At 38.7% G+C, this 57,671-nt stretch carries 45 protein-coding genes, 20 tRNA genes and 5 pseudogenes (1 of these 70 running past the window's edge); 46 read left to right on the top strand and 24 right to left on the bottom strand.

Translation table 11 applies throughout. The annotated features are described in order from the left end of the window. Positions 1-6 precede the first annotated feature (6 nt). The 11 genes and pseudogenes from P4S71_RS20940 to lolB form a co-directional block, all read right to left on the bottom strand. Positions 7-91 (bottom strand) — tRNA-Leu (locus P4S71_RS20940). An 89-nt stretch (positions 92-180) separates the two neighbouring features. Then, positions 181-257 (bottom strand) — tRNA-Met (locus P4S71_RS20935). A gap of 5 nt (positions 258-262) precedes the next feature. Further along, positions 263-337: transfer RNA gene (locus P4S71_RS20930), tRNA-Gln, on the bottom strand. 39 nt (positions 338-376) lie between these two features. Further along, positions 377-461 (bottom strand) — tRNA-Leu (locus tag P4S71_RS20925). 47 nt (positions 462-508) lie between these two features. Next, positions 509-585, bottom strand: a tRNA-Met gene (locus P4S71_RS20920). A gap of 446 nt (positions 586-1,031) precedes the next feature. Beyond that, positions 1,032-2,123: a redox-regulated ATPase YchF gene (gene ychF / locus P4S71_RS20915; RefSeq protein WP_007378123.1), complete on the bottom strand. Its 1,092-nt coding sequence runs from the start codon at positions 2,121-2,123 to the stop codon at positions 1,032-1,034. A 53-nt stretch (positions 2,124-2,176) separates the two neighbouring features. Further along, positions 2,177-2,761 (bottom strand): aminoacyl-tRNA hydrolase, encoded by a 585-nt coding sequence (gene pth / locus P4S71_RS20910; RefSeq protein ID WP_002958548.1) that lies wholly within the window; start codon positions 2,759-2,761, stop codon positions 2,177-2,179. Positions 2,762-2,780: 19 nt separating this feature from the next. Continuing rightward, the gene (locus P4S71_RS20905) at positions 2,781-3,392 is read right to left on the bottom strand and encodes a 50S ribosomal protein L25/general stress protein Ctc (protein ID WP_033029113.1); all 612 of its coding nucleotides are present in this window, start codon (positions 3,390-3,392) and stop codon (positions 2,781-2,783) included. Between the two features lie 148 nt (positions 3,393-3,540). Beyond that, complete coding sequence (locus tag P4S71_RS20900) at positions 3,541-4,488, bottom strand: ribose-phosphate pyrophosphokinase (protein WP_007378121.1); 948 nt, start codon at positions 4,486-4,488, stop codon at positions 3,541-3,543. A gap of 88 nt (positions 4,489-4,576) precedes the next feature. Further along, positions 4,577-5,434 (bottom strand): 4-(cytidine 5'-diphospho)-2-C-methyl-D-erythritol kinase, encoded by an 858-nt coding sequence (gene ispE, locus P4S71_RS20895; RefSeq protein ID WP_337151438.1) that lies wholly within the window; start codon positions 5,432-5,434, stop codon positions 4,577-4,579. 2 nt (positions 5,435-5,436) lie between these two features. After that, positions 5,437-6,023, bottom strand: a pseudogene (gene lolB, locus P4S71_RS20890) (lipoprotein insertase outer membrane protein LolB). An 83-nt stretch (positions 6,024-6,106) separates the two neighbouring features. Between lolB and hemA the strand changes: the two are divergent. The 12 genes from hemA (at position 6,107) to rlmM (ending at position 17,558) form a co-directional block, all read left to right on the top strand. Further along, positions 6,107-7,363: a glutamyl-tRNA reductase gene (gene hemA / locus P4S71_RS20885; RefSeq protein ID WP_007378118.1), complete on the top strand. Its 1,257-nt coding sequence runs from the start codon at positions 6,107-6,109 to the stop codon at positions 7,361-7,363. A 7-nt stretch (positions 7,364-7,370) separates the two neighbouring features. Continuing rightward, the gene (gene prfA / locus P4S71_RS20880) at positions 7,371-8,456 is read left to right on the top strand and encodes a peptide chain release factor 1 (protein WP_337151437.1); all 1,086 of its coding nucleotides are present in this window, start codon (positions 7,371-7,373) and stop codon (positions 8,454-8,456) included. A gap of 2 nt (positions 8,457-8,458) precedes the next feature. Continuing rightward, a complete protein-coding gene (gene prmC, locus P4S71_RS20875; RefSeq protein WP_337151436.1) occupies positions 8,459-9,298 on the top strand; it encodes a peptide chain release factor N(5)-glutamine methyltransferase in 840 nt (279 codons plus the stop codon). A 54-nt stretch (positions 9,299-9,352) separates the two neighbouring features. Next, on the top strand, positions 9,353-10,897 hold the full coding sequence (locus P4S71_RS20870) for a DUF3369 domain-containing protein (protein WP_337151435.1): 1,545 nt from the start codon (positions 9,353-9,355) through the stop codon (positions 10,895-10,897). Between the two features lie 27 nt (positions 10,898-10,924). Next, positions 10,925-11,299: a SirB2 family protein gene (locus tag P4S71_RS20865; protein ID WP_007378114.1), complete on the top strand. Its 375-nt coding sequence runs from the start codon at positions 10,925-10,927 to the stop codon at positions 11,297-11,299. A 149-nt stretch (positions 11,300-11,448) separates the two neighbouring features. After that, complete coding sequence (locus tag P4S71_RS20860) at positions 11,449-12,276, top strand: tetratricopeptide repeat protein (RefSeq protein ID WP_007378113.1); 828 nt, start codon at positions 11,449-11,451, stop codon at positions 12,274-12,276. 14 nt (positions 12,277-12,290) lie between these two features. Continuing rightward, the gene (locus P4S71_RS20855) at positions 12,291-13,544 is read left to right on the top strand and encodes a DUF819 family protein (RefSeq protein ID WP_007378112.1); all 1,254 of its coding nucleotides are present in this window, start codon (positions 12,291-12,293) and stop codon (positions 13,542-13,544) included. 9 nt (positions 13,545-13,553) lie between these two features. After that, entirely contained in the window at positions 13,554-14,408 is an 855-nt protein-coding gene (gene kdsA / locus P4S71_RS20850; RefSeq protein WP_337151434.1) for a 3-deoxy-8-phosphooctulonate synthase, read from the top strand. A 133-nt stretch (positions 14,409-14,541) separates the two neighbouring features. Beyond that, a complete protein-coding gene (locus tag P4S71_RS20845) occupies positions 14,542-15,438 on the top strand; it encodes a transcriptional regulator GcvA (protein WP_008138266.1) in 897 nt (298 codons plus the stop codon). A gap of 1 nt (position 15,439) precedes the next feature. Beyond that, entirely contained in the window at positions 15,440-16,087 is a 648-nt protein-coding gene (locus tag P4S71_RS20840; RefSeq protein WP_337151433.1) for an alpha/beta family hydrolase, read from the top strand. Next, a complete protein-coding gene (locus P4S71_RS20835; protein WP_008138262.1) occupies positions 16,087-16,455 on the top strand; it encodes a DUF423 domain-containing protein in 369 nt (122 codons plus the stop codon). The genes P4S71_RS20840 and P4S71_RS20835 overlap by 1 nt, the downstream gene beginning before the upstream one ends. A gap of 17 nt (positions 16,456-16,472) precedes the next feature. Beyond that, entirely contained in the window at positions 16,473-17,558 is a 1,086-nt protein-coding gene (gene rlmM / locus P4S71_RS20830) for a 23S rRNA (cytidine(2498)-2'-O)-methyltransferase RlmM (RefSeq protein ID WP_007378107.1), read from the top strand. Between the two features lie 48 nt (positions 17,559-17,606). On the opposite strand, the gene cysZ is transcribed toward rlmM, so the two are convergent. Continuing rightward, positions 17,607-18,317 (bottom strand): sulfate transporter CysZ, encoded by a 711-nt coding sequence (gene cysZ / locus P4S71_RS20825; protein WP_442961726.1) that lies wholly within the window; start codon positions 18,315-18,317, stop codon positions 17,607-17,609. 546 nt (positions 18,318-18,863) lie between these two features. Between cysZ and P4S71_RS20820 the strand changes: the two genes are divergently transcribed. The 6 genes from P4S71_RS20820 to speB all read left to right on the top strand — a co-directional run bounded on the left by P4S71_RS20820 (position 18,864) and on the right by speB (position 25,337). Continuing rightward, positions 18,864-19,499 (top strand): sulfotransferase, encoded by a 636-nt coding sequence (locus tag P4S71_RS20820; protein ID WP_337151431.1) that lies wholly within the window; start codon positions 18,864-18,866, stop codon positions 19,497-19,499. A 259-nt stretch (positions 19,500-19,758) separates the two neighbouring features. Then, positions 19,759-20,220: a GNAT family N-acetyltransferase gene (locus tag P4S71_RS20815; protein ID WP_007378104.1), complete on the top strand. Its 462-nt coding sequence runs from the start codon at positions 19,759-19,761 to the stop codon at positions 20,218-20,220. Positions 20,221-20,546: 326 nt separating this feature from the next. Continuing rightward, positions 20,547-21,416 (top strand): MYG1 family protein, encoded by an 870-nt coding sequence (locus tag P4S71_RS20810; RefSeq protein ID WP_337151430.1) that lies wholly within the window; start codon positions 20,547-20,549, stop codon positions 21,414-21,416. Between the two features lie 77 nt (positions 21,417-21,493). Continuing rightward, the gene (locus tag P4S71_RS20805) at positions 21,494-21,826 is read left to right on the top strand and encodes a YnfA family protein (protein ID WP_007378102.1); all 333 of its coding nucleotides are present in this window, start codon (positions 21,494-21,496) and stop codon (positions 21,824-21,826) included. Between the two features lie 670 nt (positions 21,827-22,496). Beyond that, on the top strand, positions 22,497-24,410 hold the full coding sequence (speA, locus tag P4S71_RS20800; protein ID WP_337151429.1) for a biosynthetic arginine decarboxylase: 1,914 nt from the start codon (positions 22,497-22,499) through the stop codon (positions 24,408-24,410). A gap of 3 nt (positions 24,411-24,413) precedes the next feature. Then, entirely contained in the window at positions 24,414-25,337 is a 924-nt protein-coding gene (gene speB / locus P4S71_RS20795; protein WP_337151428.1) for an agmatinase, read from the top strand. Positions 25,338-25,391: 54 nt separating this feature from the next. On the opposite strand, the gene P4S71_RS20790 is transcribed toward speB, so the two are convergent. From P4S71_RS20790 to P4S71_RS20780, 3 genes are read right to left on the bottom strand one after another with little or no spacing between them, the layout of a single operon-like run. Next, positions 25,392-25,790, bottom strand: a complete 399-nt coding sequence (locus tag P4S71_RS20790) for a DoxX-like family protein (protein WP_337151427.1) — start codon at positions 25,788-25,790, stop codon at positions 25,392-25,394. Then, a complete protein-coding gene (locus tag P4S71_RS20785; RefSeq protein WP_337120120.1) occupies positions 25,777-26,799 on the bottom strand; it encodes a M48 family metallopeptidase in 1,023 nt (340 codons plus the stop codon). The genes P4S71_RS20790 and P4S71_RS20785 overlap by 14 nt, the downstream gene beginning before the upstream one ends. Before the next feature lie 9 nt (positions 26,800-26,808). Next, positions 26,809-27,918 carry a YjgN family protein gene (locus P4S71_RS20780; RefSeq protein WP_337151426.1) on the bottom strand — a complete coding sequence of 370 codons (1,110 nt, stop codon included), beginning with the start codon at positions 27,916-27,918 and terminating at the stop codon, positions 26,809-26,811. 392 nt (positions 27,919-28,310) lie between these two features. On the opposite strand from P4S71_RS20780, the gene P4S71_RS20775 reads away from it, so the two are divergent. The 10 genes and pseudogenes from P4S71_RS20775 to msrB all read left to right on the top strand — a co-directional run bounded on the left by P4S71_RS20775 (position 28,311) and on the right by msrB (position 40,345). Beyond that, positions 28,311-28,514, top strand: coding sequence for a DUF1656 domain-containing protein (locus P4S71_RS20775; RefSeq protein WP_007378096.1), 204 nt, complete (start codon positions 28,311-28,313; stop codon positions 28,512-28,514). A 168-nt stretch (positions 28,515-28,682) separates the two neighbouring features. After that, positions 28,683-29,543 (top strand): HlyD family secretion protein, encoded by an 861-nt coding sequence (locus tag P4S71_RS20770; protein WP_337151425.1) that lies wholly within the window; start codon positions 28,683-28,685, stop codon positions 29,541-29,543. Positions 29,544-29,553: 10 nt separating this feature from the next. Further along, on the top strand, positions 29,554-31,590 hold the full coding sequence (locus tag P4S71_RS20765; protein ID WP_337151424.1) for an FUSC family protein: 2,037 nt from the start codon (positions 29,554-29,556) through the stop codon (positions 31,588-31,590). 76 nt (positions 31,591-31,666) lie between these two features. After that, a complete protein-coding gene (locus tag P4S71_RS20760; protein ID WP_337151423.1) occupies positions 31,667-32,398 on the top strand; it encodes an RNA methyltransferase in 732 nt (243 codons plus the stop codon). 67 nt (positions 32,399-32,465) lie between these two features. Then, entirely contained in the window at positions 32,466-35,867 is a 3,402-nt protein-coding gene (locus P4S71_RS20755; RefSeq protein WP_337151422.1) for a chromosome segregation SMC family protein, read from the top strand. A 73-nt stretch (positions 35,868-35,940) separates the two neighbouring features. Further along, positions 35,941-36,689: pseudogene (zipA, locus tag P4S71_RS20750) on the top strand (cell division protein ZipA). Between the two features lie 80 nt (positions 36,690-36,769). After that, a complete protein-coding gene (ligA, locus tag P4S71_RS20745; protein WP_337151421.1) occupies positions 36,770-38,788 on the top strand; it encodes an NAD-dependent DNA ligase LigA in 2,019 nt (672 codons plus the stop codon). Positions 38,789-38,798: 10 nt separating this feature from the next. Beyond that, positions 38,799-39,334, top strand: a pseudogene (locus tag P4S71_RS20740) (DUF2919 domain-containing protein). After that, positions 39,318-39,758, top strand: coding sequence for a hypothetical protein (locus tag P4S71_RS20735; RefSeq protein ID WP_007378088.1), 441 nt, complete (start codon positions 39,318-39,320; stop codon positions 39,756-39,758). Before P4S71_RS20740 ends, P4S71_RS20735 begins: the two are co-directional and overlap by 17 nt. A gap of 146 nt (positions 39,759-39,904) precedes the next feature. Then, a complete protein-coding gene (gene msrB, locus P4S71_RS20730) occupies positions 39,905-40,345 on the top strand; it encodes a peptide-methionine (R)-S-oxide reductase MsrB (protein WP_007378087.1) in 441 nt (146 codons plus the stop codon). Here the strand turns inward: msrB and P4S71_RS20725 are convergent. The 8 genes from P4S71_RS20725 to P4S71_RS20690 form a co-directional block, all read right to left on the bottom strand. Beyond that, the gene (locus P4S71_RS20725) at positions 40,342-41,979 is read right to left on the bottom strand and encodes a response regulator (protein ID WP_337151420.1); all 1,638 of its coding nucleotides are present in this window, start codon (positions 41,977-41,979) and stop codon (positions 40,342-40,344) included. The two genes, msrB and P4S71_RS20725, sit on opposite strands and share 4 nt — an antisense overlap. 824 nt (positions 41,980-42,803) lie before the next feature. Further along, positions 42,804-42,879: transfer RNA gene (locus P4S71_RS20720), tRNA-Val, on the bottom strand. A 61-nt stretch (positions 42,880-42,940) separates the two neighbouring features. Then, positions 42,941-43,016 (bottom strand) — tRNA-Val (locus tag P4S71_RS20715). 32 nt (positions 43,017-43,048) lie between these two features. Then, a tRNA-Val gene (locus P4S71_RS20710) sits at positions 43,049-43,124 on the bottom strand. Between the two features lie 48 nt (positions 43,125-43,172). After that, positions 43,173-43,248 (bottom strand) — tRNA-Val (locus P4S71_RS20705). Positions 43,249-43,385: 137 nt separating this feature from the next. Continuing rightward, a tRNA-Val gene (locus P4S71_RS20700) sits at positions 43,386-43,461 on the bottom strand. A gap of 155 nt (positions 43,462-43,616) precedes the next feature. Further along, positions 43,617-43,692: transfer RNA gene (locus P4S71_RS20695), tRNA-Val, on the bottom strand. 150 nt (positions 43,693-43,842) lie between these two features. After that, positions 43,843-43,918 (bottom strand) — tRNA-Val (locus P4S71_RS20690). Between the two features lie 1,167 nt (positions 43,919-45,085). Here P4S71_RS20690 and P4S71_RS20685 point away from each other — a divergent pair. The 10 genes from P4S71_RS20685 to P4S71_RS20640 all read left to right on the top strand — a co-directional run bounded on the left by P4S71_RS20685 (position 45,086) and on the right by P4S71_RS20640 (position 47,257). Beyond that, positions 45,086-45,161 (top strand) — tRNA-Ala (locus P4S71_RS20685). Between the two features lie 37 nt (positions 45,162-45,198). Continuing rightward, a tRNA-Glu gene (locus P4S71_RS20680) sits at positions 45,199-45,274 on the top strand. 144 nt (positions 45,275-45,418) lie between these two features. Further along, positions 45,419-45,494: transfer RNA gene (locus P4S71_RS20675), tRNA-Glu, on the top strand. A 93-nt stretch (positions 45,495-45,587) separates the two neighbouring features. Then, positions 45,588-45,663, top strand: a tRNA-Glu gene (locus tag P4S71_RS20670). Between the two features lie 93 nt (positions 45,664-45,756). After that, positions 45,757-45,832 (top strand) — tRNA-Glu (locus P4S71_RS20665). 182 nt (positions 45,833-46,014) lie between these two features. Then, positions 46,015-46,090, top strand: a tRNA-Glu gene (locus P4S71_RS20660). A gap of 182 nt (positions 46,091-46,272) precedes the next feature. After that, positions 46,273-46,348, top strand: a tRNA-Glu gene (locus P4S71_RS20655). A gap of 93 nt (positions 46,349-46,441) precedes the next feature. Next, positions 46,442-46,517: transfer RNA gene (locus tag P4S71_RS20650), tRNA-Glu, on the top strand. Between the two features lie 25 nt (positions 46,518-46,542). After that, positions 46,543-46,938: a hypothetical protein gene (locus tag P4S71_RS20645; protein ID WP_337151419.1), complete on the top strand. Its 396-nt coding sequence runs from the start codon at positions 46,543-46,545 to the stop codon at positions 46,936-46,938. A gap of 52 nt (positions 46,939-46,990) precedes the next feature. Then, on the top strand, positions 46,991-47,257 hold the full coding sequence (locus P4S71_RS20640) for a DksA/TraR family C4-type zinc finger protein (protein ID WP_008137432.1): 267 nt from the start codon (positions 46,991-46,993) through the stop codon (positions 47,255-47,257). A 292-nt stretch (positions 47,258-47,549) separates the two neighbouring features. On the opposite strand, the gene gloA is transcribed toward P4S71_RS20640, so the two are convergent. Next, positions 47,550-47,936 carry a lactoylglutathione lyase gene (gene gloA, locus P4S71_RS20635; RefSeq protein WP_007378595.1) on the bottom strand — a complete coding sequence of 129 codons (387 nt, stop codon included), beginning with the start codon at positions 47,934-47,936 and terminating at the stop codon, positions 47,550-47,552. A gap of 673 nt (positions 47,937-48,609) precedes the next feature. Between gloA and P4S71_RS20630 the strand changes: the two genes are divergently transcribed. The 8 genes and pseudogenes from P4S71_RS20630 to fbaA all read left to right on the top strand — a co-directional run. After that, positions 48,610-49,488, top strand: a complete 879-nt coding sequence (locus tag P4S71_RS20630) for an NAD(P)-dependent oxidoreductase (RefSeq protein WP_002962960.1) — start codon at positions 48,610-48,612, stop codon at positions 49,486-49,488. A 148-nt stretch (positions 49,489-49,636) separates the two neighbouring features. Beyond that, positions 49,637-51,895 carry a polysaccharide lyase 6 family protein gene (locus tag P4S71_RS20625; RefSeq protein WP_337151418.1) on the top strand — a complete coding sequence of 753 codons (2,259 nt, stop codon included), beginning with the start codon at positions 49,637-49,639 and terminating at the stop codon, positions 51,893-51,895. Between the two features lie 5 nt (positions 51,896-51,900). Then, a pseudogene (locus tag P4S71_RS20620) lies at positions 51,901-54,116 on the top strand (heparinase II/III domain-containing protein). A gap of 5 nt (positions 54,117-54,121) precedes the next feature. Beyond that, entirely contained in the window at positions 54,122-54,466 is a 345-nt protein-coding gene (locus tag P4S71_RS20615; protein WP_002962963.1) for a cupin domain-containing protein, read from the top strand. A 2-nt stretch (positions 54,467-54,468) separates the two neighbouring features. After that, positions 54,469-55,775, top strand: a pseudogene (locus P4S71_RS20610) (MFS transporter). A 74-nt stretch (positions 55,776-55,849) separates the two neighbouring features. Then, positions 55,850-56,782 carry a sugar kinase gene (locus P4S71_RS20605; RefSeq protein ID WP_337151417.1) on the top strand — a complete coding sequence of 311 codons (933 nt, stop codon included), beginning with the start codon at positions 55,850-55,852 and terminating at the stop codon, positions 56,780-56,782. Positions 56,783-57,012: 230 nt separating this feature from the next. Continuing rightward, positions 57,013-57,630 (top strand): bifunctional 4-hydroxy-2-oxoglutarate aldolase/2-dehydro-3-deoxy-phosphogluconate aldolase, encoded by a 618-nt coding sequence (gene eda / locus P4S71_RS20600; protein WP_337151416.1) that lies wholly within the window; start codon positions 57,013-57,015, stop codon positions 57,628-57,630. Positions 57,631-57,644: 14 nt separating this feature from the next. After that, a protein-coding gene (gene fbaA, locus P4S71_RS20595; RefSeq protein WP_337151415.1) for a class II fructose-bisphosphate aldolase crosses the window boundary here: on the top strand, positions 57,645-57,671 show its beginning. The gene runs 1,056 nt beyond the window's last position; 27 of the gene's 1,083 nt are visible here — the first part of the coding sequence; the start codon lies at positions 57,645-57,647; its stop codon lies off the right edge, out of view.

Here is a 57,671-nt window from a genome sequence, read left to right as displayed (position 1 = left end):
AAGAAATGGTGCGGAAAGAGAGACTTGAACTCTCACAACCGAAGTTACTGGAACCTAAATCCAGCGCGTCTACCAATTCCGCCACTCCCGCATCGTTTGTGTAATAAAACACAGGTAGTTATTTTAAACTCTTCATTGAGTGCAATTTAACTCTTGCAGAGCCACTTCTAAAATAAGAAATGGTGGCTAAGACGGGATTTGAACCTGTGACCCCATCATTATGAGTGATGTGCTCTAACCAGCTGAGCTACTTAGCCATTGTTGGCTGGGATACCAGGATTTGAACCTGGGAATGCCAGGATCAAAACCTGGTGCCTTACCGCTTGGCGATATCCCAACAATAACAATTGATAGTTTTAATTCTTATCAAGAATTATGGTGCGGAAGGAGAGACTTGAACTCTCACATCCTAAGATACTGGAACCTAAATCCAGCGCGTCTACCAATTCCGCCACTCCCGCACACAAGGTAGTTATTTTAAACTCTTCATTGAGCAACAAAAAAATAATGGTGGCTAAGACGGGATTTGAACCTGTGACCCCATCATTATGAGTGATGTGCTCTAACCAGCTGAGCTACTTAGCCATCTTTTTTTGTTAGCACTTCATCGCTGTGTGCGGGGCGTATTATGCTGATATGACCCAAATTCGTCAACACCTTTTTTGCAAAAAAACACTTAACAGTGTTTGTTTGCAGGAAAATTAAGCTAAGCGGCTAACTTTTAATAAAAATGATGATTTTTTGACTACAATTCACATACAAAATTTACAGTCAAATAAAAAAGAGCAAAAGCCTGCAATTTAAAACTGTTTGATAATTAAACAAATTGTTAGGGACTTAACATTAACTTGTCGATGAGGTATTTTTTATTGAGGTTAAATCTTCGCCGCTGTGTATTTTTTAGATTAAACGCTGACTTTTAGCTTGTGATTACATCAATTTTATAAGTTTATAAAGCTGAGGGTACAAAAAAGGCTCGTAAAAACGAGCCTTTAAAAATTATTACCAATCTAAATTGGTTTAATTTGTACTTATACGTTGAACAAGAAGTTCATTACATCGCCATCTTTAACAATGTACTCTTTACCTTCTTGACGCATCTTGCCTGCTTCTTTTGCGCCACTCTCACCTTTAAAGGCAACAAAGTCGTCAAAAGCAATAGTTTGCGCACGAATAAAGCCACGCTCGAAGTCAGTATGGATTTTACCCGCTGCTTGTGGCGCTGTCGCACCTACAGGGATTGTCCATGCACGCACTTCTTTTACGCCAGCTGTGAAATAAGTTTGTAACTGTAGTAATTCATAACCACCACGAATAACAAGGTTAAGACCTGGCTCTTCTAGACCAAGATCAGCCATAAACTCAAGCTTGTCTTCGTCATCTAGCTCTGAAAGTTCAGACTCGATAGCGGCACATACAGGAACAACAATCGCATCTTCAGCTGCAGCAATAGCGCGTACACGATCAAGGTATGGGTTATTTTCAAAACCATCTTCAGCAACGTTTGCAATATACATTGTTGGTTTAATCGTTAAGAAGTTAATAGAGCTGATTGCTGCTTTTTCTTCTTTAGTAAGTGCTAGACCACGTAAAGTTAAGCCTTCATCAAGATGTACTTTTACTTTTTCAAGGACAGCATTTTGCTCTTTAGCGTCTTTATCGCCACCTTTTGCTTTTTTTGCATTACGGAAAAGGGCTTTTTCAGCGCTATCCATATCAGCAAGTACTAACTCAGTGTTGATTACGTCAATATCGTCAGCAGGGTCAATAGTACCTGCTACGTGGATGATGTTTTCATCTTCAAAACAGCGAACTACGTGGCCAATTGCATCGGTTTCACGAATATTAGCTAAAAACTGGTTACCAAGGCCTTCACCTTTAGATGCGCCTTTTACTAATCCTGCAATGTCTACAAATTCCATACTAGTGGTAAGAATTCGTTGAGGATTAACAATTTTAGCAAGTTCGTCTAGACGAGGATCTGGCACAGGTACCACACCTGTATTAGGCTCAATGGTACAAAAAGGAAAGTTAGCGGCTTCAATACCCGCTTTAGTTAGTGCATTGAAAAGCGTTGATTTACCAACGTTAGGCAAGCCAACGATGCCACATTTAAAACCCATAGTAAGATACCTTGTTTAGAATTCGTTTAAACGGTGTACTTGGACCCAAGTTACTAGGGTTTAAACGAATGTAGTCTGTTTTGTGCTTTTAACACACCATCTTTTGCAAGTATTTCCATGCAACGAACTGCTTCATCAACAGCAGCATCCATTTTTTCTTGGTCTTCTTTGGCCGCTTTTCCAAGCACCCAACCAGTTACCATTTCACGATGCCCCGGATGACCTACACCAATGCGCAAGCGCATAAAGTCTTTTTGATTTGCCATTTTTGCAATAATGTCTTTTAAACCATTATGACCGCCATGCCCGCCGCCTTTTTTTAATTTGGCAACGCCTGGGTCTAAATCCAATTCGTCATGGGCAACTAAAATGTCCTCGACAGGGATTTTGAAAAAATTAGCTAAACTACTGACCGCTTTACCACTTAAATTCATGTAAGTAGTGGGGATCAATAATTTGAATTCTTGGCCTTGAATTATCACTTTGCCTGTAAGGCCGTGATACTTAGGATCGTGTTTTAGAGTGCAGTTATAGCGTGCAGCGATTTGCTCGATAAACCAAGCACCTGCATTGTGGCGTGTGTTTGCGTATTCGGGGCCTGGATTAGCCAGGCCCACAAGCATTTGAATAGAATTCAAGGTTGCGAGACCTTAAAAATTATTCTGCTGCTGCAGCGTCGTCTTCAACTGGAGCTGCTTTGTTTGCTTTGATAGTCAGGATAGACTGATCATGGCCTTCGCCTTTACCTAAATCTACAGAGCTAACGCCTTTAGGGAAAGTAAGGTCAGAAATATGAACAGAATCGCCAACAACAAACTTAGAAACATCTACTTCAATGAATTCTGGAAGTGCTTTTGGAAGACACGTAATTTCAACTTCAGTTAACTGGTGAACAACAGTTGCGCCAGCTTTAGTTACAATCTCTTCACCGATGAAGTGTAGAGGAACTTTAGTTTGAAATTTATGAGTAGCATCTACACGTTGGAAATCAAGGTGAGTAAGCTTAGGCTTGAATGGGTGACGTTGGATATCTTTTAAGATTACTTCAACAGCTTCGCCATCTACGTTAAGCGTAAGGATATGCGTGTAAAAGCCTTCGTCTTCTTGTGCTTTGATCATATCTTTATGAGCAAAAGTAAGTGATAAAGCTTCTTTATCAGCTCCGTAAAGGATTGCTGGAACTTTGTCTTCGCGACGTAGGCGGCGGCTCGCACCAGTACCAGTTTCTACGCGAAGTTCAGCGTTATAAGTGTAAGTTTTGTTAGACATGATGTCTCCAATAATTAAATGTGTAGGGCCTTTGCGACCAAGGACCCCAGCCAAAAGGCGCGCTATCATACCACCACACGATTTTAAAATATACATCGCTTACAAAAAAAGCGCCTAAAGGCGCTTTTATATTCAGAAATGTTTGATTTTAGTGCTCGAACATCGCTGAAATAGATTCCTCGTTACTAATACGACGAATAGTTTCCGCTAACATATCTGCAAGCGTTAATACCTTAATTTTATCAAGGGCTTTAAGTTCCTCAGATAATGGAATTGAGTCAGTTACAATAACTTCATCAATTACTGAGTCACGTAAATTTTCTGCTGCTTTACCTGAAAGAATCGGGTGGGTAGCATAAGCAAATACACGCTTTGCACCATGTTCTTTAAGTGCTTCAGCTGCTTTACACAAGGTACCACCGGTATCAATCATATCATCGACGATAATACAATCACGGCCTTCAACGTCACCAATAATATGCATTACTTGAGAAACGTTTGCTTGTGGGCGGCGTTTATCAATAATAGCTAAATCAGTATCATTTAGTAATTTTGCAATAGCGCGAGCTCGTACAACACCACCAATATCTGGAGATACAATCACAACATCATCAAAATGACGCTCTTTCATATCTTCAAGTAATACAGGGCTGCCGAATACGTTATCCACTGGTACATCAAAGAAGCCTTGGATTTGCTCTGCGTGTAAATCAACCGTAAGAACACGGTCAACACCAACGCTTGATAAGAAATCTGCAACAACTTTAGCAGTAATTGGTACACGGGCAGAACGTACACGACGATCTTGACGGGCATAACCAAAATAAGGAATGACGGCAGTAATACGACCTGCAGATGCACGACGTAGTGCATCAACCATAACGATAAGTTCCATAAGGTTATCGTTTGTAGGGGCACAGGTTGATTGCAATATAAAAACATCCGAGCCACGAACATTTTCATTTATTTGAACACTGATCTCACCGTCGCTAAAACGGCCAACAACAGCATCGCCTAATTCAATATATAAACGTTTTGCAACTTTTTGAGCTAACTCAGGTGTTGCGTTACCAGCGAAGAGCTTCATGTCAGGCACGGTTGGGTTCCTCAGGCACTGAAATTTTGGACTAACGGGCAATGATAAATACCACTGCGAGTTAACTTATTATTACTTGTACGTTACTTCATTGATCGAATATGGCGGCTAACTCCGTATGAGCAGGGGAGATATTAACGCTTGAGGCGATAAATCCCTGCCAAGTATGGGGGAGATTAGCAAGTACATCTTGTGCTTGAACTTGACTCGCAAATTCTACAAAACAACATGAACCTGTTCCGGTCATCTTCGACGGAGCGTATTTTAGCAACCACTGGAGGGTCTTTTCAACCTCGGGACAGAGCTTTTTAACTAAAGGCTCACAATCGTTGGTCAAAGTATGGTGTTTCCAATCGCCTAAAATTTTTGGTGTATCGCGTTTTAAATCCGGATGCGAAAATATTGTAGCTGTACTTACATGTTGATTTGGGTGTACGACGCAGTACCATTTTTGCTCAAGTTCTACTTGGTGTAATTCTTCGCCAATCCCATGTGCTATGGCGCTTTGACCTCGAACAAATACAGGAACATCAGCCCCTAGTTGTAACCCTAAACGTGCTAATTCATCTAAACTACGATCAATTTTCCAGAGTTTATTTAAGGCCAATAACGTGGTCGCAGCATCAGACGAACCACCGCCAACACCGCCACCCATTGGTAAACGTTTTATTAAATTTATTTTTACACCCAGTCGTGTTTTACTCTGAGTTTTTAATAATAAAGCGGCTTTATAGATAAGATTATCGGTTAATGTTATGCCTTTAGTATCACCTGTTATAAAAATGTCGGGTGTATCTATCAGCTCAAAAGTCAGTTCGTCACCAAAATTTAAAAAAGTAAATAACGTTTCTAACTCATGATAGCCATCTTCACGGCGACCATTAATGTGTAAAAATAAGTTGAGTTTTGCCGGAGCAATAAGTGTAAAAGACGTCGTGTTATTCATATTTAATTAAATTGCCAATCGTAGAGTTGAATTTTGATTTTAATTTTTTGGTGTTTTAATGTTATTTTTGTTGGCAGCCAATATCCTGCACTTTGTATATAGCTGGCATACTCTATTTGCCACTTTTTACCTATGTCATCGAACCACAGTACTTGTGTGGCACGACCAAGTTCATCGACTTTTAAACTTTGCGCGTCAATTGTGCCTTTTAACCAATTTTCAGCATTATTAACTGGGAGAGTAAAACCAGTTAAACGCTTAAGAAGTTGTGCGGCATTTGTGTCGTAATACTTATCGTCATCAAATTCTAGTTCTGCGCCTTCGCTTGTTTGTCTGAGTTGCAAAATACGCGTACCAATAAATGAGGTAAGCACTAAATTGTTATTGTTTTTGGTTTGTTGCCAATTTAAATTTGCAGATTGGCGCTCATCTGGGCTTATAAGAGCCAATTTACCTTTTACATGCCAAGTTTTTTGATCTGCTAGGTGAGCTTTCCAATTGTCATAAAGTATTGTTTTAGATGTTATTTGTTGGGCGCAACCGCCTAAAAATAAAAAAACATGAGTAAAATAAAATATTGTCGAATCAAATGTTGTTCCTTACTTTCCATATTCCGCTGATTTTTGATAAAATTGCCGCCTTTGAAGTAGGGCTCAGCAATATTTGGCACATATGACCATAATAGCACTCGGTATTAATCACAAAACCGCTTCCGTAGAATTACGTGAGAAAGTGGCTTTTTCGCCTGAGCAAATTTCAGAGGCGTTGCAACAATTAAGTGGCCACGCCGACTTTAATGAAGCTGTAATTGTTTCTACCTGTAATCGAACTGAAGTCTATTGTAGCCTTGCTCAGCAAAATTCCCAAACACTGTTGAGTTGGCTTGCCAGTTTCCATGGTTTGGATGAACTTGAACTGATTAAGAATATATATTGCTATGAAAATAACGAGGCAATAAAGCACTTAATGCGTGTTGCTTGCGGGTTAGACTCTTTAGTTTTGGGTGAACCGCAAATTTTAGGGCAAATTAAGCAAGCCTACAATAGCGCCAAAACGCATGATGCAGTAGGTGTTACATTTGATCGGTTATTTCAAAAAACATTTTCGGTTGCTAAAGAAGTTCGTACAGAAACCAACATTGGTGCAAGCGCTGTTTCAGTGGCGTTTGCCGCCGTTAACTTGGCAAAACATATTTATGGCAAACTCGACAAAACCAATGTTTTATTAATTGGTGCAGGTGAAACAATTGAACTGGTAGCTAAACACTTATACCAAAATGAGCCGCAAAATATCACCGTTGCCAATAGAACAATTGAACGAGCGCGTAGCTTAGCTGATGAAGTGTCTGCGGATGTTATTGCATTAGCGCAACTGCCTGAACGTTTATATAAAGCGGATATCGTGATTAGTTCTACCGCCAGTACATTACCAATTATTGGTAAAGGGGTTGTTGAACAAGCGCTTAAACAGCGACGCCATAAACCTATGCTATTTATTGATATTGCGGTTCCGCGTGATATAGAAAGTCAGGTAGGAGAACTTGATGCAGCCTATTTATATTCCGTTGATGACTTACAAACCATTGTAAGCGAGAATATGGCGGCACGAGAACAAGCGGCTGAACAAGCACAAATAATTATTACTGAACGCACCAAAGAATTTGCAATGTGGATGCGCTCACTCGATTCGGTAGATTTAATTCGCCATTATCGAAATGATGTACAAACAATAAAGTCGGAATTAGTGGAAAGAGCCGTTAGTCAGCTTTCTAGTGGTAAAGACGCAGAAAAAGTAATTTTAGAGTTGGCCAATAAATTAACCAATCGCTTAATGCACGCGCCTACCCGTGCAATACAAGATGCAGCGAAAAAAGGTGAAGTGGCGCAGCTAAACCAGTTGAAAAAAATGTTAGGTATTGATCAGGAATAACCGTTAAATGAAAGAGTCTGTTTATAATAAATTAGAAACCTTAGTAGAGCGTTACGAAGAAGTACAAGCGCTGCTAAGCGACCCGTCGGTCATTAGTGATCAAAATCGTTTTCGTGGGCTTTCAAAAGAATACTCCGAGCTTGAAGAGATTGTAAAAACGTTTTTAACTTATAAAGAAACGCAAGACAATTTAGCCAGTGCAGAAGAGATGCTTAAAGATTCTGACCCTGAAATGCGTGAAATGGCGCAAGAAGAATATAAAGAAGCTAAAGCACAAATTTTGGTAATAGAGGATCAAATTCAAGTATTAATGTTGCCAAAAGATCCGCGAGATAACAATAACGTGTTTGTTGAAGTACGCGCTGGAACAGGCGGTGATGAAGCGGCTATTTTTGCTGGCGATTTATTCCGTATGTACAGTCGCTATGCAGAAACTAAAAAATGGAAAGTAGAAGTTGTGAGCACCAATGAAGGTGAGCACGGTGGTTACAAAGAAGTGATTGCGAATATCAGTGGCGAAGGCGTCTACGGTCAATTAAAGTTTGAATCAGGTGTACACCGCGTACAACGTGTGCCAGAAACTGAATCACAAGGGCGAGTGCATACCTCTGCGTGTACTGTTGCGGTAATGGCGGAAGTACCAGAGGCCGAAGCGATACAAATTAATACCGCAGATTTAAAAGTTGATACATTTCGTGCATCAGGCGCAGGTGGTCAGCACGTTAACAAAACCGATTCTGCTATTCGACTTACACACATACCTACCGGTGTTGTGGTTGAGTGTCAGGATCAGCGTTCGCAGCATAAAAACCGCGCTAAAGCGATGTCAGTACTTGCAGCTCGACTGCAACAAGCTGAAGATGAAAAACGCCACGCGGCAGAAGCTTCTGAACGTCGTGACTTGGTAGGTAGTGGCGATCGTTCTGAGCGTATTCGTACTTATAACTACCCGCAAGGTCGTATTACCGATCACCGTATTAACTTAACACTTTATCGTTTAAACGAAGTGGTAGCCGGTGATTTAAGTGCGATTATTGACCCATTAATGCAAGAGCATCAAGCTGACTTACTTGCGGCCATGGGCGACGAGTAATTGTGGCTCACACTCTTGAACAAGCAATTGCTGCAGGTGCTGATTTATTAGCACCTAGCAGCGAAAGTGCTAAATTAGACGCACAAGTTTTACTTTTACATATTCTTCAAAAACCTCGCAGTTACCTTTTTACTTGGCCAGAGCATGAACTTAACGCTAAGCAACAACAGCAATTTAATACATTTTGCCAACGACGTTTAAACGGTGAACCTGTTGCACATATTACAGGGCAACGTGAGTTTTGGAGCTTATCGCTTGAAGTTAACGCAACAACCTTAATACCTCGCCCTGATACTGAAACATTAGTAGAACAAGCACTTGAAGTGGCTGTTCCTGCTACAGCTAAAGTACTTGATTTAGGCACGGGTACTGGTGCAATTGCGTTGGCACTGGGTAGTGAAATGGCTGATTGGCAAATTATTGCAGTAGATAGAGTAAGCGATGCCGTTGCACTTGCTACACGTAACCAGCAGCGATTGGCAATTAATAACGTGCACGTTAAACAAAGCAACTGGTTTAGTGAGTTGCACGGTGAAAAGTTTAATCTAATAGTCACAAACCCACCTTACATCGAAAGCAGCGATATACATTTAAATCAGGGCGATGTGCGTTTTGAGCCTTTATCGGCATTAGTGGCTGATGATTGCGGAATGTTTGATATTAAACAAATAATTACACAATCACGTGACTATTTGCTATCTAATGGCTATCTTTTAATAGAACACGGTTTTGAGCAAGGTGAAGCTGTTCGTCATTTCTTTGAAAAAATGGCGTTTATTAATATTAAAACAGTAAAAGACTTTGGCAATAATGACCGTGTAACGCTCGCACAGTGGCCTTAAATAGTAAAAATTGTCTACTTGTGTATTAAAAAATGCTGCGAGGAAATTTTAGCTATGATGGATGATTTCTTATTTTCAGATGAGCCTCAAGAGCCTGTTAGTAAAATAGAACAGGGCACCTGGAAAGTATTAATCGTTGACGACGAACCTGAGGTGCATGCTGTAACAAAATTGGCATTAAGCGATTTTGATTTTCAAAATAAACGATTGGAGTTTATAAGTGCATACTCTGGTGCAGAAGCGAAAAAGTTAATAGACGAGCACTCTGATGCCGCCATAGTTTTGCTTGATGTAGTAATGGAAACAGATGATGCGGGTTTGCAAGTCGCTAAATACATTCGTGAAACGGCTAAAAACAATCATATTCGAATTATTTTACGAACGGGTCAACCGGGTCAAGCACCTGAAAGGCAAGTTATTGTTGATTATGATATTAATGATTATAAATCGAAAACGGAATTAACGGCGCAAAAACTATTCACTGTTATTATGTCTAGTCTTCGTTCATATCGCGATATTATTTCTATTGAACAATCACGCGAAGGGCTAGAGAAAATAATAAAAGCCTCAAGGGATATATTTTCGGCTCATTCAATAGATAGTTTCACTGAGGGCGTAATGCAGCAACTTACCTCGTTATTAGGTATTGCAGATCAAGCAATGTACGCCACTACATTAGTTGCTCAAAATCCAGAAGAAAACAATAACAAAAAGCTTATTGTTCGTTCAGGTACAGGGGACTTTGAACAAAGTGAAGGAAAAGAGTTAGAGCTGGTTCTTAAAAGTGAACAACTTGAAGCGTGTCAACAAGCATTAAGTGACAAAACAATCGTATATAAAGATAATTACCTATTTGCTTACTGCAGTAGTCAATATAATCATAACTCAATGTTATTTATATCAGGTACCCCAAAATTATTAACGGATACGCAACGTCATTTAATTGAGATTTTTTCGCAAAATGTGCAATTAGCATTTGAAAATGTGCAGTTACAATCAGAAATAGAAGCAACTCAGCAGGAATTAGTTTATAGATTGAGTGAAGCGGTAGAGCAGCGCTCAAGTGAAACAGGTAATCATGTTAAGCGTGTGGCTAATATTTGTCACATATTGGCTGAGGGTTATGGCTTATCTAAGCGAGAAGCCGATTTAGTTCGATTAGCATCGCCTTTGCATGATGTTGGAAAAGTAGGTATACCGGATGCTATTTTAAATAAACCAGGAAAGCTCGACGGCCAAGAGTGGGAAGTGATGAAAACCCACACAGATAAAGGTTATAGCATTTTAAAAGACTCACCGAGGGAAATTGTTAGTGCTGGTGCAATTATAGCAAAAGAACACCATGAAAAATGGGATGGCTCTGGCTATCCGAATGGATTGAAAGGTGAAGAAATAAATGTATTTGGCCGAATAGTCTCTCTTGCTGACGTTTATGATGCACTTCGCCATAAACGCTGTTATAAAGAACCTTGGTCACTGCAACGAGTGGTTGATGAAATCAATTCACAAAAAGGATCGCATTTTGAGCCTAAACTTGTTGAAGTGCTTAACGATAAGCTTAATGAAATAGAAATAGTATTAACTCGTTTTCCAGATTAATATCAAAAATATAGAAGTCAGGGGCATATGGATTATTTAGCAGTAAAGCACTCACACATGGCAATTGCTATGCTCAGTGTTATTTTATTTTATGTTCGCTCTTTTTCGCGAATTGGTAGTGGCAAAATAGCTAAGAATAAGTTGGTACTTATTGGTAGTCATAGCATAGATACACTACTGTTGGTTTCTGCTCTTACACTTGTTTTTATGGCTAAAATTAACCCTTTTGAGCAGCTATGGTTGTTAGAAAAGATAATTTTAGTTGTTGTGTATATTGCGATAGGGGTTAAAAGTTCAAAGCAAACTAACACCCTAGCTAAAATTATTTACATTGTAATTAATACCGTTGTTGTTTTAGCGATAGGTTATTTAGCGACGTCTAAATCAGCTTTGTTGTTCTAAAGTAAACCTTAACAATTTGAGCTTTACGGTATTGCCTGTAAAGCTCGTTCTTCCACCTCGCTGCAAATATTCAAAAACATCACTATATTGGTATATAGCTTTAAAGTTAGGTAAACTACGCCTTCGTTTTCTAAAATGTTGCAGTATTGATGACCACCCTCGGGTTTGATGAACACGATGAATCTTATGTTGATGATGCTTTTGATGAATTTACCCCTGCGGCAATTTATCGTTGTATTAAAGCTGAGTCTAAATGGGATCCTCAATTAGATTTAACAGCAAGTTTTGACATTCTCACCGACTTTGAGCAACAAATAAATGTTTTGTGCTTAAAAGTCAGCGACGATCACGATCGCTTAGAAAAATTATTAGATACTTTTTATAGTACCTGGCTATTTAGTGCCTCAAGCTTAAAAGTGCCTGAGCATAAACTAAATAGTTTAAGTTATACCTTAACCATGCGCAGTGGCTCCCCAACTACATTAGCTATTTTACTGTGCCACTTTTTACAACACGCTAAACTCGATGCTAGCATGAGCTTAAACCAAGGCGATATTGGTGTGCATGTCGCTATTAGCGATGAGGAAGGCTACATAATTGAACCAAGTAGCGGTCAACAAAGTTGGTATATTATCCCTGAAAATGCGGATGAGGATGATGGGCAAGAACAGGAACCACTAGAACTTATTTTTGATGATGAAGTATATAAATTGTTCTTAGCTCAACAAAAATGGTCTTTTATTAGCGAAAATAAATTTGGCCATGCTTTAACGTGTGTAGAAATGTTGATGGAATTAATTGGCGACGACCCGTATGAAAGACGCGACAGAGGCTACTTATTAAATCAACTCGATTGTCCTAAAATGGCACGAGATGATTTACAATTTTTTGTCGATGAATGTCCTGACGATCCTGCTATTGAGATTATTCAACATCAGATAGAAGAATTAGAAGATAATAATAAAACTCACCATTAAGAATAGGAAAAATTATGGTTGAAACTCAAAGTGCATTAATAACCAATGATGCCGTTGTACTTGGTTTACTTGCTGTTATTTTGGGGTTTATATTTAAAACCTCAAACAGTGAACGCCCAGCACTAAAAAGATTTTATAAATACGTACCGGCCTTGTTACTTTGTTACTTTTTACCGTCACTACTGAATACATTTGGTATAGTTGATGGCAATAAGTCCAATGTTTATTACGTAGCTTCGCGCTACTTACTGCCAGCTTGTTTAATACTTCTTACCATTAGTATTGATTTAAGAGCCATACTTAATTTAGGCCCTAAAGCACTTATTATGTTTTTAGTAGGTACCTTGGGTATTGTTATTGGTGGACCTTTGGCTATTTTAGTCGTCAGTGCTGTTGACCCTAGTATTGTTGGTGGCCATGGTCCTGATGCGGTATGGCGCGGTATGACAACTGTTGCGGGTAGCTGGATTGGTGGCGGTGCAAACCAAGCTTCAATGAAAGAGATGTTTGAAGTTGGCGGCGATATATTTTCGGTGATGGTTACTGTTGATGTAATAGTCGCTAATATTTGGATGGCTGTTTTATTGTTAATGGCAGCAAATCATAAGAAAATTGATGCGGCAACAGGTGCCGATACTAGCGCAATTGAAGATTTAAAACGCCGAGTAGAAACATATCACGCAGAACATGCTCGCATGCCTACTCTTAACGACTACATGACATTACTTGCTATTGCATTTGGTATTACTGGTTTAGCACATTTTTGTGCTGATTTTCTAGGTCCTTATTTTGGCACTACTTATGAGTGGGCAAAAGAGTACAGCCTAAACAGCAAATTCTTTTGGTTGATTGTCATATCGACTACGATTGGTATTAGTTTATCTTTTACTAAAGTGAGACAAATAGAGGCGTTTGGTGCTTCAAAAGTGGCCTCTAGCTTTTTATATATTTTAGTTGCATCGATTGGTTTGCATATGAATGTAACCGCCATTTTTGATAATCCCGGCTTGTTTTTAGTGGGTGCTATTTGGATGCTTGTACATGCAAGTTTAATGTTGCTAGTTGCTAAACTAATTAAAGCACCGTTATTTTATATGGCAGTGGGCTCGCAGGCTAATGTGGGCGGTGCAGCGTCTGCACCTGTTGTAGCATCAGCGTTTCATCCGTCATTAGCGCCTGTTGGTGTTCTGTTAGCTGTACTGGGCTATGGTGTGGGTACGTATATGGCTTATATTTGTGGATTAATGATGCAAGCAGTTGCACCGTAAGGAATTTAAATGAAAGACCAAATTATTAAAATTAATGAAATTGAACTAGCAAACAACAAACCGTTTGTATTGTTTGGTGGTATTAACGTATTAGAATCTCGCGATTTAGCTATGCGTGTTGCAGAGCATTACGTAGAAGTAACCGCTAAATTAAATATTCCTTATGTATTTAAAGCGTCATTTGATAAAGCTAATCGATCTTCAATCAATTCGTACCGTGGTCCAGGTATGGAAGAAGGTTTAAAAATATTTGAAGAGATTAAAAAAACGTTCAATATTCCGCTTATTACCGATGTACATGAACCACATCAAGCGGCCCCTGTTGCTGAAGTTGTCGATGTTATTCAGTTACCAGCATTTCTAGCACGTCAAACTGATTTAGTGGTTGCTATGGCAAAAACAGGCGCGATCATTAACGTGAAAAAACCACAGTTTTTAGCACCACACGAAATGCGTCACATCATTACTAAATTTAATGAAGCGGGTAATAACAACGTAGCACTTTGTGAACGAGGCTCTAGCTTTGGGTATAATAATCTAGTGGTTGATATGCTTGGCATGGATGACATGAAAGCAATGGCTCCTGTGATTTTTGATGCAACACATGCGCTACAACGTCCTGGCGGTCGTACAGATTCGGCTGATGGTCGTCGTGCACAAGCAGCTGAGCTTGCCCGAAGTGGTATGGCATTGGGTATTGCTGGTTTATTTATAGAAGCGCACCCAAATCCTAACGAAGCGAAATGTGATGGCCCTTGCGCGCTAGCACTTAGCAAGTTAGAAGGTTACTTATCGCAAATGAAAGCGGTAGACGATTTAATTAAAAGCTTTGCACCGCTTGATACAAGTGCAAATGACTTATAATTAAAAGCTTAACAATTAAGTGAAATGTTAGAAAAGCGACTTAGGTCGCTTTTTTTACACCTTAAATATACTCTTTCTCAGCATAGGTATATAATTCACCGCATAAGAAAAACTAATTCTAAGCTTGGTCATCATGTCAAGACGAGTACCTCCATTAAACGCATTAAAAGCTTTTGAAGCCGCTGCGCGCCATTTAAGTTTTACAAAAGCTGCTGAAGAGCTTTATGTAACTCAAGCGGCTGTCAGTCATCAAATAAAAACACTTGAAGAACATTTAGGTTTGAAATTGTTTTTACGTAAAAATCGTTCGTTATTATTAACCGAAGAAGGGCAAGGCTACTTCCTCGATATTAAAGAGATTTTTACGCAACTAATTGATGCAACCGAAAAACTATTAGCGCGTGGTGCTAAGGGCTCATTAACAGTTAGCTTAACACCAAGTTTTGCAATTCAATGGCTTGTACCTCGTTTAAGCTTATTTAATGAGTTACATCCTGAGATTGACGTGCGGATCAAAGCGCAAGACCAAGACGAAAACTCATTAACAGATGATGTTGATGTGGCTATTTATTACGGGCGAGGTCATTGGAGTGGTGTGCAAGCTTATAAATTACATACCGAGTATTTAGTCCCTTTATGTAGCCCGATGTTGTTAAGTGGGATAAAACCGCTTGACCAACCAAGCGATTTAGCACATCACACTTTACTACATGACACTACCCGTAAAAACTGGAAAACATGGATGAAAACGGCTGGTGTGCGCAATATTCAAGTTAACCAAGGTCCTATATTTAGTCATTCATCGATGGTGCTGCAAGCAGCAGTGCATGGCCAAGGTGTGGCAATTGGTAACAGCGTGCTGGCAAAGCCTGACATTGACGCTGGACGCTTAGTGATCCCATTTAATCACAGTCTTGAAAGTAAAAACGCCTATTATTTAGTCCTTAGAGAATCACAAACAGAGCTAGGTAAAATAGTATCCTTTAAAGAGTGGATGTTGAGCTTAGTAGAGCAAGAGCAAGAGTATTAATATGATTGAGTGGGTTAAAAGTAGTCAGCAGCCAGCAATAGCGCAATTTATATTTGCCCATGGAGCTGGTGCCGGTAGTGATTCAGACTTTATGCAGCATGTGGCAAAACTAATCAGTGAACAGGGTGTTGATGTCGGCCTATTTGATTTTGAGTATATGCAAATAGCCAAACAAACGAATAAGCGTAGGCCTCCTGAGCGAGCACCTAAATTACTTAGTTATTACGAGCAAATACTTAGCCATACACAGCCAAATGTTCCGCTATTTATTGGCGGGAAATCAATGGGTGGACGAATGGCATCCATGCTTGCTTGTACGACAGAACAACCTGTTTTAGGTGTTCTTGCTTTTGGCTATCCGTTTCATCCACCAGGCAAACCTGAAAAGCTGCGTACCGATCACTTCGCAGATATAGTCTGCCCTTTTTTAGTATTACAAGGTGAGCGAGATACGTTTGGTACTCGCCAAGAGCTTGCAACAATGGCTATGCCGAAACAGCCACAATACATATGGCTTACAGATGGGGACCACTCACTTAAACCTCGTAAAAAAAGTGGTATGACTGAGCTACAAAATAGAGAAACAGCTGCTTTGGAGGCTGTTAAATTTATTAAAAACTGTGTGGATTTAAATTTAGAGGGTAATTAATGATTAAAGTATTTTTAATGATGGGCAGTATTTTTTGTATGCTTTCGGTCATGTTAGGTGCATTTGCTGCACATGGTTTAAAAAGCCGTTTAACAGATTATTCGCTTGGGGTTTTTAAAACTGCTGCTGAATATCAAATGGTGCATGGACTTGCGCTTATTGCGGTTGCTATTTTAATTAAGTGGGGCATAAATCTGAGCTGGGCTGGTGGTTTTTTCATAACTGGCACACTACTTTTTAGTGGCAGTTTATATTTACTCGCATTAACTGGTATGAAGTGGCTGGGGCCAATAACGCCGCTAGGTGGGCTGTGCTTTATTATTGGTTGGGTAGTTATTTTAGTGCAAGTTGCACGATTTAAGTTTTAAAGAGTTTAAGGGTTAATATGTCTAGTGTTGTGATTTACTGTCGTAGTGGGTTTGAAAACGATGCCGCTGCTGAAATAACGTTTCACGCTGCAGAGCAAGGCTTTGCGGGTTATGTAAAAGCAAAGCCAAATACGGGTTACGTTGTTTATGAATGTTTTGAAGCGCATCACAGCGACGAAATAATCAAAAAAGTTGATTTTAAAAATATGGTGTTTGCACGCCAATGGTTTGCCGGTACATTACTTGAAAACATGCCTGTGGAAGATCGCGTTGGCGCGGTAGTTGAAGCTGCAAAAGAGTTTACATTGTGCTCAGAGCTACGTGTAGAAACCCCTGACACAAATGAAGGAAAAGAGCTTTTAACGTTTTGTAAAAAAATATCAACACCACTTAAAAAAGCCCTCGAAAAACAAAATACAGTATTGCGCGAACCCAAAGCAAACCGTCCTGTAATGCATGTCATGTTTTTAACAAACAACACAGCTTATGTAGGTTACTCATATAGTTTTAATAATTCTCCATTTTTTATGGGTATTTTACGTCTTCGTATGCCAAGCGATGCACCGAGTCGATCAACATTAAAGCTTGATGAAGCGTTTAATGTATTTATTCCTGAACAACAGCGCGAATCTCGTGTTGCAGCAGGTATGCGTAGTGTCGATTTAGGCGCTTGCCCTGGGGGCTGGACATATCAGCTTGTTCGCCGTGGTATGTTTGTAAGTGCAATTGACAATGGTCCGATGAATGATGATTTGATGGAAACAGGCCAGGTTAAACATTTTAGAGCTGACGGTTTTAAATATCGCCCTGAAAAAAGAAATGTTACCTGGTTAGTATGTGATATGGTGGAAAAACCCACTAAAGTGACGACCTTAATGATTGATTGGGCTGTGAGTGCCTACGCTAAAGAGTTTATATTTAACTTAAAACTTCCAATGAAAAAACGTTTTGACAGTGTCTACGAATGCCTTTCGATGATTAGAAAAGAGCTAGATAAACAAGGTATTAACTACGAGTTGCAAGCTAAGCATTTGTATCATGATCGTGAGGAAATAACCGTTCATTTAAACGTTACTAAGGTGCCACAAAATCTATACAGCTAAATTTTATTAGTAATAAAAAATGGGTCTGATGACCCATTTTTTGTATATTTAACTTCGATATTTGGGCCTGTAATTATCAACCCATAAACGCGTAGCCCCACACACAGCGACAGGCATTACTATTAAGTTTATAAATGGTATTGCTGTTAATAGCATAACGGCAAAACCAAACCCATACGATAGACCTTGTTTACTTTTTAAATCGTCTTTCATCTGTTTAAACCCAATTTTATGGTTATCGAACGCATAGTCTTCGTATTGCACTGCGAACATCCAACATGTAAATAGGACCCATAATATTTGACCAATGACGGGGAGTATCCAAAGCAGTATAAAAAAACCTATAGCGCGAGGAAGGTAATAGCATAACTTTGTCCACTCGCGGGCTAGCATACGAGGTATGTCTTTTACTAATTCAGCAAAGCCATCATCGTTAATCTTTTGGCCTGTTAAATAAAGTTCTACTTTTTCGCTTAACAAAGCGTTGAAGGGGGCTGCGATAAAATTAGTGATCACTGTAAAGAGCATACTGTAGCTAAATAAAACCATTAATATAGCAATTGGCCACATTAGCCATTCAAGCCAACTTAACCATTGTGGCAACATATCATTGATGTAGCTAAAACTGTCACTTAGCCAACAGAATAAGAAAAATAGCGAGCTACCAAAAAGTAAAATATTAATTAATAATGGAATAAAAACAAAACGTTTTAACCCCTTTTGAGTAATTAATTTAAAACCTGAAAAAAAATATTCCATACCTTGTACTATCTGCACAGTAACCTCAATAAATGTTTACCACTGTAGCTAGTATAAATAGCTGAATTTTTTTGAACAGCGTTTTTAGGTAACAAAGTGTTTAAATACTAGGCTTGTTTATCTTTCGAGGTTAAGTTTTCAGCAGTGTGTTTGGTATTTAGGCAAAGCAGAGCCTATGTAGTGTGGTTATTCCCCATAAATAGGCGATAACGTAGAATAAATGCCAAGCATGCGCTGCCCGCGGAAGCTTGGCTCGGTTTTTACTTATTCTTACATGGATGTAAGCCAGTAGAGTAATACAGGAGCAGTTACCGAGCCCACTAGGTTACAAACCTCACGCCGCGATTAAATAGCCCATAGATTGAATGAATTTTAATTCTGAAAGGCCAACAGGCACTAATAATGCTATAAAGTGGCTTAACTTAATGGTGATTTATCTATGGCAGGGAATTAAGTTACTTTTTTATAGAGAGCTTAGGCTGATTCTGTTCAGCTCCCTAACGCATGCAGTTTTAGTGACATTATTTTAAAAGCGAGTAATTATAGATGGCTAAGATCTTTGTGATTGGGTTGCCCAGAACTGGCACTACTAGCATAAGTGTTGCGCTACTAGAAATGGGCTTTTCGGTGGCGCATACCGCTTTTACAAAGCAAGCATTTGAAATGTCTGATGCAATATCTGACGCACCTTGCTTTAGTGACTACATGCATTTAGACGAGTTATTCCCAAATGCTAAATTTATATACTTAAGTCGAGAGCTAAACAAATGGGTGCCTTCAATTACTATGTTGCTCGAAAAAATGGCGCCTCATTTAGATTTAAATACAGGTAAGTTTAATCCTATTTTAAAGCGTAGTTTTCATCGTACGTTCTCTGATGTATTACCCTTATCATCGAGAGCGCTAGCTGGTTGTTATTTAAAGCATGAACAAGCTGTTTTTTCGTATTTCAAAAATAGTGACAATTTTTTAGCAATAGATATTAGTGAACCTGATAGTTTGTTAAAACTAAAACAGTTTTTAGGCGTGGAGATACAAGGAAATACCTGTTTCCCTAAATTAAATATAGGACGTCAAGTCGCCAACTGGAAAGAATATAAACACCCAAATAAAATTAACTCTAATTTAGCTGGAAAAGAACATAGAAAATACTTTGACTATTCGCTGACCCCATTAAAGTGAATACGAAATATGACTTTTCTGTTATTAAAATTTTTTGCATCGACCAAATTAAATAAAATGATTGAGCTGGTAGCATATGCTATTTTTAGAGGCCTACACTGAATTTAGCAAGTAATTGCATTTAATAATGAGGGCATTCTTTATTCGCGTAAATTACTGGGTTTATTTAAACGTTTAAATAAGTAGAACGAGGTTGTTCATTTTTTACAATTCGGTATAGTTTGCCAACACATATTTTTAATATAAATTGAGATGTTCTATGCAGTTAGTTGATTTAAAACCGAATGACCAGGATGTGATTAATGTTTTTTCTGATATCGACCGACTAATAAACTCTCTATATCCAGTTGCCACTGCACAGTCTCTTACGTTAAATGAACTAAATGAGCCAAGTGTGTATGCGATTGGTTTAAAGAATGATGATGGTATTATTGCGTGTGGCGCTATTGTAAAGCAGTTTGATAAAACGCCCTATGGTGAAATTAGACGGCTTTATGTAAGCCCTAGTTATCGTGGTAAAGGGTTATCTAGGCGTATTATGCAGATACTTTTACATCACGCAGGTGAGGAGAAAATCCCACTGATCAGGCTAGAAACAGGGCCAAAGCAAATTCAATCGATTAAGCTATATGAAAATCTTGGTTTCAAACGATGTGCTAGTTTTGGGCCTTACCTCGAGAATCCACAAAGTGTATTTATGGAGTTAGGCCTAAGCCAGTAACAAAGCGCATAAAGGTTAACAGCTTCACTCTAAGTGACCACACTAAATTATTTAAGTAGCTATTAATTATAGTTTTTTATAGCGTATAAATTAAACTATAATGAATTGCTACTTTCAAATATACCCAAAGTTCATTAGTACTATTATATATTGTCTGTTAAAGATCATTTCAAAAATGCCCTCTTAAAATTAACAAAAGCAGAATACTGTTTTTGTTGGCTATAATCGTATAAAATCCGTCATTTACTATGCTCCTTAAAATACTTCAAACCATAACGTTTAAATAGCGAGACTTTCTTATCCTTTCTAAAAATGACACTAAACCAATGACAGACATAACAGTAGTAACCCACAATGGTAATTTTCATGCAGATGACGTTTTTAGTATTGCGGTACTTAAACATGTTTTGCCAACGTTTAAACTGGTACGTACTCGCGATAAAGCGCTTATAGAGAGTGCCGACTTTGTAATTGATGTAGGTGGCGAATACGATCCTGAAACTAATCGCTTTGATCATCACCAACGCGGTGGTGCAGGCGAGCGAGAAAATGGCATTCCTTTTTCGTCGTTTGGTTTAGTGTGGAAAAAATATGGCTTAGCGCTGTGTGATGATAACCAAGCCGTGGCTGATAGAGTGGATTCAGGCTTAGTTTCAACCATTGATGCCATTGATTGTGGTCATGTTGAAGGTGTATCAAAAGGAATAAGTTTGAGCCAAACAATCTCAATGTTTAACCCTACGTGGGAAGAAGAAAGTAACTTTGATACCTGTTTTGATGAAGCTGTTGAATTTGCAGCTCGCATGCTCATTCGTTTTATCGCCTCAGCTCACGGTAGTGTAAATGCAAAAGCGATTGTTGCTAAAGCAATTGAAAATGCAGAAGATGCCAGAGTTATAGTGCTTGAAAAATACACACCGTGGAAAAAAACAGTGCATATTTTATCAAGCGATGCGCTATACATGGTTTACCCATCGCATTCTGGGCAATGGATATTACAAACAGTACCCGTTGAGCCTGGCTCGTTTGAAGATAGAAAGCCCCTTCCTAAAGCATGGTCAGGTTTATCTGATCAAGCGTTTGTAGATGAAACCGGTATTGATGACGCTGTGTTCTGCCACAATGGCTTATTTATAGCGGGCACTAAGTCGTTTGAAAGCACAATGAAACTTGCCACCATGGCGCTTAGTGAATAACAACGCAGATTCATAACGAATACTAAGCATAACAATTTATATAGATTGTTATGCTTGTTATCTTAGCGTGGAGCATTATGTTTGAACTAAAAACAATCGCACTTTTTACTATTACAGCCTTAGCAGAAATAGTGGGTTGTTATTTGCCTTACCTTTGGCTTAAGCAAGATAAAAGCATTTTACTTTTAATTCCTGCGGCTTTAAGTTTGGCACTATTTGCATGGTTGCTATCTTTACATCCTACTGCAGCCGGGCGCGTGTATGCAGCTTATGGCGGCGTATATATTTGTGTTGCGCTATTATGGTTATGGGTTGTTGATGGCGTAAAGCTTACTATGTGGGATATTATTGGTGGTTTAGTTGCACTGCTAGGTATGGCTATAATTATGTTCGCACCAAAAAGTGCATAGCTGGCTCATACTCAATAAATAAAAAGCGCCTATTTATAGGGGGAAACACATATAGGCCCTGCATTGGCTAAAAACCAAATGCACAGTTGCAATTTCTACCTCCAAAGATAAACACACCCTAGTGTTGTTTAAAGTCCTACCTCGATTATTTTCAAACTGCCAATAAAATTATAACAACTTCAATACGACAGGTAGTACCTAACGCTACATATGCGCCAAGCAACTATTGAAGCTGGTGGATGTTATGCTGAGCGTTTTAGAAGTGCAAATTATATTTAATTTAAAAATACATGGGTATTACTTGGTCACAACACGTTGGCTAAACTGTAAGTAATTGAGGTGTTGAGAATGCCTTGCTCTAATCCATCAAAAGTAAATTCTATAAAAAAGTAACTCAAGATTAATTTTAGTGAATGAGCTAACTCATTTTTGCTAATAAAATTTATAATGAGTCATTTAAAAACAGCCATTTTTTACAGCTTTTCTTATCTTTAATAATCATCAAAGTCCTATTTTATATACGCTAGCGAGCAATACGTGATTGGTCGTTTTATCAACATTAAAAATCACTCGTTACGAGTAAAAATACTTGTTGGACTTAAATCTCTATTTTTCTTTTAATGCGCGGCACTAGCCGAGTCGGCATTAATTAAATAAAAGAGAAAGATAAATGAAAGAGACAACATCACTAGAACAAGCTCGTACGAGCTACAATGTTCGTCATTGGAGCCAAGGTTTTTTTGGTATTAATGATCAAGGTGATGTGTATGTTGCGCCCAAGGCTCATGCCCCAGAGCAAACCATTGCACTAACAGATATCGCAAAGCAACTACAAGATAAAGGTTTAAGCTTACCTGCTTTAGTTCGCTTTCCGCAAATTTTACACCATCGTGTACACAGCTTATGCGGCGCATTTAATACTGCGATTGAAAACTATGGTTACCCTAAAGACTACCTATTAGTTTACCCAATAAAAGTAAACCAACAACGTGAAGTGGTTGAAGAAATAGTAGCAAGCCAAGCACAAGTAGAAAAAAAGCAACTTGGTTTAGAAGCCGGCAGTAAGCCTGAATTACTAACGGTACTAGCACTGGCTGAAAAAACCAGCGCGGTTATTGTATGTAATGGCTACAAAGATAAAGAATACGTACGTTTAGCACTTATTGGCGAAAAGCTAGGTCATAAAGTGTATATCGTACTTGAAAAGCTTTCTGAACTAGACATGGTGCTTAGCCAAGCAAAAGAGCTTAACGTAAAACCACGCATTGGTATTCGTGTGCGTTTAGCGTCGCAAGGTAAAGGTAAGTGGCAAGCGAGTGGCGGCGAAAAATCAAAATTTGGTTTATCTGCATCGCAAGTTTTACATGTAGTTAATCGTTTAAAAGGCGCAAACCAGCTTGATTTATTGCAGCTAGTACATTTTCACTTAGGGTCACAAATGGCGAACATTCGTGACGTACGTTTAGGTGTAAGCGAAGCGGCGCGTTTTTACTGTGAGCTACGTAAATTAGGCGCAGAAATTGATTGCCTTGATGTAGGTGGCGGTTTGGCTGTTGATTATGACGGCACACGTAGCCAGTCGCATAACTCTATGAATTACAGCTTAGCTGAATATGCAAATAACATTGTGTACACCATTGGTGATACATGTAAGCAATATGAGCAACCAATGCCGACTATTATTTCTGAGTCGGGTCGTGCGCTTACAGCGCATCATGCTGTGCTTATTTCCAATGTTATTGGTACTGAAAGTTACACACCAGAAGAGTTAGTAGCGCCAGCGGCAGATGCACCCCTGTTATTAAAAAACATGTGGGCATCGTTTGTACAATTAACTGATTTAACGGATGACCGTGCATTAATTGAAATTTATCACGACAGCCAAGGTGACTTAGCTGAAGCGCATAACCAATTTGCACTCGGTTTATTAGACTTAGCGCAGCGTGCGTGGGCTGAACAAATTAATATTCGTATTTGTTATGAACTTAACAAACACATGGATAATAAAAACCGTTTTCATCGTCCTATTATTGACGAGTTAAACGTACGTTTAGCCGATAAGTTTTTTGTAAACTTCTCGTTATTTCAATCGCTTCCAGATGCATGGGGCATTGATCAAGTGTTTCCGATATTGCCATTAAGTGGCTTAACTGAAGCGCCAAAAAAACGTGCCGTATTACTTGATATAACCTGTGATTCAGACGGTGCACTTGAGCATTACGTAGATGGACAAGGTATTGAAAGCACACTACCAGTGCCAGAGTTTAGTGCCGATAAACCTTATTTAATGGGCTTTTTCTTGGTGGGTGCTTATCAAGAAATTTTAGGTGACATGCATAACTTGTTTGGCGATACGCACAGCGCAATTGTTAATATGGATGAGCAAGGCGTTGCAAGTATTACCGAGATAAACCAGGGTGACACTGTTGCCGATATGATGCGCTATGTACATTTAGATGTTGAAAGTTTTCAGCAATCATACGAGCAGTTAGTAAGCACTAAAATTGAAAAACACGAACAGCAAAGCGTTTTAGACGAGTTGCAAAGAGGCCTTGATGGCTACACTTATTTAGAAGAGTTATAAGCAATGTCAACTTTGTTTGGTCACGCAGATCACTCATTGTACTCAAATGGGATGACGTTTTTACGTCGTCCTATGGTGCAAAACATTAATGCAATTGATGCAGACGTAGTGGTTTTAGGCTTACCATTTGATTTAGCGACCTCGGGCCGCCCTGGTGCGCGCTTAGGCCCTGATGCAATTCGTCGTGCATCGGTTCATTTAGCATGGGAAGGCACTAAATACCCGTGGACTTTCCCGTTGTTTGAGCGCTTAAAAGTGGCAGACGCAGGGGACTTTACTTACCCTGTCGGGGATCCTGAGTATTTTACTGCGCAACTAGAAATGGCTGCTGATCAAATACTTCGCCAAGGTAAAACACTATTAGGTTTAGGGGGCGATCACTTTGTAACGCTTCCGCTATTACGTGCTCATGCAAAAATACATGGCAAAATGGCGTTAGTGCATTTTGATGCGCACACCGATACTTATAGCAATGGCTCGCGATTTGATCACGGCACTATGTTTTATCATGCACCAATGGAAGGGCTGATTGATGTTGAGCACAGTATACAAATAGGTATTCGTACCGACTTTGATCAAAGTAAACATGAGTTTGCTGTGATTGATGCAATGCAAGCCAACGATTTACATGCTAATGATATTGCAGCGCAAATACTTGAGCGAGTAGGAGACCTACCTGTTTACTTAACGTTTGATATAGATTGTTTAGACCCTGCGTTTGCGCCTGGTACAGGCACTCCTGTGTGTGGTGGTTTAACGTCAGATAAAGTACTTAAAGTACTGCGTGCGCTAAAAGGCATAAACATGGTAGGTATGGATGTGGTAGAAGTATCACCTTCGTACGACCAAAGCGAGCTTACCGCAATTGCCGCAGCAACCATTGCGAGCGAATTACTGCATTTGTGGACGCATAAAAATAAGTACTAATTCTATAATTTAAGTACTACAAAAAAGGGTATGCATTTGCATACCCTTTTCTATTTAGATATATCGATTATTCAACTGCTTAATTTCTTTTAACCAAATAACGCTTAGCCCAATAAGAGGCAGGTTAGTAGTAACAGGATTAAATGCTTCAATAAGTAATTGTGGCTGCATTACAACTACAGCAAGTAAAAGCCCCATAAGCGCCAATATATTTAAAGCTACTAGGTGCTTATGTTTATAAAACACAAATAAACACAAGCCAAATATAATTTCGCCGACTCCCGCTGAACGTGTAATTAAATCAGACACTTCGGCTGAAAAACCAGCACTGCCAGTCATTAATTTTTCAAGTGGTGCTACGTGATAAAGCTTTGGGAAAAAGCCATGATATATCCAACTTAAACTCACTATGTAGCGAGCAAGTTGAATATAACCGCGATTATTTCCTAGCATTGTCAATACGCTCTTGTGCACTTGGGTGGCTAGATAAGTACTCTAAAAAGTCATTTACTTTTTCGAGGTGCTCGTTTTCGCTGGTATGGCTTTCTTGTAGGGCCTCTATTGCATCAGCAAAGTCATTACTCGAATACCCAAGCGACTCTAATTGAATGAGTGCAAAGGTATCTGCCTCGCGTTCCATATCTCGTGAAAACCCTTGCTGAGCAAACGATGCACCTGTACCTAACGCTACTTCGGCAACCCCCTCTAAATCACCAAATACAACCGCTAACACAATAGTACTTGCGGCAGATTGTGCTGTAATGCGTACGCTATGCTGGTGGACTACATGGCCCATTTCGTGTAGCAATACCGCTTTTAGTGCATTGGGTTTATCGGCAAGTAAATTTGCTAAATCATCGGTGACCACGATACGGCCATGGGGTAGTGCAAACGCGTTAGCACCAAAGCTGTCTGATTTATAAAACGATAATCTATAAACCGATTGATCAAGCGATAACGCATTAAGCATACTTGTAAAATGTGCTTGTACTTTAGCTTGCTGCTCTGCGGGCAGCTCACTTGGGTCAAGCGCAATCTTTTTAATTAGTGTAAAGCTTTGCTCCCCCATTTGTTCTACAACATTACGTGGCAGGGTATCAACACTGTAAACAGCAATGGCGGGTACGGCTTTATAAAGTACTAACCACATAAAAAGTGGTGTAAATATGACTGCGGCTAAAATTGCCCATTTACTTTTTTCAAGGCGTTCCATTACGTGATGGTTATTTGCTTTAAATGGCCATCTGTAATTTACATCTTGAGGAATAAAACGACTGCCATCTTCAAAGTTTAGTTCGTCGGCAAGTCCTGCCATTCCCGAACTTAATTTTAGACTTGAGATTGCGTGGCGAGCTATAACGTGTTCATCGTTAATAACGTCAATGTGTGTGTCGCTAATAGTTGCAACACACACTTGATAGTTACTCGATGCGATGGGGAAAAAATGTCCCTTTACATGCATAGTGAGCTCTTAAGTTAGAGAAAGGTCAATATCAAATACGTTTGCAGCTTCTTCAGCAAATGATGATTGCTGTTCTTGCGCGGTATCGATTAGGTTTAATGCACCAGGATAAATAGTGACGTTAGTTACATCAGCGAGCATTTTTGATGTACGTACTTTTGTCCATGGGTATGCTAGGCCTAGCGAAAATACGATAGCCAACATATTAGTTAATAGTAAAACAGCGAAAGGAATTGGTTTTAGCTCTGATTTAAATGTGGCAACGCCTTCAAAATGGCTGTTATCAAAAATGTGATTTCTAATAGCGGCGTGCCATACAGCAGAAACAATGGCAATCATTAGTACATAGGCAATCATCATAAAGATAGGAAGCATAACCATAGCAGCGGAGTTTTCTAAATTTTGTTGATTTTCAACATCTACTAAGTTGAGGCCAAATAACCCTAAAATTCCCATAAAGAGCACCATGGTGATAGAGCTCACTACAAAACAAATAAGCGCTGTTAGGTAATAGGTTTCGCCTTTTAGGTTTACAGTAAGTGGTTTGTCACCGTAACTAATATTGCTATGGATATAGCTATCAATACGTTTTATAACATAAGGCATTAATAAATAAAGTGTAAATATGCTGGCGATAGGCAAAAGTATAAAGTTAATAAAGGCTTCGCCGTAATTGCCTTTAAAAGCAAAACGAACATTACGATGGCGCGTCATACGCAGATTAAAACGTAAACCTTGGTTAATAATCCATGGCATTAAAAAGATAAAACCAAGAGCAATAAACAGGCCTAAAATAGGCATAAAGCTAATAGAAAATGTATAAATAAAAAATACAACAACCGCTAAAATCCGACCTTTTAAAATTTGTATTGGTGTTGCTAGGTAGTCAAAGCTATGACCATCTATACGAGTGTGGCCGTAAAAATAGCGATGCGTACGTACTTTAGCCCACGCTGAATATATGCCAAGCGTAATAACGCTAAGTAATATATTTACAATCCAAATTCCAAAAAACTCACCGCCTTTACCACTAAATTGCACTTTTCCGCTAAAAATTGGTTCAGCAGGCTCATTTATTGGTGGGCTTGTTTCAGAGAGGGTAGGGTGTATTGATTCCATTAAAATTATGTCCATATTTTTTTGTTAATTTACCTATTTTTAGCGCAATATTCAATATTTATAATTATTTAAGTTCCCTATAAGTAGCTGCAAATAAACGTTTTTTAGGTATTTAGTTAAGTTAATCCACTACTTTTTATAAATAAATCTCGTTGATTTGCCTATTTAGCTAGCAACTAAGGTATTTAGCTTTTTAATATGCGATTTAGCTACTATACATAGTTAATGCTGCTTAAATGTAATGGCATTAATTATGTATTAAGCACACCTACGTACAATAAACGCAATTGATTTATATGCCAAAATAATAGACTGTAATAGTAGTGGGGATGTAAATTTATTTAGGTTTTACAGCTTTTATCACCGCTTTAAATAACATTAGGATATTTATTATGTTTCAAGCAGTCGTGTTAGGGGGATTAGAATTTAGTCCGCTGATTGTTTACTTCCCAATTGCATTTATTTTAACGGCGTTGACTCGTTTTGTTTTGCATCAATTAGATTGGCATGACCGTATTTGGAAAGTGGCTTGGTTTGAAGTGTCACTATTTGTTTGTTACTTGGCACTGGCCGTCTATTTATACCAATTTGCTTAATTAAGTGAGCTATTTTGAGGTAAGAAAACCGTGTCGATAACAAGGCAAAAATTTCGTTATTTAGTTGTTCTATATCAGAAATTTTTAACACAGTTAGCGTCTGGTTTAAGCCCTCAAATTGCTCAAGTATTATTGCGGATTGGTATTACTAAGTGGAAGATAAATTGAATGATTAAATATCTGCGTATTACTTTTACTATCTTGGTTGTTATAGCTGCGGTTTTTGCTGGGCGTTGGGTATGGACTGACTACATGCATACTCCTTGGACGCGTGATGGGCGTATTCGAGCCGATATTGTCACGGTTGCTCCAGACGTGTCGGGCTGGGTAACTGTTTTAAATATTAAAGATGGTCAAAACGTACAAAAAGGCGAAGTACTTTTTAATGTTGATAAAAAGCGTTATCAAGCAGCGCTTGATAAAAGTAAAGCCAATACAGAAAATGCGCTATATACATGGGAACTTGCCAAGCACAAATACGAAAGACGTGTTGAGCTAAACACTCAACAGGCAATTAGTGAAGAAACGCTAGAATCAACTCGTATTAATACTAAAATTGCTGAAGCAAATTATAACTTAGCTAAGACAGAGCAAACAATTGCGCAGTTAAATGTTGATAGAACACAAGTACTTGCACCTGCATCGGGGCAAATAATTAATCTGAATTTACGCCAAGGCAACTATGTAGCTCAAGGCACACCTGTGTTTGCTATTGTTCAGTCAGATTCATTTTATGTAACGGGTTACTTTGAAGAGAGTAAAATACCGCTTATTTATCCTGAACAAAAAGCTCAAATAGCCCTTTTAAGTGGTGGTAAGCAATTAACAGGGCATGTAGTGAGTGTAGGTAAAGCAATTGCAAATACGAATACACAAAGTAACGGACAACTTTTACCGCAAGTGCAACAAACATTTAATTGGGTACGTTTATCACAGCGTATACCTGTTGATATTAAGTTAGATTCATTGCCCGAAAATACACAGCTTAGCGCAGGAATGACCGCCACTATACATCTCGCTACGCGCTAAGGGGAATACAGTGGGCGTTGTATTACAAAATTTGTTTTTTCCTAAAAAACAGGCAATTATTTTTGCGACTAAGGGCGTTATAGCCATGGTGATGGCGCTGACTATTGCTATGTCGCTTAATCTTGAAAGGCCTTATTGGGCGTTAGTCTCGGCTATATTTTTGCAATTACGCCCGCAAAGCGGATTGGTTATTGAAAAAGCAATTTGCCAAATAATAGGCACCATAGTGGGTGGTTTATTTGGCATATTGCTTTTAACTCAGCTAATCCTCTACCCTTATTTAGCGCTCGGTGCACTGGCATTGTGGTTGGGAGTAAACTCTGCGTTATCGGCAATGGTACGCCAAGCAAACTTTGTGTATGCGTTTGCTATGGCCGGTGTAACAGCCGCCATTATTGTACTTTTAGTCATGGTTACTCCGGCAATGGTGAGCAGCCAAAGTATATTTGATATTGCACAAGCGCGAGTAAGCGAAATAATAATAGGTTCTGTATGTGCTGGGCTTGTGAGCCATTTATTCTGGCCTGTAAAAGTTAAACATTTACTGCAAGTACAAGCACGGTCAGTTATAAATCAAACGTTACATTATTTAGTTATTGAGCTTGATTCTAAGGGCTCGCACGAAAATCGCCATCAGCAAATAGATGGCATTATGGCAACATTGGGCTCAATAAACGAAGATTCCAGCGCAGTAAGGTACGAAGGACCAAAAGGTCCAGGGCGCTCGCGTGCTGCAAATCAGTTGTCGCAAAAAGTACTTTCTTTACTGGCTTCAATTCAAATAATTGGTCGCCTGCAACGAAACCACGCAGACCTTATTACTCCCACATTAAACAAATTAATAAGTAAACTTAAACACGTATTCGCGCAAATTAAAGAATCTGACGATTTTGATTACTGCGCCGAACAAGTTAAAACGCTGCGTAAAGAGCTAACCGACTATAGAGCAAATACGGTGTGTGATTCGCCATTTGAATCTCACATGCTCAATGTGAGCTTAGAAGTAGCAGCCGACTTAACAATTTTACTACGCGCATACAGAGCTTTAGAACAACGCGATAAAACATTATTAAATGCACCCAGTATGCTTACATATCGCGACCCATTAGCTGGCATAATTGTTGGATTTAGAACTGCTTTGGTGTTTTCTATCGGCGCATTTATTTGGATTAATACAGGCTCTTCTGCTGCATTATTAATTATGATTTTACCGGTCATATTTTCGATAATGTTGGCGAGAATACCGTTAGCTATTTTACAGGTGGTAATAAAGCGTTTATTGGTAGGCGTGGTGGTTGCTGCTATTGTAACTATTTTTTACGCACTCAATTTATTATCACAAAGTGGTGGGCAATTAGAAATATTACTACTTGTATTAGCAGGGCCTTATTTTCTGGGTTTACTGCTGCTAGCTGATCAACAAACATTGCCATATGGCTTGGGGTTTTGTATCCCATTTACGATTTTGGTAAGACCCAGTACCGATATGAGCCTTGCGTTTTCAATCGATTACACACTTAGCTCTGCAATGGCAATTTTTGCGGGGGTGAGTATTTTATTTTGGATTTTTCAGTTATTTACAGGTCCGAGTGTACAATTACTTGTTCATCGTGTTTTTAAGGCTACTTATAAAGATTTACTCGAAATAAATAACCATCCAACCCCAAGTATTTGGTATAACCGCCGCATGGCCGATAGGTTAATACGCTTAACTAATTACGATCAAGGTTCACACTCACGCGTTATTACAGACCTTGCACTAACCGCTCTAAACCTAGGGCATTCGTCGGTTCGATTAAACTCAATTTGTGAAAATTTGGCTGGTAATACAAAGCTAAAGTATTTAAATGAGTGGCAGCGTACATTAGCCGATGCATTTATGTTGGCAACCAAGGGCAAGTTTAATAATAAGTTTAAGCAAGCGTCAGATAATCTTTATGAGGAATTGGCTCAGACGGTTGACGATTCAAATCAATTAGAAGCGGTAAAAGGCATGTTTATTCGCATTAATCTGACCTTTGAAAGAAGTGCGAGTAAGATAAATTAGGCCCATTCGCTGCTTTTCGAGTTCAGATGTTATAGCTAAATCTGTTATACTTGCTGGATAATTTTATGGGGCTGTTATGATTTCAAAAAACCAACTCAAACTTATTCGCCAACTTGGCCAAAAAAAGTACCGAAAGCAATATAATCAATACCTTGTACAGGGTGAGAAAAACGTACTTGAGTTATTAAACAGCCCATTAAATGTGGTTAATATTTTTGCTACAAACGAATTTATAAATGCGTACCAAGGTAAGTATCAGCACGCTAATTTTATTGAAGCTGATGAAGAAGTCCTCACCAAAGCCAGCACGCTAGTTAGCAATAATGCAGCCATTGCTATTGTTGATATGCCAAGGGCAGCTTTACCACAAGCAAGCGGCTTAATACTCGCACTTGATGGCGTATCAGACCCCGGTAACTTAGGCACAATAATTAGAGTAGCTGATTGGTACGGTATTAAACATATAGTAACTAGCACCGACAGCGCAGACCCTTACAACCCTAAAACAATTAGCGCTACAATGGGCTCGTTTGTAAGGGTATCGGTAAGCCAAGTAGATTTACCTGATTACTTACAGTCTTTAAATTTACCTGTTTACGGTGCTTTTTTAGATGGGCAAAGCGTGCATAAAACCCAATTTACGGGCTCAGGCGTTTTACTAATGGGCAGTGAGTCGCATGGAATACGCGAGACATGTGCAAAGTTAGTGACCGATAAAATCACCATTCCCGCTTTTGGCGGTGCAGAGTCGCTTAATGTGGCAATGGCGACCGGTATTATTTTAGATAATTTTAAACGACAAGCTTAACAATTTAACTGTTAATGAGTTAAATTGTTTGTAATCAATAACAATAATAATCGGTAATAACAATAAGATGCGCTTAAGCACTATTAAATTAGCGGGCTTTAAATCGTTTGTAGAGCCCACTAAAATTCCATTTCCTGATCAAATGACGTGTGTTGTTGGCCCCAATGGCTGTGGCAAATCTAACGTTATTGATGCAGTACGATGGGTGCTAGGTGAAAGCTCTGCTAAAAATCTGCGTGGCGACGCCATGACCGACGTTATTTTTAATGGCTCAACTAATCGTAAAGCCATATCACAAGCCTCTGTAGAGCTTGTTTTTGATAACGATAAAGGAAGTCCTTCAAACACATTTGCCGATCGAAACCAAATTGCTATTAAGCGTTTAGTAACGCGCGACGGACAGTCACTGTATTTTTTAAATGGCAGTAAATGCCGTAAGCGCGATATTACCGATATATTTTTAGGCACCGGTCTTGGTCCACGTAGTTACGCAATTATTGAGCAAGGGATGATCTCGCGCTTAATAGAGAGTAAACCACAAGAGCTGCGCGTATTTTTAGAAGAAGCCGCTGGCGTTTCTAAATACAAAGAGCGTCGCCGCGAAACACAAACTCGTATTAAAAGCACTCGCGAAAATCTTGAACGCTTGTTAGATGTGCGTAAAGAACTACAAAGCCAGCTCGATAAATTGGCTGTGCAGTCGGTTGATGCAAAAAAATACCGCGAATTAAAAGCACAAGAACGCATGCTAAAAGGGCAAATTGCGGTTTTAAAATGGCAAAAGTTACATCAGCAGCAACTTGAAAAAAGTGCCCAAATTAAAAAACTTAATGATCAAATTTCGTTTTTTAAAACCGCTAACTCAGGGCATGACGATGTACTTGCAAGCCTAGAAGGGCAAGTACAAGCCCAGCAAGATAAACTAAGCGATGCCCAGCATCAACAACATGTAATACACACCGAGCTTACTCGCGCTGAGCAACAACAAATAAACGTAAAACAACAAACTCAAACGCTTAAGCAAAATTTAATTAAATTACAGCAACGCCAAACACATAGCCTTGAAGTTAAAGCGCAGCAGCAAATTGCGTGCGAGCAACTAAATGAAACCCTGCAAGAGGCAAGTGAAAATGCCTTAATATGTGAAGAGCAAGTAAGTGGGTTAACGCATGAACTTGAGGAATTATTAGCACTTAAGCAGCGCCACCATACTCATTGGCAAGCTTTGTGTGAGCAACAGCAACAACTTAATAATAATGTGCAACTACATGGTAGTCACATTAAACAAACTCAGCAGCAAATTGATCATGTTAACGAGCAAATTGATCAGTTAACTGTTCAGCTTAGCGAGCTACAAAGTAGTGATGTAGAGCAGCAATTAACGCAGCAAACACAGCAAACACAAACATTAACTCAAGAACTTGCCGCTAAACAAACAGCACATACGCACTGTAGCGCTAAGCTTGAAGTGCAAAATGAGCTTGTTAATAACTCACAAAAGCAATATTCGACGCTTACTCAAACAATAAACGAGTTAAAAGCCAGTATAACTGGGCTTAAAAGTACATTAGGGCTTGATGAGGAAAGTGTACGTACTAATGGTTTGTTTAATCAGCTAAGTGTTAAAGAGGGCTTTGAGCTTCTAATAGAGCAAGCACTTAAATCTTTAGAGCATTTAAATGTAAGTGAGCAGCAAGCTGATAACAGTGTGTGGCCAAATAGTAATAAACGCATGCCAACAAATAGCTTAGCTGCATTCATAACAAGCGGTGTTTATCCAGAGCATTTAGCACGTATTGCTTATAGCAAGAGCGGTGATTTAGCAATACTAAAAGATAGTTTTTATACAGCTGTTATGGATAAAAACGGTGCTCTATATGGTCGTAATTGGCATGTAAGTGCAGAATGTAATGCAGAAAACTCATTGCTTTTAAAGCATAAGCAATTGCAGGATAAAGCTCAGCAATTAAATAATACCGAGGAAGAGTTACAACAAGTAACACGCACTCGTGATGAACATACAGACGAGCAAGTAAAGTTAATTAACAAACAAAGCGAGCTAAAAGAAGCGATACATGAGCTTGCGCAAAATATAGCGGTAGCCAGTACGCGCAGCGACATGTTTGTGCAGCAAGTAGCACAATTTAAGTTACAACTAGAAAAGCTACAACAACAAAAACAGCAATTAACCACTGCGCTTTTACAATTAAATACCGTGCTTGGTGAGCAAACAGAGCAATTTGAAGTGTTAAATGAGCAGCAACTCAACTTAGCGGATGAAGTAGACGCTGCAAATAGCTTGCGCTCACAAAGTGATAACAGTTATAGCGAAGCATTAAGCATGCTTGAGCAATATAAAACACAAGCACATAAGGCAACGCTATCAGAGCAAAAGGCACGCAGTGAATGGCAGTTAAGCCAAACCAAATTGAGCCATGCAGAGCAAGAGCACGTTAGTGCATCAGAAGGTGCGCAAGAACTACTTAGTGAAATAGAAGAGCTGCTGATACCAGAGCAAGAACTTAGCGATAAAATTACGCAGCTCTTAGCACAGCATCAAAAAGGTGAGCAGGCATTAGTATTGCTACAAAAAGAATTAGCTCAGGCCAAAGAAAGCTTAAACACTAAGCAAGTAAGCCTTAAAAATTCACAAGGTGAGCTGGTGGGCTTGCAACAGCAGCACCAAAAGCTAACAATTGAAGAGCAAAGCTTACTGATAAAAGCACAAGCTGCGCTTGAACCATTAGAAGAATTAAAACAAAGCTTAAAAGCGATACTTGATGAATTACCAGATTCATTAAATTTGAGCGCAGCGCAAAATCAGTTAACCGGATTTACTAATCAGTTAGATAAATTAGGTGCAGTAAACTTAGCGGCAATAGAAGAGTTTGATTTAGCCAAAGCTCGTAGTGATTATCTTGATAATCAATTAGATGATTTAACAAAAGCGTTAAATACCCTTGAAGGTGCTATTCGTAAAATTGATATTGAGACCAAAACACGCTTTAAAGCGACGTTCGATCAAGTTAACGAAGACTTTGCTGAGCTATTTCCTAAAGTTTTTGGTGGTGGCAGTGCGTATTTAGAATTAACCAGTGACGATTTACTCGAAAGTGGTGTTAGTATAATGGCACGACCACCGGGTAAGAAAAATTCAACAATTCACTTGTTAAGTGGTGGAGAAAAAGCGCTGACCGCATTATCATTAGTGTTTTCTATATTCAGGCTCAATCCAGCCCCATTTTGTATGCTGGACGAAGTAGATGCACCATTAGATGATGCTAATGTTGTTCGCTTTTGCCGTTTGGTTGAAGAAATGTCACAATCAGTACAGTTTATTTATATTAGCCATAATAAGATTGCGATGGAAATGGCGGGTAGATTAACAGGTGTAACTATGGCAGAACCAGGCGTATCGCGTATGGTTGCTGTAGATATAGAACAAGCAGTGCAACTTGCACATGTATAAATTTTTATAACAAGTATATTAGTTTCAATTAATATACAGGCTTTAGGCATATCAAATAAGAAAAGGTGAGGGGATGGCCGAACAATTAAGATGGGTTTTAATCATTATCAGTGTAGTTGTCATTGGTGGTTTATTAATACATGGATTGTGGTCTGTTAGAAAAAAGACCGCCCAGAAGTGTTAAATAACGAACGGGTTGAACCATTGCAAGAAAGTGCACCAGCTTCATCTAAATCATTTCCTACAGAGGCAGAGCTAAAAGAGCCTGTGATAGAAGAACGTGATGAACCACAATTCGGTGAGCTTAACTTTGATGAGAATGAGCCGCAAATTGATACAAGCGTACCAGAAGTGCCCATTGAAGATGACCTAGAAGCAAAAGAGCAAAATGATGAAAAATCATCTGCGCAAATGCCTGACTTTGTTATTGTGCATATTCAAATGCCAGAAGGGCTTAGCATGCAGGGCAGTAAATTATTACCAGCCGTTAACACGTTAGGTTTTAAATATTCTGAGGAAGGCTTTTTTAATCGCCACTTAGATCCGGCAGGCCAAGGCCCTGTATTATTTAGATTAGTAAATATGTACAACCCAGGTACGTTTGATATTGATAATATGGAACAGTTTAGTACCGCAGGGGTTAGCTTATTTATGACATTGCCGTGCGACGGTGACGGCCTAGCTGCATTTAACATGTTGCACAGTGCAGCTAAAAAGTTAGCTGACGAGTTTGGTGCGCAAATTTTAGATGCAGAGCGAAATGAAATGACAGTAGAGCGCATCAGGCAATATGTTGAACAGGTTCGTTCTTTTTCAGCGTAAATAACGCATACATTATATTTTTATAAGCCACTGGACGGTGAATCGTCAAAGTGGCTTTTTTTATGTTTATTGAGGTTTAAATGTCTAGCAGCATTAGTGAGCAAGTTAATCATCTTCGTACTACATTAGAGCAACACAACTATAATTATTATGTGCTCGACACCCCCAGTATTCCTGATTCTGAATACGATAGGTTATTACGCGAATTAAGCGCACTAGAGATGCAGCACCCTGAATTTTTAACCGCCGACTCTCCGACACAAAAAGTAGGCGGTGCCGCACTGAGTAAATTTGAGCAAGTAGCGCACCAAGTACCCATGTTATCGCTTGATAACGCGTTTAGTGAAGAAGAATTCACTGCGTTTAATCGTCGTATAAAAGAGCGCTTAATGAGTACTGATGAGCTTACTTTTTGTTGTGAGCCAAAACTTGATGGATTAGCCGTATCAATTATTTATCGTGATGGTGTGCTTGTACAAGCGGCTACGCGGGGTGATGGCTTTACCGGTGAAAACATTACTCAAAATGTTAAAACTATTCGTAATGTACCGCTTAAGTTACGTGGTGATTACCCAAAAGAGCTTGAAGTGCGCGGCGAAGTATTTATGAACAGCGCCGGCTTTGACAAACTAAATTCGGAAGCGCAAAAACGTGGAGAAAAAGTATTCGTTAATCCGCGTAACGCAGCGGCAGGTAGCTTACGCCAACTCGACTCTAAAATTACCGCTAAACGCCCATTGATGTTTTATGCTTACAGTACTGGACTTGTTGCTGATGGCAGCATTCCTGAAGATCACTATCAGCAACTAGAAAAGCTGACTGATTGGGGGTTGCCACTGTGCCCAGAAACAAAATTAGTTGAAGGTCCAAAAGCCGCGCTTGAGTACTACAGCGATATTTTAACGCGCCGTAGCGAGCTTAAATATGAAATTGATGGCGTAGTAATCAAAATAAACCAAAAGGCCTTACAAGAGCGTTTAGGCTTTGTAGCACGTGCTCCTCGTTGGGCTATTGCTTATAAGTTTCCGGCGCAAGAAGAAATAACTCAATTACTTGATGTTGATTTTCAAGTCGGTCGTACTGGCGCCATTACACCTGTTGCACGTTTGAAGCCTGTTTTTGTGGGTGGCGTTACCGTATCAAATGCAACGCTTCATAACAGTGATGAAGTTGCACGTTTAGGCGTAAAAGTAGGCGATACAGTTATTATTCGCCGCGCAGGAGATGTAATCCCACAAATAACGCAAGTTGTACTTGAGCGCCGCCCTGATGATGCCAGCGATATCGAATTTCCAGTAACTTGTCCTATTTGTGACTCTCATGTTGAAAAGGTTGAAGGCGAAGCTGTCGCTCGTTGTACGGGTGGGCTTGTATGTCCTGCACAACGCAAACAAGCAATTAAACACTTTGCGTCACGCAAAGCGCTGGATATAGACGGCCTTGGCGATAAAATTGTTGATCAGCTGGTAGACAGAGAGCTTATAAAAACACCCGCTGATTTGTTTATTTTAAAACAAGGACACTTTGAGTCACTTGAACGAATGGGACCTAAGTCAGCCAAAAATTTAGTAACAGCCCTTGAAGAGGCGAAAGGCACTACGCTTGCTAAGTTTTTATATTCATTAGGTATTCGCGAAGCAGGTGAGGCAACAGCACAAAATTTAGCTAATCACTTTTTAACCCTTGAAAATGTAATTAATGCCAGCATTGATAGTTTAACGCAGGTAAGTGATGTCGGTGAAATAGTTGCAGCGCATGTTCGCGGTTTTTTTGCTGAAGAGCATAATTTAGCGGTAGTAAACGCATTAATAGAGCAAGGCGTAAATTGGCCAGCGTTAAGTGCGCCTTCTGAGGAAGAGCAACCACTCGCAGGACTTACATATGTACTTACCGGCACGCTTAATACACTTAACCGTAATGATGCTAAAGCTCGCTTGCAGCAATTAGGTGCTAAAGTCTCGGGTAGCGTATCGGCTAAAACAGATGCGTTAGTCGCAGGTGAAAAAGCAGGTTCAAAACTAACTAAAGCGCAAGATTTAGGTATCGACATACTCACGGAAGATGAATTAATTGAGCTGCTTAAAAAGCATAATGGCTAGGAAAACGACAATGAGCCGATATGGGCCAGAATACTGGGATAAGTACGGAAGTTACCGTACACCTATAGCATTTCATTTAAGTTTGCTGGTGCTTTTACGTGGCTATTTTATTTGGGTTATTGCGGCTTTAAGCCGCAGGCCTGAACTGGATTTAATGTCGTTATTTTTTAAAAATAAAAATGATTTTTTTATCGCAATAGCAATTGGAAGTATTGCAATAATACCGACTATTTTATTTTGTTTACGTCGGCCGCGAGACTCCCACAGTGCGAGCGACAGGTTAGCAAAAGTATGGCGACATATGCGCTGGCCTCTTATTTTATGTGCTGTCGTTGATTTAACATGGTTAAGTATTCAAGCCGCGCATAGCCATTATCGATTTTCATCATTTTTAGCAGTACAAATGATGATTGTTTTATGGGTATTGTGGTATTTGGTGAAAAGCCGTTATTTAACCGTTTTTTTAATGATTGGCCTGAGCCGACAGAAAAAGCATCAGAAGAAAAAAGCGACTTAAAAGGGATTAGTTGTGGACGCTGTAAATAAAAAAATAGCGATAGCTATATCGTTAATAGGGTTAGTGCTTATTATTTTAATGATTAGCACTGAGCTTTTAGAATTTATGTGGTTTAAAGCGTTATTTGGTTTATGGGTATTTGTTTTTTGCTCAAGCGTTTATAGGCTAACGCCTCTATTTAAATCAAGAAACCGGTTAGAGGATTTTATTCAGCGAGACGCCCAACACTTATTACTTTTTAGTTTAATGGGTTTTTTTGATAAAAAGCACGGTCCAGATTGGTTAGTAATTGAGAGTATTGAACGCATAACGACGAAGGATGACGAGCTAATAATTTACAGTAATAACGAGCGCCAAATGAGTGTTAGCTTACCTGCAAAAAAAGCAGAACTAGATAGTTTTATTAAACGAATATTTACCGACTCAGAAAAACAAAATATTACCTTTAGCTAGGAAAATCACCTTAAGACTGAACAAGTTTTAGTTTTAAACGGTCAACACTCTTTAGCTGATCTTTAGTGTATTCAATAACGTAATAACTAACCGTACTTTTTATAATTTTATTAAGTACGGTTAATTAACTATTCAATGAGGTTATCATGTTGAAGTGGAATGATGTTATTAACTTTGCCACCAACGGCAATCCTACTCCAAGTAAAAAAGTAGTCAAAACGGACGAGCAGTGGCGGATGCAACTATCAGAAGATGAGTATTACATAACACGTAAAAAGGGAACCGAACGTCCAAGTAGTTCTGGTAGTTGCACATTATTGGAACCTGGTAAGTATGTGTGTATTTGCTGCGATAATTTATTGTTTGATGCAGATGAAAAGTTCGATAGTGGCACTGGTTGGCCGTCATTTACACAACCGGCGACAATTGAAGCAATTGGCTACGTAAGTGATACAAGTCATGGTATGGAGCGCATAGAGGTGGTTTGCAACGTGTGTGATTCACATTTAGGCCATATTTTCCCTGATGGTCCATTACCGACCGGTCTACGCTATTGCGTTAATGCGGCATCAATGAAAAAGCTTTAACTTCCAATATCTAAATTCATTTCTTTTGCTATGTGCAAAATTTTATCTAATCGCTGCGTCTGATCTGCTGGTAATTGAGTTTTGGTAAGTAAGGCGTAGCATTTTTTAGCAAGTTCATGGTTAAATGAGCCATTGTGTTGCTTAGTGGAATCAATTAAACACTGCAATAAATTAAGCGCAATACTCTGATTACGAGGCATAACCCTAAATGCTTGCGTAAAAGCTTCAAGTGCAGTGTTTAACTGTCCTCTATTAAATTGAGTAACAGCATGGTTGTTGAGCTCCTTTGGCCCCATTTTAATATCGCGTCGCTCACTTTGCTGTTGCTGGATATAACGTAAGTAAGTTGTGTCGCTAACACTTGGATGGCGTTCACAGTGTCCAATAATTTGAGTGAAGAGAGTTTGCGCTTTTTGATGAAAGCCCAGCTCATGGAACGCTTTCGCTTTATCAAGTGCACCATCGACAGAGCGAATATGTGTATCATCATCTTCGAGTTGATCAATGAGTTTTTTTGCTTTTTTATGCTCATCTTTTAAATAATGAAGCCGTGCGTTAAGCACATCAATTTGAGCTTGATTGGCATTGTTAGGAAACTGTTTTTTTAAATCATTAATGTACTGATTTGTTTGTCTAGAAATTCGTTGAATTTGATCAGTTTGATCAGTCGTTAACGCAAAGTCGATACCAGCACGTGCTGCATTCAAATAAACATCGGGGTGGTCGTGTATTGAGTGCTTTGCAAAGGTGGCTATATCTTTTTGAGTTAAATAGCTTTTTTCGTAGTCGTGATTAATTAGCGACACATTACTTAACGATTTTTGGCGTGTGATGTTTCGCGGTGCAATGTCTGCTGCTTGACTTAAAAAGCTTTGTGCTAGTTCAAACTGATTTAGCTTTATTTCTAATCTGCCCAACAAATCAAGGGCTACTAAACGAGTTTCTTGGCGCTCTAACATTGTCTTGAGCATTCGCTGCGCCAAAATATGTTCGTTATTCGCTATAAGTGCCTCTACTAAACCTACTTTTGCCCAAGCAAATTTTTGAATATCGAGAACAGACTTAAAAAAGTCTTTTGCATCTTGAGCACGCTTTAAGCGAAGTAGGGCATCGCCTTTTAAGCGAAGTAGGATAGGACTGTAATTATTATTTTTTTTATCCAGAGCGGTATCAATAAATTTAATAGCTTTTGAATCGTTACCATCATCAATTAATGAATACACTGTTTGTAAGTCGTGTTTACGCTTTAAGATTCGTTCAATGCGTGTTTTAAGCTCTTGTACTGTAAAAGGCTTAACTAAAAAGTCATCTGGCTGCAGCTCAAGAACACTATGAACGAGTGAGCCACTTGTTTCTGCTGAGATAAAAATAAAGCCAGTCGAACTTTTTATGAGCTGCTTTACACGTAGCTCTTCATAAAGCTGGTAGCCATCTTGGTGTTTGTTTAAGTTGAATGAGCAAACTATTAGATCAAATTCTTCACTTAAACACTGCTCTTTTGCAGAGTTTGCATGATCAGCAAAGCGCAACTGCCGAAAGCCAAGCCTTTCTAACGATTGTTTCATATAGCTTTGAGCAAGTGGCTGCTCCTCTACTATAAGTATTTTGGCTTTTGAATAGATCTTAGTTGGCATTGGCTTAACAGTTATTATGTTTAGTACTGACTATAATCAACACTTTAGCTGCTTACAAGAAAATTCAAATGATAGCAGTATTTATTAGGTATTTAACTTTTCCTAATACGTTTTTGCTAACTATAAAAGCAAGGATCTAAATAACATAATTAAATGATGAGTGTTTTGATATGAAAATTTATATTTTTAAAGAAACTATCGAATGGGATTTATGTGTGATGGTTGATTACTTGGCTTGATACCTGTGACCCTCGCCATTATTTGTAAAGGGTGGCGATGCTCTTTTTCTTACGGCTAAGTTAATTACATACGACTTATATATTGAGTTTTTATAAAGTTCTTAAATGTATTTAATATGGGAAGAAAGAGTTATTACTAGAGAAGTTATTATTAAAGGAGTTATCTAATGGTACTTATATGTGGTGGTTGATACTGGACTTGAATCAGTGACCCTCGCCATTATTTGTAAAGGGTGGCGATGCTCTTTTTCTTACGGCTAAGTTAATTACATACGACTTATATATTGAGTTTTTATAAAGTTCTTAAATGTATTTAATATGGGAAGAAAGAGTTATTACTAGAGAAGTTATTATTAAAGGAGTTATCTAATAGTACTTATATGTGGTGGGTGATACTGGACTTGAACCAGTGACCCTCGCCATTATTTGTAAAGGGTGGCGATGCTCTTTTTCTTACGGCTAAGTTAATTACATACGACTTATATATTGAGTTTTTATAAAGTTCTTAAATGTATTTAATATGGGAAGAAAGAGTTATTACTAGAGAAGTTATTATTAAAGGAGTTATCTAATAGTACTTATATGTGGTGGGTGATACTGGACTTGAACCAGTGACCCTCGCCTTGTAAGGGCGATGCTCTCCCAACTGAGCTAATCACCCACATATAATAGGTATGCCTGTTATTTAATTCTTTGTTATCAATTAACCGCTTGATGTAATTTGGTGGGTGATACTGGACTTGAACCAGTGACCCTCGCCTTGTAAGGGCGATGCTCTCCCAACTGAGCTAATCACCCAAATTACATTTTAATATGCACCATTCTAGGAATGGTGGGTCGTACTGGACTTGAACCAGTGACCCTCGCCTTGTAAGGGCGATGCTCTCCCAACTGAGCTAACGACCCATATTAAATTTTAAAACGCGACTATTAACATAATAATAGGTTTATATGTGGTGGGTGATACTGGACTTGAACCAGTGACCCTCGCCTTGTAAGGGCGATGCTCTCCCAACTGAGCTAATCACCCACATATAAATTAAAACGCTACTATTAAGATAAATAGTACTGGACTTTAACCAGTGAACCTCTCCGTTACTTGTAAATAGCGGTTATGCTCTCTTTTTCTAACTGAGCTAACGACCTGTAATATGCACCACTTAAAAATGGTGGGTCGTACTGGACTTGAACCAGTGACCCTCGCCTTGTAAGGGCGATGCTCTCCCAACTGAGCTAACGACCCATATTACATGCTACTACCTAGATAGTACTGGACTTTAACCAGTGAACTTCGCCATCTTTTATAAAGGCGGTGATGCTCTCTTTTCTTGTAACTGAGCTAACGACCCATATTACAATTTTAAAACGCGACTATTATATAATAACAGGTTTTATATGTGGTGGGTGATACTGGACTTGAACCAGTGACCCTCGCCTTGTAAGGGCGATGCTCTCCCAACTGAGCTAATCACCCACATGTAAATTAAAACGCTACTATTAAAATAAATAGCACTGGATTTTAACCAGTGAACTTCGCCGTGGCTTGTAGGTAACGGTGATGCTCTTTTTCTAACTGAGCTAACGACTCATATAGAATTTAGATGTGAACACTTTAATTAAAAAGTGGTGGGTGATACTGGACTTGAACCAGTGACCCTCGCCTTGTAAGGGCGATGCTCTCCCAACTGAGCTAATCACCCACATCTAAACAACATTGCATTGCTGCGTTGTTGTGGGGCGCTATTATAGATAGAGTTGAAAATGTGTCAACACTTGAATGATAAAAATGTACTGAACGAAGGTTTTATAAACAACAGGATACGATTGAAGTCTATTTTATCATCAAATTTAAGGTTGCAGTTTAATTAAACACCTAAAAGTGAGCAGGGAATTGTAGTTCTATTAATCTTAAATTTAGTTTTACGATACTCATTGTTTTTTATTTGAGTCGTTTTTATGACTATGAACAAGATGAATTAGCATTAGGGCAAGTTATTTAGAGAGTAGAGCTAGCTTTTAAAAATGAATTTAATTTAAACTTCCCAAAACAAATGATATTTACAGCATCCTAAAATCTATTTTTATTTTTGTACTTGCTTTATTTTTATAAGCCAACCTAGCCAATTCGTAAATATCCATTCTTCACTACTAGCTCTTCGGGTTAAAACTAAATGAGATCACATATAACTAGTGCGTGTTGACCTTTGTGGATTGAACCCAAAGGGCAGCGCATGTTTGGACTTTATGCGGCGTTATCGCCTATTCATGGGTAATAACCAAACTACATAGGCTCTGCCTTGCCTAAAAACCTAACATACTGCTGCAAATTCACCCATCAAAGATCAACACGCCCTGAAGTTTTGTACATAGAATTACGAAACTGCAATGCTCTTTAAAAAATGTTCTTCAAACAATAATCAAGTTTTTCCAGTACGAGCTACACTGGTTATTAAGCGAGTGAAAGCTGCTGTACTCTCAAATCCACATTTAAGCTTTGGTAATTATAAGCAATTGTAACTTTTAAAAGATTAATGCGATTAGTCAGGCCTTAATGGGTAGTTTTTAGATAAGTTCAATTTGCATATAAATGTATACCTTTACTTAGATGCAGCTTTAGTTGCATTAATTAGGAAGAGTAGGGTGTTATTGAGTATTAGCTGCAATATAGTGATGTTATTATAAGCAGTAGAGCGATAATTTTATTCAGATCGTATTTTTTAGCACGCTTGATAGCCAGTTTGTTGAAAATTAAACCATTTAAATAAAGCTAGGTAAAAAACTGTTGACTTTATTTTGGGTGGTGCATAGAATGCGCCCCGCACTAAGCAATACACGATGTGTTCATCACGACGAGTATTGATTAAGTTGGGGCCATAGCTCAGCTGGGAGAGCGCTTCGCTGGCAGTGAAGAGGTCTGCGGTTCGATCCCGCATGGCTCCACCAAAAATTAGTGTTTTGTCCTAGGGTAGCAGTTTTCTGTGTCCCCATCGTCTAGAGGCCTAGGACACCGCCCTTTCACGGCGGTAACAGGGGTTCGAATCCCCTTGGGGACGCCACTTAACTTTTGTTAGTTAAAGGCGGTTTTACCGAGAAAATAGCGTCACAATTAAAGCTCGAGTCTTTACTTGTATTAAACGCAATTACCTTAAAGCTCATGATGTGAGTTAAACTTATCAAATGTCCTAGTGACACATTTATGTGTCCCCATCGTCTAGAGGCCTAGGACACCGCCCTTTCACGGCGGTAACAGGGGTTCGAATCCCCTTGGGGACGCCACTTACTTATTTTTAATAGGAAAGTGTAGTGTTATTAAGAAAGCTCGCCTGAAACGAGTTTAAAAATTCAGTTGTCCTAGTGACACATTTATGTGTCCCCATCGTCTAGAGGCCTAGGACACCGCCCTTTCACGGCGGTAACAGGGGTTCGAATCCCCTTGGGGACGCCACTTACTTATTTTTAATAGGAAAGTGTAGTGTTATTAAGAAAGCTCGCCTGAAACGAGTTTAAAAATTCAGTTGTCCTAGTGACACATTTATGTGTCCCCATCGTCTAGAGGCCTAGGACACCGCCCTTTCACGGCGGTAACAGGGGTTCGAATCCCCTTGGGGACGCCACTTACTTATTTAAGTATTGTATAAAGTAGTGTGACACCGCACTCTCTATGCACGACGTTATCAAGAGTACTAATCTCTTGGGGACGCCACTTACTTATTTTTAATAGGAAAGTGTAGTGTTATTAAGAAAGCTCGCCTGAAACGAGTTTAAAAATTCAGTTGTCCTAGTGACACATTTATGTGTCCCCATCGTCTAGAGGCCTAGGACACCGCCCTTTCACGGCGGTAACAGGGGTTCGAATCCCCTTGGGGACGCCACTTACTATTTTAAGTATTGTGTAAAGCAGTGTGACACCGCACTCTCTATGCACGACGTTATCAAGAGTACTAATCTCTTGGGGATGCCACTTACTTATTTTTAATAGGAAAGTGTAGTGTTATTAAGAAAGCTCGCCTGAAACGAGTTTAAAAATTCAGTTGTCCTAGTGACACATTTATGTGTCCCCATCGTCTAGAGGCCTAGGACACCGCCCTTTCACGGCGGTAACAGGGGTTCGAATCCCCTTGGGGACGCCACTTACTTATTTTTAATAGGGAAGTGTAGTGTTATTAAGAAAGCTCGCCTGAAACGAGTTTAAAAATTCAGTTGTCCTAGTGACACATTTATGTGTCCCCATCGTCTAGAGGCCTAGGACACCGCCCTTTCACGGCGGTAACAGGGGTTCGAATCCCCTTGGGGACGCCACTTACTTATTTAATAGGAAAGTGAAGTGTTATTAGTATTGAAAAATCCAAAAATCCAAAAATCCAAAAATCCAAAAATCCAAAAATCCAAAAATCCAAAAATCCAAAAATCCAAAAATCCAAAAATCCAAAAATCCAAAAATCCAAAAATCCAAAAATCCAAAAATCCAAAAATCCAAAAATCCAAAAATCCAAAAATCCAAAAATCCAAAAATCCAAAAATCCAAAAATCCAAAAATCCAAAAATCCAAAAATCCAAAAATCCAAAAATCCAAAAATCCAAAAATCCAAAAATCCAAAAATCCAAAAATCCAAAAATCCAAAAATCCAAAAATCCAAAAATCCAAAAATCCAAAAATCCAAAAATCCAAAAATCCAAAAATCCAAAAATCCAAAAATCCAAAAATATTCAGTACTTATAAAGATTCAATTTGGTAGCATAAATTTAAACATCCAACTTTATTAGGAGGATTTATGGCAAGTGGATGGGCACGAGACGGTGCAATTCAAGATCAAATTGATGCAAGTGTTAACGACGCCGTGCAGTTTGCAAGAAGCAATTTAATATCTGGCGCAAGTGCAGAGCTATGTGATGAGTGTGATGAGAAAATCCCACAAGCACGAAGGCTCGCGTTACCTGGAGTGCGTTATTGTGTTGCATGCCAAGCTGCAATAGAAGGTAATGATACTAGCGCTAAATCGTTTAATAGACGTGGCAGTAAAGATAGTCAGTTGCGTTAAAAAGGTGCTGAAAAGCACCTTTTATTTAATACCAATCTAAATAAGTATTTGAAAATTTATAAAATTAAATCCCTCCATAGTTATACCAACCAGCATAAATCTTTGATCAATTTAACGAATTAAATTGCACTATAACGTCGTTGAAAATTTTCATTTAGAACAACTAGATACAAAAATTTTTACCTAGTTCTAGCGTAATTTTCTTAACGTTAAATAGACCCCATATATAAGCAGACTAGCATTAAGCAAATTGTTATAACTTGAATTAGTTGGTAGGTAATTTAAGATTCACTCATATTTTTTTCTGAATTAACTCAATTGCATAACCATCAGGGTCTTTTACAAAAGCAATTTCAGTAGTACCACCTTTTACAGGCCCAGGTTCACGGCTTACATTGCCACCGGCAGCTTTAATATCAGCACATGCTTTGTAAATATCATCAAACTCAATAGCAATATGGCCATATCCATTACCAAGGTCGTAGCTATCTTCGTCCCAGTTATAAGTTAGTTCTAACACTGTGTTATCTACTTCATCGCCATATCCAACAAAAGCAAGCGTGTATCTGTATTCACTGTTATCGGCTCTGCGTAATTCCTTCATACCTAGTATTTCAGTATAAAAAGCAATTGATTTATTCAAATCGGCTACACGCAGCATAGTATGTAATAAGCGCATTTTTACTACCTTAGTTTCATTTATTAAGCTGTTATTTACTGCACAGTGTATGAGCTTTATGCGCTTTTGCAATAGATGAAGGCAAGCTGGGCAAATAAAATCGGTTGAGCTAATCCTGTTACAACATTTATTTATTGATTTACTTTATTTTTGTCTAATATAACAAGTTTAACAGTGAAAGTTTGATTATTGGTCAACCTGTGAATGGTTATGAAAACATTTAAATATTTATTGGAAATTATTGCTTGAAATATGGTTTTTATTAACCAAGTTGTTGTTATTAAGTAACTTAGTTGTTTTTGGTTTAATGCATTGTAAATTGACATGTTTTACAAAGTTAACTTATTGGTTGACAAAATTACTGTATGGTAATAAAGTTTTTGCATACCAATTGGTAACCTCTGTTTTCAGGGGTTAAATATGTTGGTAAATTATCAGAGTAATACTTAGTCGTAGTTAATATATAACCAGTAATGTTTCAGCCAAATAAGACAACTTATTTATAGGTAGAGTTATTTTATATAGCAAAATTGCAGAACATAGATGGTTTATTTCATTAGCTTACTAAGGGTTACTCTACTGAATTAAAATAAAGACAGAGCGTACCTATTTTATGGGGTAAATCATTACTCATACTCATAAAAGTTTGCGCCATCATATCTAGGAGTTATTCATGTCAAAACCTGTTATTGGTTTCATTGGTCTAGGCCTTATGGGCGGCAATATGGCCGAAAATTTACAAAACAAAGGCTATGAGCTAATTGTTATGGACCTTAGTAAAGATGCGGTTGCAGCATGTGTTGCTCGAGGTGCAAAAACAGCAAGCACTGCAAAAGAGCTAGCTGAAGGTTCTGATATTGTTATGTTTTGTCTTACAACGTCTGCCGTTGTAGAAAAAATTGTTTACGCAGAAGACGGTATCCTAGCGGGCATTAAAGAAGGTGCAGTATTAGTTGATTTTGGTACTTCTATCCCATCATCTACGAAAAAAATTGGTGCTGATTTAGCAGCTAAAGGCGCAGGCATGATCGACGCGCCACTAGGTCGTACACCAGCACATGCTAAAGACGGTCTTTTAAACATTATGGCTGCAGGTGATATTGATACATTCAATAAAGTTAAACCAGTACTGGAAGATCAAGGTGAAAACGTTTTCCATCTTGGCGAGCTAGGTGCAGGCCATACAACTAAGCTAATCAACAACTTTATGGGCATGACGACAGTTTGTGCTATGTCACAAGCATTTGCAGTGGCAGAGCTTGCTGGTGTTGACCGTCAACAACTTTTCGACATCATGTCGACTGGTCCATCTAACTCACCGTTTATGCAATTTTGTAAAAACTATGCAGTTGATAATGTTAGCGACCTTGGTTTCTCAATTGCTAATGCAAACAAAGATTTAGGCTACTTCCTACAAATGGTAGAAGACCTAGGTACTGAATCAAAAATCGCTGAAGGTTCATCAGCTAACCTACAAGCAGCGTTTGACGCTGGTATGGGTCAAGGTAACGTTCCTGAAATTTTTGATTACTTCAAAAAGTTAGAAAAGTAATACTTCTCGACCTTATTGAGCGCTTTAAGTTTTTAGCTTAAAGCGCTTTAACACACATGACACCAATTGACTAAAGTCTTTGTGCAATGTCAGCTTTTTTAAATTCTGATGAAGCATTACTTTCAGTCACAACGAAAAAGAGTTAACTATGCGTTTGATTAATACAATAAAGCTTAGTCTAGTTCTCATCGGTTGCATATCCACACAAATAGCGGCCAAAGATTATTTTATAGAAAGTAAACAAGCTTTTAATGATATCGCAGCCAATCTAGTTGCTGGCGACAAAGTAGTACTTAAAAATGGTACTTGGTCTGACTTCGAAATCCTACTTGAAGGCCAAGGTACAAAAAACTCTCCTATTATATTAACCGCTGAAACTAACGGAAAAGTAATTCTATCAGGTCAATCTAACCTAAGACTTGCAGGTAAATATCTTGAAGCCTCAGGTTTAGTATTTAAAGACGGCTACACACCGAGCTCAGCTGTAATAGAATTTCGTAAAAATAAAAATGAATTAGCCTACAATTCACGAGTTACTCAAACAGTAATCGATAATTACAGTAATCCAGACAAACGAGAGTCTGATTATTGGGTTGCCTTATATGGACAGCATAACCGCTTTGATCATAGTCATTTAGTTGGTAAACGAAATAAAGGTGTGACAGTTGCTGTTCGTTTAAACACTAAAGCAAGCCAGGAAAACTATCACCGCATAGACAACAACTATTTTGGCTACCGTCCTACTTTTGGTTCGAACGGTGGTGAAACCCTGCGTATTGGCACCAGCCACTACTCACTAACTGATTCGCATACATTGGTTGAAAATAATTACTTTGAACGTACCAATGGTGAAGTAGAAATTGTTTCGGTTAAATCAGGCAAAAACATCCTTCGTAATAACGTATTTTATGAAGCGCGCGGTACATTAACGCTGCGCCATGGTAATGGTAATCTTATAGAAGAAAATATTTTTATTGGTAATGGTGTTGATCACACAGGTGGTATCCGCGTTATCAATAAAGATCAAATTGTAAGAAATAACTACCTACAAGGCCTAACAGGCTATCGTTTTGGCAGTGGTTTTACTGTGATGAACGGCGTACCAAATTCATCTATTAATCGTTATCACCAGGTTGAAAATGCGACAATTGAAAACAACACATTTATAAATGTGCGTCATATTCAACTTGCAGCTGGTAGCGATGCTGAACGAAGTGCGGCGCCTAAAAACAGCACAATGAAAAACAACTTAATCATAAATCAAGATGGCGAACAGCCATTTACAACATTTGATGATGTAAGTGGGTTGGTACTAAGTAACAACATTGCTGATACAAAAGTGCTTTCTGAGTTAATGTACGGTGTAAAGAAAGAAAAAATCACACTTAAAAAAGCAAGTAATGGTCTACTTTACCCAACATCTAAAAGTTTAAATGTAGGTGCAAAGCGCGATTTAAAAGTGCTGAAAAAAGAAGATACCGGTGTTAGCTGGTATGCAAAAGTACCTGCCTTAATTGATTTTGATTCTGGTAAAACACATTCTGTTAAAGCTGATGTAAGTGCATTATTAGACGCTATTGATAATGCAGAGTCGGGTGATGTATTAGAACTCGCACCTGGTCAATATGACGTATCTAAGTTGGTTAAAATTGATAAAACGCTAACAATTAAAGCAAAGCAAAAAGGCAAGTCTAAACTTACTTTTCAACGCTCTACATTATTTGAAATACATGATGGCGGCAGCTTAAAACTAGATAGTTTATCAATTTCAGGTGAAAACGCGCCAGATGCAATAGGTAACAGCATTGTTCGTACGCAAAAATGGGGTATGGTTGATAATTATCGCTTTGTAATGACCAACTCTGAGTTGAATGCTTTAGATATTAATCATTCATTCCATTTCTTTATCACTGGTAAAGGTGCAATGGCTGATGAAATTATTCTTACAGGTAATACCTTTAATACAGTAACAGGTGACATTTTACGTCTAAATACTGAAATTGAAGACTTAGGTGTTTATAACGCGGAATACGTCATTGTAAATAATAATACATTTAACGATGTAGAAGGCGGCATAGTTAAGCTTTACCGTGGTGGTTCAGATGAAAGTACATTTGGTCCTCATTTTGAAATGACGAGTAACACGCTTAATAATATTGGCTTTGGTAAGCGTAATAAAGAGCAAGCGAGCATTTATGTTCACGGTGTTCAGGTTACTAATATCACAGATAATAAATTTGTTAAAACTGCTCCTATTGTTGTAGAGCACACAGTAGGCGAGCCTAAAACTGAAATCTCAAACAATACATTTGATGAAACTAAAGCACCAAGTGTGAAAGAGCTAAGAGTTAAAGGCCCGCATACGGCAGTATTAAAAAATAACAACATTTTAAATAAGGCAGGGTAAATACTATGCACTTATTAAAATGCCAAACAGGTTTTAAAATAGCTGCTGTAGCTGCACTTACATTACTTACATCATTGGGTGCGCATGCAGCGCACCCAAACTTAGTAATTACTACTGATGATGTTAAGCAAATGCGCCAAGCAATTAGTAGCAACAGTAGCACAAAGTTTGCTAACGCGTTTGAATCGCTAAAAGCACAAGTTGATGAGCAAATTGCACAGCCTATCACTGTGCCAGTTCCAAAAGACGGCGGTGGTGGTTATACACATGAGCGTCATAAGAAAAATTACCAACTTATGTACAATGCGGGCATTATTTATCAATTAAGCCAAGATGATAAATACGCAAATTATGTACGTGATATGTTGCTTGAGTATGCAAAATTATACCCAACGCTTGGTCTGCATCCAAAACGTAAAATGGATTCGCAAAATCCAGGTAAGTTTTTTGGCAAAGCCTAAATGAAGCAATGTGGCTTGTGTACACAATACAAGCATATGATCTAATTCATGACTCGTTAAATGCCGATAACATTAAAAAAATTGAAAATGACTTACTACGTCCTGTTTCGTTGTTCACATCAGTAGGCCAACCCTCTACATTTAATAAAGTACATAACCATGGAACATGGGCAACAGCGGGTGTTGGCATGGCAGGGTATGTATTAGGTGAACCTGAGTGGGTAGAAAAATCATTATACGATTTAGAAAAATCGGGTAAAGGTGGCTTTATTAAGCAGCTAGAGATGCTGTTTTCACCACAAGGTTACTATAACGAAGGTCCTTACTATCAACGCTTTGCACTATTACCATTTGTAACGTTTGCTAAAGCGATTGAAAACAACGAACCGCAACGAAAAATCTTTGAATATCGCGATGGCATATTATTAAAAGCGATTGATACGACGATTCAACTTAGCTACAACGGTTTGTTCTTCCCAATTAACGATGCAATAAAAAGTAAAGGTATCGATACCATTGAGTTAGTAAATGGTGTAACTGCGGCGTACGGTTTAACCAACGATGCAGGTTATTTAGATATAGCTAAGCAACAAGACCAAATAATCCTCTCTGGTGATGGACTAAAAGTAGCTCAAGCACTTGATAACAACATGGCAAAACCTTATTCGTTTAAATCAGTTGCTTTCGGCGATGGTAATGACGGTAAACAAGGTGCTCTAGTTGTAATGAGAACACAGGTAGGTGGCGATCAAGCTCTACTATTTAAACCTGCTGCACAAGGTTTGGGCCATGGTCATTTTGATAAACTAACATGGCAGTTTTACGACCACGGTAATGAAATTGTATCTGATTATGGCGCAGCACGTTTTTTAAATGTAGAAGCTAAATACGGCGGTCGTTACTTACCAGAAAACGAAACTTACGCTAAACACACTGTTGCGCACAATACGGTAGTGGTTGATGAAACAACACATTTTAATGCAAATGTTGAAGTAGGTAATAATAACTACCCAACGCTTAACTTCTTTGAAACAAATGAATATGGCACGGTTTCAAGTGGCGAAATAAGCACAGCTTATAAAGGCGTTGATCTTGAGCGAACGCTTGCACTTATTAACTTACCTGAACTACAAAGCACAGTTGCACTTGATATATTTGATGTTGTTGCAAATAAAGCGCATCAGCTTGACCTGCCTTTGCATTATAAAGGTCAGCTTATCGATACCAGCTTTGAGTTAAAAGCAAATGCAGCACAGCTGTCTGCGCTAGGTACTAAAAATGGCTACCAACATTTATGGCTTAAAGCTCAAGCGCAACCTCAAAATGGTTTAGCTAAAGTAACGTGGCTAAACGAAAATGGTCGTTTTTATACGCAAACGAGCTTGGTTAAAGGTGATGAGTCTTTCTTATTTACTCAAATAGGCGCAAATGACCCTCACTTTAATTTACGCAACGAAAATGGTTTTATTCGTCGTGTTGAGGGTCAAAAGCAACATAAGTTTATATCTGTATTAGAGCCACATGGTGAGTACAACCCAAGTAAAGAATATACCCTAGAAGCTGTTAGTCGAGTTACAAAGCTTGAATATAGTCAGCAGGGCGATTTAACACTTGTTGAACTTGATATTAAAGGCAACTCATATTTAGTGGCTATTAATAAAGCACAAACATCAGCTAAAAACACATTCAATTATCAAAATAAAGAGTTCACTTTAAATGGCCGATTAGGCGTTTATATGATGAACAATAATCAGGAGTAAATAGGATGCAAAAGCAAAGCGCAAACTTTTCATTTGGTAACGAGACCGAAATAGAAGACTTAGGAAATGGTCTAAAACGTCAAATGCTAGGTTATAACGAAGAGCTAATGGCTGTTAAAATTTGGTTTGAGAAAGGGGCTATTGGTTATAACCATGCTCACAGACATTCTCAAGTAACGTATGTTGTTGAAGGTGAGTTTCACTTTAACATTGATGGCGTAACTAAAATCTTAAAACCGGGTGATAGCTGCTTAATCCCACCATTTGCTGATCATGGAGCTACCTGCCCAACAGGCGGAATCCTGATTGATACTTTTAGCCCAGCGCGTGAAGACTTTCTTGAGGATTAATTATGCAACTTAAAGGCTTACGTTGGTGGGTTATAGCGCTAATAGCGCTAGCTACCATTATTAACTATATCGACCGCCAAGCACTTAGTGTGCTTTGGCCGGACATTGTTGAAGATTTATTCCCTGATGAATCAGCATTAGAACGCAAACAAATATACGCTAATATTTCTATTGTGTTTGTATTTGCTTATGCATTTGGTCAGGCAATCTTTGGTAAAATATTTGACTGGGTGGGCACACGCTTCGGTTTTGTTTTATCGATAGGTGTTTGGTCTATTGCAACCGTTGCGCATGCATTTGCACAAGGTGTACTTAGTCTTAGTATTTTTCGCGCAATCTTAGGTGTAGCAGAAGCCGGTAACTGGCCTGGTGCAGCTAAAGGTAACGCAGAATGGTTCCCTACTAAAGAACGTGCTTTAGCACAGGGTATTTTTAACTCTGGCGCCGCAATTGGTGGCATTATTGCTATTCCTTTAATTGCTTATTTAACTATCTACTTTAGCTGGCAAATGGTGTTTGTTTTTGTTGGTGTATTAGGTTTTCTTTGGTTAGTGCCATGGTTAATTTTAGTTAAAGCGCCGCCTAGCTCTCACCCTTGGCTTACTGCCGAAGAACGTGAATATATCTTAACAGGTCAAAGACGTGTTGATGATAATGGCGATGTAACAGGCGAAGACGAAGAAGAATATAATCCTTCAACGGCTGAGCTACTTTCTCGTAAGCAAAGCTGGGGTGTAATTATTGCCTCTGCTGCGATTGACCCTATTTGGTGGTTATTTGTTTTTGGATACCTATTTACTTGAACGAAGTGTATGGCATGGATGTTAAGTCTATTGGTATATACGGTTGGGTTCCTTATGTTGGCGCTATGTTTGGTGCATGGTTTGGTGGCTTACTGGCACAAAATCGACTTAAAGCCGGATGGAATACAGATAAAACACGTAAGCTTACGATTACGCTAGGTTGTTTAATTATGCTGCCTGCGTTACTTGCAATGGCAAATCCAGGCGGGCCAACGACAGCGGTACTAATTATGGCTGTTATATTATTTGGTTTTCAAACTGCAATTGGTAACGTGCAAACACTACCAAGTGATTTGTTAGGCAAAAAAGCCGTGGGTACATTATCAGGTTTCTCTGGTATGGCGGCAAAACTTGGTGCTGTAGGCCTTACATCGCTTGTGCCTATTCTTACTGCTGATGGTAACTATACACCAGCATTTGTTATTGGTGCTTCTTTAGCCATTATAGCAATGGCAGCTGTTTGGATTTTAATTCCAAAAATAGAACCTCTTAAAAAGCCTCAATAATCTAGATAATAACTGCTGTGCCAACATATTTTGTATAAGTGCATAGCAGTTAACTACATAGGGTAACTTCCAAGATGAAAAATATTTACTTTATCGGTGAATGCATGGTCGAGCTTAGGGCTATGAGCGCGGCAACACTACACCAATCATTTGCAGGCGATGTTTATAATTCTGCAGTATATTTAAAACGTTGCTTCCCGCAGGTTACTACTTCGGTTGTTACGGCTTTAGGTCAAGATAATTTAAGTAAAAAAATGCTAGAACGCTTTGAGAGTGAACAAATAAATACGCAACTTGTATTTGCTCACGATACCAAGGTACCCGGCATGTACTACATAGAAACTGATGAGCATGGTGAGCGTAGCTTTATTTATTGGCGTAATGATTCTGCAGCTAAAAAGGTTGTTGATTTTTTAGATGCTGATGCACTCGAGCAGCTTAGCCAAGGTGATATGTTTTTCTTTTCAGGAATTTCATTAGCAATAATTGAAGAAAGTGCACGCGAGCAATTTTGGAAAGTTGTAAAGCAGCTTAAAGATGCTGGGGTTAAAGTAGTTTTTGATCCTAACTACCGAGCACGTTTGTGGAATAGTGTGGAGGAAACTAAAGAGCAATATCATTTAGCCTTTACGCTTGCAGATATTACCCTACCTGGCGTTGAAGATTTAACAACACTTTATGATGTACATAGCGTAGAAGCGGTTGTTGAATATTTAAAACCTTATCAAATTGAAGAAATTGTTGTTAAAAATGGCCCTGAATCGGTAGTGACAAAAGAGGGCGATACGCTTCAAAGCCACACTATTGTACCGGTAACAAACGTTGTAGATACTACATCAGCAGGCGATGCTTTTAACGGTGTTTATTTAGGTGCTCGTTTATCTGATAAATCCATTTCAAGTGCTGTACAACTTGCTGCAAAAGCAGCAGGTGCTGTTATACAACAGCCAGGCGCTATTGCTCCAAAAGATATATTTCAGCTAGCAATGGTTAAAGCTGGGATCTGATACCAATTTTATTAAAAACATGATCACCTTAGCGTATTAAATAACTCACTAACTATGTTAAAAATTATTTATATAGAACAACTATGTATCATAATTTTAGCCTTGTTATTGAGCTATTTTCTTGTCGCTATAATAGCTCATTAATTTAATGCAATTGGTATAACAAAATAATTAAACATTAACGGCCGCCATACCTCGGCCGCATTACTTTTTTATAAAGGAACAACGTTATGACTCGCTTTTCTGAACTTATGTCAGGACAAACACTGCTACCTATAATTCAAGCTGATACGCCAGAGCAAGGTGTTCAAATAGCGAAAGCTATGGCTAAGGCCGGCCTTACTTTAGTTGAAGTAGTGCTAAGAACAGATGCTTCTTTAGAAGCATTAAAAGCTATTAAGGCACAAGTGCCTGAGCTAAAAGTAGGTGCGGGAACGGTCATCAATACTGATATTTTGGAGCAAGCACTTGAAGCGGGTTCTGACTTTATTGTAACGCCAGCTGTGTCTCCTGTATTACTTGCCGCACTTGCTAAATGTAATGTACCGGTACTTCCTGGTGTATCAAACACAGGTGATATTTTAATGGCGCTTGAATATGGCTTTGAAGAGCAAAAATTATTCCCAGCATCGCTAGCCGGTGGAGCACCTTTTGTATCAGCTGTATCGTCAGTATTTAGAGCAGTCAGCTTTTGCCCTACAGGCGGTGTTAGCGAAAGTAACAAAATGGACTATCTTTCTTTAAATAATGTATTCGCCGTTGGCGGTACTTGGATAGCGAAGAAAGAATGGGTTGAGCAAGAAAACTGGCAAGCAATTACCGATTCTTGTATACAGGCTTTAAAATAGAAAGGATTGCATAAATGAATTATTTAGCCCCAACAATACTG

It is taken from the genome of Pseudoalteromonas sp. B62 (assembly GCF_037162565.1).
GTDB lineage: Bacteria > Pseudomonadota > Gammaproteobacteria > Enterobacterales > Alteromonadaceae > Pseudoalteromonas > Pseudoalteromonas fuliginea.
The sequence above is the reverse complement of the archived record's forward strand: the minus strand, read 5'-3'. Positions and strand labels throughout refer to the sequence as shown.

What these genes read in the sequence shown, in the direction of transcription:
- P4S71_RS20820 (WP_337151431.1), top strand. Translation starts at nt 18,864, where the DNA reads ATGGCTAAGATCTTTGTGATTGGGTTGCCCAGAACTGGCACTACTAGC.
- P4S71_RS20630 (WP_002962960.1), top strand. Translation starts at nt 48,610, where the DNA reads ATGTCAAAACCTGTTATTGGTTTCATTGGTCTAGGCCTTATGGGCGGC.
- P4S71_RS20760 (WP_337151423.1), top strand. Translation starts at nt 31,667, where the DNA reads ATGATTTCAAAAAACCAACTCAAACTTATTCGCCAACTTGGCCAAAAA.
- prfA (WP_337151437.1), top strand. Translation starts at nt 7,371, where the DNA reads ATGAAAGAGTCTGTTTATAATAAATTAGAAACCTTAGTAGAGCGTTAC.
- msrB (WP_007378087.1), top strand. Translation starts at nt 39,905, where the DNA reads ATGTTGAAGTGGAATGATGTTATTAACTTTGCCACCAACGGCAATCCT.
- ligA (WP_337151421.1), top strand. Translation starts at nt 36,770, where the DNA reads ATGTCTAGCAGCATTAGTGAGCAAGTTAATCATCTTCGTACTACATTA.
- P4S71_RS20815 (WP_007378104.1), top strand. Translation starts at nt 19,759, where the DNA reads ATGCAGTTAGTTGATTTAAAACCGAATGACCAGGATGTGATTAATGTT.
- gloA (WP_007378595.1), bottom strand. Translation starts at nt 47,936, where the DNA reads ATGCGCTTATTACATACTATGCTGCGTGTAGCCGATTTGAATAAATCA.
- P4S71_RS20835 (WP_008138262.1), top strand. Translation starts at nt 16,087, where the DNA reads ATGATTAAAGTATTTTTAATGATGGGCAGTATTTTTTGTATGCTTTCG.
- P4S71_RS20755 (WP_337151422.1), top strand. Translation starts at nt 32,466, where the DNA reads ATGCGCTTAAGCACTATTAAATTAGCGGGCTTTAAATCGTTTGTAGAG.
- P4S71_RS20725 (WP_337151420.1), bottom strand. Translation starts at nt 41,979, where the DNA reads ATGCCAACTAAGATCTATTCAAAAGCCAAAATACTTATAGTAGAGGAG.
- ispE (WP_337151438.1), bottom strand. Translation starts at nt 5,434, where the DNA reads ATGAATAACACGACGTCTTTTACACTTATTGCTCCGGCAAAACTCAAC.
- kdsA (WP_337151434.1), top strand. Translation starts at nt 13,554, where the DNA reads ATGAAAGACCAAATTATTAAAATTAATGAAATTGAACTAGCAAACAAC.
- P4S71_RS20615 (WP_002962963.1), top strand. Translation starts at nt 54,122, where the DNA reads ATGCAAAAGCAAAGCGCAAACTTTTCATTTGGTAACGAGACCGAAATA.
- eda (WP_337151416.1), top strand. Translation starts at nt 57,013, where the DNA reads ATGACTCGCTTTTCTGAACTTATGTCAGGACAAACACTGCTACCTATA.
- P4S71_RS20855 (WP_007378112.1), top strand. Translation starts at nt 12,291, where the DNA reads ATGGTTGAAACTCAAAGTGCATTAATAACCAATGATGCCGTTGTACTT.
- P4S71_RS20805 (WP_007378102.1), top strand. Translation starts at nt 21,494, where the DNA reads ATGTTTGAACTAAAAACAATCGCACTTTTTACTATTACAGCCTTAGCA.
- speB (WP_337151428.1), top strand. Translation starts at nt 24,414, where the DNA reads ATGTCAACTTTGTTTGGTCACGCAGATCACTCATTGTACTCAAATGGG.
- P4S71_RS20785 (WP_337120120.1), bottom strand. Translation starts at nt 26,799, where the DNA reads ATGCATGTAAAGGGACATTTTTTCCCCATCGCATCGAGTAACTATCAA.
- rlmM (WP_007378107.1), top strand. Translation starts at nt 16,473, where the DNA reads ATGTCTAGTGTTGTGATTTACTGTCGTAGTGGGTTTGAAAACGATGCC.
- P4S71_RS20625 (WP_337151418.1), top strand. Translation starts at nt 49,637, where the DNA reads ATGCGTTTGATTAATACAATAAAGCTTAGTCTAGTTCTCATCGGTTGC.
- P4S71_RS20640 (WP_008137432.1), top strand. Translation starts at nt 46,991, where the DNA reads ATGGCAAGTGGATGGGCACGAGACGGTGCAATTCAAGATCAAATTGAT.
- P4S71_RS20870 (WP_337151435.1), top strand. Translation starts at nt 9,353, where the DNA reads ATGATGGATGATTTCTTATTTTCAGATGAGCCTCAAGAGCCTGTTAGT.
- P4S71_RS20605 (WP_337151417.1), top strand. Translation starts at nt 55,850, where the DNA reads ATGAAAAATATTTACTTTATCGGTGAATGCATGGTCGAGCTTAGGGCT.
- hemA (WP_007378118.1), top strand. Translation starts at nt 6,107, where the DNA reads ATGACCATAATAGCACTCGGTATTAATCACAAAACCGCTTCCGTAGAA.
- P4S71_RS20770 (WP_337151425.1), top strand. Translation starts at nt 28,683, where the DNA reads ATGATTAAATATCTGCGTATTACTTTTACTATCTTGGTTGTTATAGCT.
- P4S71_RS20840 (WP_337151433.1), top strand. Translation starts at nt 15,440, where the DNA reads ATGATTGAGTGGGTTAAAAGTAGTCAGCAGCCAGCAATAGCGCAATTT.
- P4S71_RS20810 (WP_337151430.1), top strand. Translation starts at nt 20,547, where the DNA reads ATGACAGACATAACAGTAGTAACCCACAATGGTAATTTTCATGCAGAT.
- P4S71_RS20860 (WP_007378113.1), top strand. Translation starts at nt 11,449, where the DNA reads ATGACCACCCTCGGGTTTGATGAACACGATGAATCTTATGTTGATGAT.
- ychF (WP_007378123.1), bottom strand. Translation starts at nt 2,123, where the DNA reads ATGGGTTTTAAATGTGGCATCGTTGGCTTGCCTAACGTTGGTAAATCA.
- P4S71_RS20905 (WP_033029113.1), bottom strand. Translation starts at nt 3,392, where the DNA reads ATGTCTAACAAAACTTACACTTATAACGCTGAACTTCGCGTAGAAACT.
- P4S71_RS20780 (WP_337151426.1), bottom strand. Translation starts at nt 27,918, where the DNA reads ATGGAATCAATACACCCTACCCTCTCTGAAACAAGCCCACCAATAAAT.
- P4S71_RS20790 (WP_337151427.1), bottom strand. Translation starts at nt 25,790, where the DNA reads ATGCTAGGAAATAATCGCGGTTATATTCAACTTGCTCGCTACATAGTG.
- P4S71_RS20775 (WP_007378096.1), top strand. Translation starts at nt 28,311, where the DNA reads ATGTTTCAAGCAGTCGTGTTAGGGGGATTAGAATTTAGTCCGCTGATT.
- cysZ (WP_442961726.1), bottom strand. Translation starts at nt 18,317, where the DNA reads ATGGAATATTTTTTTTCAGGTTTTAAATTAATTACTCAAAAGGGGTTA.
- P4S71_RS20845 (WP_008138266.1), top strand. Translation starts at nt 14,542, where the DNA reads ATGTCAAGACGAGTACCTCCATTAAACGCATTAAAAGCTTTTGAAGCC.
- speA (WP_337151429.1), top strand. Translation starts at nt 22,497, where the DNA reads ATGAAAGAGACAACATCACTAGAACAAGCTCGTACGAGCTACAATGTT.
- P4S71_RS20865 (WP_007378114.1), top strand. Translation starts at nt 10,925, where the DNA reads ATGGATTATTTAGCAGTAAAGCACTCACACATGGCAATTGCTATGCTC.